General features: G+C 62.8%; 46 protein-coding genes and 1 pseudogene (1 of these 47 only partly in view). 23 read left to right on the plus strand and 24 right to left on the minus strand.

Annotation, left to right across the window (positions count from 1 at the left end; translation table 11 throughout):
- On the plus strand, nucleotides 1-541 hold the end of the coding sequence (locus tag QRN04_RS09950; protein WP_284975853.1) for a DUF445 domain-containing protein. The gene continues 815 nt to the left of window position 1, outside the view; 541 of the gene's 1,356 nt are visible here — the last part of the coding sequence; its start codon lies beyond the left edge, outside the window; its stop codon occupies nucleotides 539-541.
- 49 nt (nucleotides 542-590) lie between these two features.
- Here the strand turns inward: QRN04_RS09950 and QRN04_RS09955 are convergent, their stop codons facing one another.
- Both QRN04_RS09955 and QRN04_RS09960 read right to left on the minus strand, forming a co-directional pair.
- Nucleotides 591-1,340 carry a LamB/YcsF family protein gene (locus QRN04_RS09955; RefSeq protein WP_284975854.1) on the minus strand — a complete coding sequence of 250 codons (750 nt, stop codon included), beginning with the start codon at nucleotides 1,338-1,340 and terminating at the stop codon, nucleotides 591-593.
- On the minus strand, nucleotides 1,340-2,140 hold the full coding sequence (locus QRN04_RS09960; protein ID WP_284975855.1) for a hypothetical protein: 801 nt from the start codon (nucleotides 2,138-2,140) through the stop codon (nucleotides 1,340-1,342). Before QRN04_RS09960 ends, QRN04_RS09955 begins: the two co-directional genes overlap by 1 nt.
- 200 nt (nucleotides 2,141-2,340) lie before the next feature.
- Between QRN04_RS09960 and QRN04_RS09965 the strand changes: the two genes are divergently transcribed.
- Nucleotides 2,341-2,796: a DUF6855 family protein gene (locus QRN04_RS09965; protein WP_350224931.1), complete on the plus strand. Its 456-nt coding sequence runs from the start codon at nucleotides 2,341-2,343 to the stop codon at nucleotides 2,794-2,796.
- Nucleotides 2,797-3,153: 357 nt separating this feature from the next.
- Here the strand turns inward: QRN04_RS09965 and QRN04_RS09970 are convergent, their stop codons facing one another.
- Entirely contained in the window at nucleotides 3,154-3,375 is a 222-nt protein-coding gene (locus QRN04_RS09970; RefSeq protein WP_284975856.1) for a hypothetical protein, read from the minus strand.
- Between the two features lie 254 nt (nucleotides 3,376-3,629).
- Between QRN04_RS09970 and QRN04_RS09975 the strand changes: the two genes are divergently transcribed.
- The 7 genes from QRN04_RS09975 (at nucleotide 3,630) to QRN04_RS10005 (ending at nucleotide 13,502) form a co-directional block, all read left to right on the plus strand.
- Nucleotides 3,630-5,435, plus strand: a complete 1,806-nt coding sequence (locus QRN04_RS09975; protein ID WP_284975857.1) for a thiamine pyrophosphate-requiring protein — start codon at nucleotides 3,630-3,632, stop codon at nucleotides 5,433-5,435.
- Between the two features lie 231 nt (nucleotides 5,436-5,666).
- Entirely contained in the window at nucleotides 5,667-5,765 is a 99-nt protein-coding gene (locus QRN04_RS09980; RefSeq protein ID WP_284975858.1) for a potassium-transporting ATPase subunit F, read from the plus strand.
- 6 nt (nucleotides 5,766-5,771) lie between these two features.
- Complete coding sequence (kdpA, locus tag QRN04_RS09985; RefSeq protein ID WP_284975859.1) at nucleotides 5,772-7,439, plus strand: potassium-transporting ATPase subunit KdpA; 1,668 nt, start codon at nucleotides 5,772-5,774, stop codon at nucleotides 7,437-7,439.
- Complete coding sequence (gene kdpB / locus QRN04_RS09990; protein ID WP_284975860.1) at nucleotides 7,436-9,574, plus strand: potassium-transporting ATPase subunit KdpB; 2,139 nt, start codon at nucleotides 7,436-7,438, stop codon at nucleotides 9,572-9,574. The genes kdpA and kdpB overlap by 4 nt, the downstream gene beginning before the upstream one ends.
- A 9-nt stretch (nucleotides 9,575-9,583) precedes the next feature.
- A complete protein-coding gene (locus QRN04_RS09995; RefSeq protein WP_284975861.1) occupies nucleotides 9,584-10,195 on the plus strand; it encodes a potassium-transporting ATPase subunit C in 612 nt (203 codons plus the stop codon).
- A 29-nt stretch (nucleotides 10,196-10,224) separates the two neighbouring features.
- Nucleotides 10,225-12,828 carry a DUF4118 domain-containing protein gene (locus QRN04_RS10000; protein WP_284975862.1) on the plus strand — a complete coding sequence of 868 codons (2,604 nt, stop codon included), beginning with the start codon at nucleotides 10,225-10,227 and terminating at the stop codon, nucleotides 12,826-12,828.
- Nucleotides 12,825-13,502, plus strand: coding sequence for a response regulator (locus tag QRN04_RS10005; protein ID WP_284975863.1), 678 nt, complete (start codon nucleotides 12,825-12,827; stop codon nucleotides 13,500-13,502). The genes QRN04_RS10000 and QRN04_RS10005 overlap by 4 nt, the downstream gene beginning before the upstream one ends.
- Nucleotides 13,503-13,539: 37 nt before the next feature.
- Here the strand turns inward: QRN04_RS10005 and ilvD are convergent, their stop codons facing one another.
- Nucleotides 13,540-15,402 carry a dihydroxy-acid dehydratase gene (gene ilvD / locus QRN04_RS10010; protein WP_284975864.1) on the minus strand — a complete coding sequence of 621 codons (1,863 nt, stop codon included), beginning with the start codon at nucleotides 15,400-15,402 and terminating at the stop codon, nucleotides 13,540-13,542.
- Nucleotides 15,403-15,487: 85 nt separating this feature from the next.
- Here ilvD and QRN04_RS10015 point away from each other — a divergent pair, with 85 nt between their 5' ends.
- From QRN04_RS10015 to mptB, 3 genes are all read left to right on the plus strand, one after another.
- Nucleotides 15,488-16,360, plus strand: a complete 873-nt coding sequence (locus QRN04_RS10015) for a helix-turn-helix transcriptional regulator (protein ID WP_284975865.1) — start codon at nucleotides 15,488-15,490, stop codon at nucleotides 16,358-16,360.
- A 41-nt stretch (nucleotides 16,361-16,401) separates the two neighbouring features.
- The gene (locus QRN04_RS10020; RefSeq protein WP_284975866.1) at nucleotides 16,402-17,487 is read left to right on the plus strand and encodes a DUF8462 domain-containing protein; all 1,086 of its coding nucleotides are present in this window, start codon (nucleotides 16,402-16,404) and stop codon (nucleotides 17,485-17,487) included.
- Between the two features lie 242 nt (nucleotides 17,488-17,729).
- On the plus strand, nucleotides 17,730-19,343 hold the full coding sequence (mptB, locus tag QRN04_RS10025) for a polyprenol phosphomannose-dependent alpha 1,6 mannosyltransferase MptB (RefSeq protein ID WP_284975867.1): 1,614 nt from the start codon (nucleotides 17,730-17,732) through the stop codon (nucleotides 19,341-19,343).
- Here the strand turns inward: mptB and QRN04_RS10030 are convergent.
- The 4 genes from QRN04_RS10030 to QRN04_RS10045 form a co-directional block, all read right to left on the minus strand.
- Nucleotides 19,340-20,554 (minus strand): glycosyltransferase 87 family protein, encoded by a 1,215-nt coding sequence (locus QRN04_RS10030; protein WP_284975868.1) that lies wholly within the window; start codon nucleotides 20,552-20,554, stop codon nucleotides 19,340-19,342. The genes mptB and QRN04_RS10030 overlap by 4 nt on opposite strands.
- A 64-nt stretch (nucleotides 20,555-20,618) precedes the next feature.
- On the minus strand, nucleotides 20,619-21,923 hold the full coding sequence (locus tag QRN04_RS10035; RefSeq protein ID WP_284975869.1) for a glycosyltransferase family 87 protein: 1,305 nt from the start codon (nucleotides 21,921-21,923) through the stop codon (nucleotides 20,619-20,621).
- A gap of 145 nt (nucleotides 21,924-22,068) precedes the next feature.
- On the minus strand, nucleotides 22,069-23,076 hold the full coding sequence (locus tag QRN04_RS10040; RefSeq protein WP_284975870.1) for an EAL domain-containing protein: 1,008 nt from the start codon (nucleotides 23,074-23,076) through the stop codon (nucleotides 22,069-22,071).
- Between the two features lie 273 nt (nucleotides 23,077-23,349).
- Nucleotides 23,350-24,600 carry an Nramp family divalent metal transporter gene (locus QRN04_RS10045; RefSeq protein WP_284975871.1) on the minus strand — a complete coding sequence of 417 codons (1,251 nt, stop codon included), beginning with the start codon at nucleotides 24,598-24,600 and terminating at the stop codon, nucleotides 23,350-23,352.
- 426 nt (nucleotides 24,601-25,026) lie between these two features.
- Here QRN04_RS10045 and QRN04_RS10050 point away from each other — a divergent pair, with 426 nt between their 5' ends.
- Nucleotides 25,027-26,694, plus strand: coding sequence for a pectate lyase-like domain-containing protein (locus QRN04_RS10050; RefSeq protein WP_350224932.1), 1,668 nt, complete (start codon nucleotides 25,027-25,029; stop codon nucleotides 26,692-26,694).
- A 222-nt stretch (nucleotides 26,695-26,916) separates the two neighbouring features.
- Here QRN04_RS10050 and QRN04_RS10055 read toward each other — a convergent pair whose 3' ends face one another.
- Nucleotides 26,917-27,306, minus strand: coding sequence for a VOC family protein (locus tag QRN04_RS10055; RefSeq protein WP_284975873.1), 390 nt, complete (start codon nucleotides 27,304-27,306; stop codon nucleotides 26,917-26,919).
- Nucleotides 27,307-27,354: 48 nt separating this feature from the next.
- Complete coding sequence (locus QRN04_RS10060; RefSeq protein WP_284975874.1) at nucleotides 27,355-27,846, minus strand: MarR family winged helix-turn-helix transcriptional regulator; 492 nt, start codon at nucleotides 27,844-27,846, stop codon at nucleotides 27,355-27,357.
- Nucleotides 27,847-27,949: 103 nt separating this feature from the next.
- Between QRN04_RS10060 and idi the strand changes: the two genes are divergently transcribed.
- The 6 genes from idi to QRN04_RS10090 are packed head-to-tail and all read left to right on the plus strand — an operon-like array spanning nucleotide 27,950 to nucleotide 33,728.
- The gene (idi, locus tag QRN04_RS10065) at nucleotides 27,950-28,498 is read left to right on the plus strand and encodes an isopentenyl-diphosphate Delta-isomerase (protein ID WP_284975875.1); all 549 of its coding nucleotides are present in this window, start codon (nucleotides 27,950-27,952) and stop codon (nucleotides 28,496-28,498) included.
- A complete protein-coding gene (locus tag QRN04_RS10070) occupies nucleotides 28,495-29,595 on the plus strand; it encodes a polyprenyl synthetase family protein (RefSeq protein ID WP_284975876.1) in 1,101 nt (366 codons plus the stop codon). The genes idi and QRN04_RS10070 overlap by 4 nt, the downstream gene beginning before the upstream one ends.
- Complete coding sequence (locus QRN04_RS10075) at nucleotides 29,592-30,497, plus strand: phytoene/squalene synthase family protein (protein ID WP_284975877.1); 906 nt, start codon at nucleotides 29,592-29,594, stop codon at nucleotides 30,495-30,497. Before QRN04_RS10070 ends, QRN04_RS10075 begins: the two co-directional genes overlap by 4 nt.
- Entirely contained in the window at nucleotides 30,494-32,146 is a 1,653-nt protein-coding gene (gene crtI / locus QRN04_RS10080) for a phytoene desaturase family protein (protein ID WP_284975878.1), read from the plus strand. The genes QRN04_RS10075 and crtI overlap by 4 nt, the downstream gene beginning before the upstream one ends.
- Nucleotides 32,146-32,532 carry a lycopene cyclase domain-containing protein gene (locus QRN04_RS10085; RefSeq protein WP_284975879.1) on the plus strand — a complete coding sequence of 129 codons (387 nt, stop codon included), beginning with the start codon at nucleotides 32,146-32,148 and terminating at the stop codon, nucleotides 32,530-32,532. The genes crtI and QRN04_RS10085 overlap by 1 nt, the downstream gene beginning before the upstream one ends.
- On the plus strand, nucleotides 32,529-33,728 hold the full coding sequence (locus QRN04_RS10090) for a prenyltransferase (RefSeq protein WP_284975880.1): 1,200 nt from the start codon (nucleotides 32,529-32,531) through the stop codon (nucleotides 33,726-33,728). The genes QRN04_RS10085 and QRN04_RS10090 overlap by 4 nt, the downstream gene beginning before the upstream one ends.
- On the opposite strand, the gene QRN04_RS10095 is transcribed toward QRN04_RS10090, so the two are convergent.
- Entirely contained in the window at nucleotides 33,723-34,235 is a 513-nt protein-coding gene (locus QRN04_RS10095) for a MarR family winged helix-turn-helix transcriptional regulator (RefSeq protein ID WP_284975881.1), read from the minus strand. The genes QRN04_RS10090 and QRN04_RS10095 overlap by 6 nt on opposite strands.
- Nucleotides 34,236-34,375: 140 nt before the next feature.
- A complete protein-coding gene (locus QRN04_RS10100; protein ID WP_284975882.1) occupies nucleotides 34,376-34,843 on the minus strand; it encodes a DUF4383 domain-containing protein in 468 nt (155 codons plus the stop codon).
- A 217-nt stretch (nucleotides 34,844-35,060) separates the two neighbouring features.
- Here QRN04_RS10100 and QRN04_RS10105 point away from each other — a divergent pair, with 217 nt between their 5' ends.
- Complete coding sequence (locus QRN04_RS10105) at nucleotides 35,061-35,450, plus strand: hypothetical protein (RefSeq protein ID WP_284975883.1); 390 nt, start codon at nucleotides 35,061-35,063, stop codon at nucleotides 35,448-35,450.
- Nucleotides 35,451-35,529: 79 nt separating this feature from the next.
- On the opposite strand, the gene QRN04_RS10110 is transcribed toward QRN04_RS10105, so the two are convergent.
- The 5 genes from QRN04_RS10110 to QRN04_RS10130 form a co-directional block, all read right to left on the minus strand.
- Nucleotides 35,530-35,910: a RidA family protein gene (locus tag QRN04_RS10110; protein WP_284975884.1), complete on the minus strand. Its 381-nt coding sequence runs from the start codon at nucleotides 35,908-35,910 to the stop codon at nucleotides 35,530-35,532.
- A gap of 61 nt (nucleotides 35,911-35,971) precedes the next feature.
- Nucleotides 35,972-36,736 (minus strand): amino acid ABC transporter ATP-binding protein, encoded by a 765-nt coding sequence (locus QRN04_RS10115; RefSeq protein ID WP_284975885.1) that lies wholly within the window; start codon nucleotides 36,734-36,736, stop codon nucleotides 35,972-35,974.
- Nucleotides 36,736-37,689: an amino acid ABC transporter permease gene (locus QRN04_RS10120; RefSeq protein WP_284975886.1), complete on the minus strand. Its 954-nt coding sequence runs from the start codon at nucleotides 37,687-37,689 to the stop codon at nucleotides 36,736-36,738. The genes QRN04_RS10115 and QRN04_RS10120 overlap by 1 nt, the downstream gene beginning before the upstream one ends.
- Nucleotides 37,690-37,718: 29 nt before the next feature.
- A complete protein-coding gene (locus tag QRN04_RS10125; RefSeq protein ID WP_284975887.1) occupies nucleotides 37,719-38,657 on the minus strand; it encodes an ABC transporter substrate-binding protein in 939 nt (312 codons plus the stop codon).
- On the minus strand, nucleotides 38,657-39,955 hold the full coding sequence (locus QRN04_RS10130) for an alpha-hydroxy acid oxidase (RefSeq protein WP_284975888.1): 1,299 nt from the start codon (nucleotides 39,953-39,955) through the stop codon (nucleotides 38,657-38,659). Before QRN04_RS10130 ends, QRN04_RS10125 begins: the two co-directional genes overlap by 1 nt.
- Before the next feature lie 149 nt (nucleotides 39,956-40,104).
- On the opposite strand from QRN04_RS10130, the gene QRN04_RS10135 reads away from it, so the two are divergent.
- Entirely contained in the window at nucleotides 40,105-41,763 is a 1,659-nt protein-coding gene (locus tag QRN04_RS10135; RefSeq protein WP_284975889.1) for a PucR family transcriptional regulator, read from the plus strand.
- A gap of 70 nt (nucleotides 41,764-41,833) precedes the next feature.
- On the opposite strand, the gene QRN04_RS10140 is transcribed toward QRN04_RS10135, so the two are convergent.
- The 3 genes from QRN04_RS10140 to QRN04_RS10150 form a co-directional block, all read right to left on the minus strand.
- A complete protein-coding gene (locus tag QRN04_RS10140) occupies nucleotides 41,834-44,191 on the minus strand; it encodes a glycoside hydrolase family 65 protein (protein WP_284975890.1) in 2,358 nt (785 codons plus the stop codon).
- 30 nt (nucleotides 44,192-44,221) lie between these two features.
- On the minus strand, nucleotides 44,222-44,947 hold the full coding sequence (locus QRN04_RS10145; RefSeq protein ID WP_284975891.1) for an HAD family hydrolase: 726 nt from the start codon (nucleotides 44,945-44,947) through the stop codon (nucleotides 44,222-44,224).
- A gap of 126 nt (nucleotides 44,948-45,073) precedes the next feature.
- Nucleotides 45,074-45,700 (minus strand): alpha/beta hydrolase, encoded by a 627-nt coding sequence (locus tag QRN04_RS10150; protein ID WP_284975892.1) that lies wholly within the window; start codon nucleotides 45,698-45,700, stop codon nucleotides 45,074-45,076.
- A 25-nt stretch (nucleotides 45,701-45,725) separates the two neighbouring features.
- On the opposite strand from QRN04_RS10150, the gene QRN04_RS10155 reads away from it, so the two are divergent.
- Together QRN04_RS10155 and QRN04_RS10160 are read left to right on the plus strand one after the other, a co-directional pair.
- Nucleotides 45,726-46,199, plus strand: a complete 474-nt coding sequence (locus tag QRN04_RS10155; protein ID WP_284975893.1) for a helix-turn-helix transcriptional regulator — start codon at nucleotides 45,726-45,728, stop codon at nucleotides 46,197-46,199.
- Between the two features lie 10 nt (nucleotides 46,200-46,209).
- Nucleotides 46,210-46,611, plus strand: coding sequence for a VOC family protein (locus QRN04_RS10160; RefSeq protein WP_284975894.1), 402 nt, complete (start codon nucleotides 46,210-46,212; stop codon nucleotides 46,609-46,611).
- Between the two features lie 27 nt (nucleotides 46,612-46,638).
- Here the strand turns inward: QRN04_RS10160 and QRN04_RS10165 are convergent, their stop codons facing one another.
- The 4 genes and pseudogenes from QRN04_RS10165 to QRN04_RS10180 all read right to left on the minus strand — a co-directional run.
- Nucleotides 46,639-47,772, minus strand: a complete 1,134-nt coding sequence (locus tag QRN04_RS10165; RefSeq protein WP_284975895.1) for a glutamate--cysteine ligase 2 — start codon at nucleotides 47,770-47,772, stop codon at nucleotides 46,639-46,641.
- A 38-nt stretch (nucleotides 47,773-47,810) separates the two neighbouring features.
- The gene (locus QRN04_RS10170; protein ID WP_284975896.1) at nucleotides 47,811-48,287 is read right to left on the minus strand and encodes a hypothetical protein; all 477 of its coding nucleotides are present in this window, start codon (nucleotides 48,285-48,287) and stop codon (nucleotides 47,811-47,813) included.
- Nucleotides 48,288-48,491: 204 nt separating this feature from the next.
- A complete protein-coding gene (locus QRN04_RS10175) occupies nucleotides 48,492-49,265 on the minus strand; it encodes a GAF and ANTAR domain-containing protein (protein ID WP_284975897.1) in 774 nt (257 codons plus the stop codon).
- A gap of 75 nt (nucleotides 49,266-49,340) precedes the next feature.
- Nucleotides 49,341-49,562: pseudogene (locus QRN04_RS10180) on the minus strand (integrase); the annotation flags it as partial.

Here is a 49,562-nt window from a genome sequence, read left to right on the forward strand (position 1 = left end):
GCTGTCCAAGTTCGTCCGTGCAGTGCAGAACGACCCGAACCACCAAGTACGCCAATCGATCGACGCCTACCTCGCCGACCTGGCCCAAGACCTGCAGCATGATCCAGCGATGATCGAGCGCGCCGAGTCCATCAAGTCGCAGATCCTCGGTGATCCCGAAGTCCGCGAACTGGCGTCCCGCACGTGGGGCACGGTCAAGGCTGCCCTGCTCAGCGCCGTCGAGGACCCGGACAGCGAGCTGAGCCAGCGATTCAAGAGCGCCGTCCGGGATTTCGGGAGCCGATTGGTCAACGATGACGAGTTGGCCGGCAAGGTCAACGCATGGATAGGCGATGCTGCCGGCTATGTGGTCAGCAACTACCGCTCGGACATCGCCGGCGTCATCTCAGACACCGTTGCCCGGTGGGATGCGGATGAAACGTCGCAAAAGATCGAACTGCAGGTGGGCAAGGACCTCCAGTACATCCGGATCAACGGAACAGTTGTGGGCGCGTTGGCCGGGTTGGCGATCTTCACGCTGGCGAACCTGCTGTTTGGGTAGGTCCTGGGCCGGTAGGTCCCGGGCCAAATAAGTCCTGGGCGAATAGGTCCTAGGCGAACGCCTCGATCTGCACCCCGGCCTGCTGCAGGCCTTGCTGAACGGCGGCTGCCATGGACACCGCGCCGGGCGTATCCCCGTGGATGCACAAGGAGTCGGCCTGGACACGAACCACGGAACCGTCGACGGCGAGCACCTCACCGCGCGTCGCCAACCGTACTGCCTGCGCTACCACGGCGTCGGGGTCGTGCAGCACTGCCCCTTCGTGGGTCCGCGGGACAAGAGTGCCATCGGGTTGGTACGCCCTGTCCACGAACGCCTCACGGAACACCGGGTGCCCCGATTCCTCGGCCAACCGCAGCCAATCTGAACCCGGTAAACCAAGTACGGGAAGCCCCGGATCGTAGGCATGGATGGCCGCCACCACAGCTTCTGCCTGCTCGGCGTCGTGGACGATCCTGTTGTAGAGCGCGCCATGGGGTTTCACGTAGTCCACTGACGCGCCCACCGCGTGGGCCATTCCGTCCAAGGCGCCTAGCTGGTAGAGCACGTCCCCGAACAGCTCGTCGAACGTCATGTCGAGGGAGCGCCGGCCGAAGCCTGCCAGATCGCGATACCCCACATGCGCACCCACCCGGACGTCCAGCTCGAAGGCTGCCCGGCAGCTGTCCAGCATTGTCAGTGGATCACCAGCGTGGAAGCCGCAGGCAACGTTGGCGCTGCTGACAATGCGGAGCATCGAAGCGTCGTCGCCCATACTCCAAGAGCCGAACGACTCCCCCAAGTCAGCGTTGAGATCCACTATTTGTCGCCCTTCTTGTCTAAGTCCGTGAGCGCATCCATTGTGTCCGGCTGCAATTCACCAGGGATCGTATCGGGCAGCTGGCCAAACGCTTCCCTGGCAGTTGCCACCACAGCCCTGCCCATCATCATGTTTCCGGCGCCACCAACCACAGCCCCGACGCCGAAGGGCAGTGCCCGGCCGAGGAACGCTGAACCTTGCCGTTTCATGAAGCTCTTCAAGAACGCGCGCTGGATGGTATCGCGGACCACACCGAATCCGCTGCCGGGAATCTTCTTGGTCAGGGTCCTACCCCACGCGTTGGTCACTCCCTTGCTGTGGCCCAGCGACTGACCGCTGAGGGCACCGAGCATCGCGGTCCCTTCTTCTCCCAGCATGATGGCCATGACCATGGTCCGCGCCCGTTCGGGGTCGGTGAGGCGGATACCGTGGAGCTCCGCCAGAGACGAGGCATACAGCGCCGTGGTCTCCAGGAATCCGACCGTGGCCAGCGCAGAGAGTCCCAGCGAGGCCGCTGTTCCAATACCAGGCACGACGGCGGTGGCACCTACCGCAGCGCCCCCGCCTGAGACGGCGAGCAAGTAGTGGCGCTCGAGTTTGGCGGCAAGTTGCGCCGGTGAGTCTTTCGGGTAGCGGCGTTGGAGCCGCCGAAGGTTCGCGAGGACCATCGGGCGCTGGACGTCAACTGCCTTCAACAGCACGTTATGGACGCCGGGCTTGGCGTTGCCTTCAGCGTCAAACACTGCGTTGTGGGCTGTCTCCTGGGCGATCTTCACCGCCGGGTTGTGGCGCTTGGGCATGTTCACTTCTCCTTGGCAGTTGGGTCGTCAAAACGGGGAACTGCTTGGCTTCAGCCTATGCCACGCCCTCCGTTGCGGGGCCCGCTCTGCACGCTTAGAGCCCGTAATTCCGCGCAGAGCGGACCCCGCAACACGGCATCCGCGGCGTAGACTCGGACTTGTTCACCGAAGCAATCCCTCAAGGATAGGAAGTATCCTTAGTGAAGCCATCTGGAACGTCCGCAGAGGGGCCCGATACCGAGGGGCAGGCGGCCCCGGGCGCTGGAACCAAAGACGACCCTTGGCGACTCACGACGCCCCCGGGTACTTCGGACTACACCATGTACAAGGACGAGGCCTCCGATCCCCCTGCGATCATCTGCCAGGTGGGCTCCACAAAACTGACCTACCAACTGCGCGCCATCGAGGACCTGCACGCCTGGCTCGTGGAGCAGGGTGACTGGGTCCCCCTCGGCGCTGCCGACGAGGGCAAAGAGGCCGCCGAAGGGACCGTGGAGGCGTGGGGTCGCAGCGAGGGTAACCCCGTGGGTGGCTGGTACGGGCTCCGAAAGGGCTACCGTGGCCGCTTCGGGATGTACATGCCGCCTCTCTTGGAGGCGCTGGGCTTGGCTGAGCTCACGCACGAAAAGCGGAACAACGCTATGCAGGCTATCTAAAGTCACACACCGTCTTGAGGTTCCCGGAACCTAGGTTCGCGGTTCCCCAGGTTGACCGATCGTGCGGGTGAACCGATCGTGCGGTCGGTCGCGACTCAGACGACCGACCGCACTAGCCCGGTTTCACGCAGCGACGGCGCCCCGGGCGGGCCCCAGAACCCGCCACACCCATCGCTGCCAACTCAGTCGATGTACGGCGGCAGGGCCGAAAAGGGCAACGGCAAAAGCGCGGCACAAAGACGTGGGCACTGGTTATGTACGTTGACCTGCGGAAACGTGACGCCGTCAATGAAAAAAGTTTGGAATACCTGCTCGCGCCCTCAGTGAGGGCGGAGCAGGCCAACCCATCCGGTGGAGCTATCCTGCTTTCCCGGACACAGCGACGAGAACGCCTGCCGTGGCAAAGTACTTGTTGCTGCCCAGGTCCCTAATCGTCTTGATGCCGAGTTCTTTGAACAGCTCATCGTGTTTTTCCGTCAATCCGGCCAATGCAGAAGGCGGCGCATTGAGGACTTCCTCGAGGCTTGCGTTTTCGTAGGCCTTATCCAGCGCCTTACCCAATTCGATAGAAACAGCCACGGCATTTCCTTTCATCGACACGAGACGGCCGCGATGTGCAGCAGTCAAGGAGCGCTTCCAGTAGGCACACTGACGGTTGGGGGCCCTACCGGAATCCCCCAAGTCGGCTCCCTAGCGATCAAGGTATCGCCCTTGCTGCACGTTTGAATAGGCCCCTAACGCACTTGCCCGGCAGCCAAAAAGAGCGCCAGATCCATCAGCATGCTTACTATAGTTATCCGGCAGCAACCGTCATCTGACAACAGGAGCGCGTCATGTCCCAACGAACGGTCTCGGATCTCATGGCGGAGCGCCTCAAAGCATGGGGCGTGGAGAGGGTGTTCGGATACAGCGGGGACGGTATCAACGGTTTCATGGGTGCGCTCCGCCGCTCCGAAAATGACCTCGAATTTATTCAAGCCAGGCATGAAGAAGCCGCCGCATTCATGGCCGTAGGGCACGCAAAGTACACAGGCGGCGTGGGGGTCGTAACCTCCACGCAAGGACCCGGAGCAGTCCACCTGCTCAACGGCCTCTACGATGCCAAGCTGGACAGCGTCCCCGTGGTGGCCATTATCGGTCAGCAAAGCACCACGGTGCTGGGTTCGGCATACATGCAGGAGATAGAACTCCTAACCCTCTTCAAGGACGTCGCTGCGCAATTCGCCCAGCTGGCCAGCTCCCCAGAGCAGGTTCCCATGCTGATTGACCGTGCTTTCCGGACAGCACTGGAAACGAAGTCCCCCTGCGTGGTGATCGTCCCCCACGACATCCAGACGGCGGAAGCTCCGGAGCTGGAACAAGAGCACGGAATCGTGGTCACGGCTCCTGTGTGGCACCGGGCAAACATCATGCCCCGACAACAGGACCTGAACAGGGCGGCGGATGTCCTGTCCGCAGGCGAACGGATCGCCCTCTTCGTGGGACAAGGCGCCCGCAACGCGCAAGCGGAAGTCATCGCATTAGCGGAGAAACTCGACGCCGGAATCACCACGAGCCTGCTCGGCAAGCCTTACGTCGACGAGACTCTCCCGCTTGCCACCGGCACCATGGGACACCTGGGCACCACCGCCAGCGCCTACTTGCTGGAAAACTGCGACACGCTCCTGATCATCGGCTCCAACGACCCTTGGACTGAGTTCTACCCGAAGCCGGGGACTGCACGGGCAGTGCAGATCGACATCGACGGCAGGAAGATCGCCAACCGCTATCCCGTGGAAGTGGGCCTTGTAGGTGACGCGGCAGCCACCGTCCAGGAGCTGTCGGACCTTATCGACGCGCGGGACCAACCGTCCCGCGCCCAGTGGCGGGCCGACGTCGAACATCAGGTCAGCGCATGGCGGCGCCTCGCGGGGGAACGCGCCGCCATTCCCGCCAAACCCGTCAACCCCGAACTGGTGGCGCGCGAGCTCAGCGGCAGGCTCCCGGGCAACGCCCAAGTGAGCATCGACGTCGGAAGTTGCGTTTATTGGTACGCACGCCAGCTGACGCTTCCACCGGGAGTTCCTGCGCATCTCTCGGCCACCCTGGCAAGCATGGGCTGTGCCATCCCCTACGGACTGGCAGCCAAGCTCGCGCATCCGGACCGGCCGCTGGTGGCGTTGGCGGGCGATGGTGGCATGCAGATGCTGGGGGTGGCGGAGCTGATCACGGTGGCGCATCGCTGGCGTGAATGGGCCGACCCGAGGTTTGTGGTGTGCGTGTTCAACAACCGCGATTTGGCCGAGGTCTCATGGGAACAGCGTGAAACGGAGGCCGAGCCGCGGTTCAATGCCAGCCAAGAGATTCCTGACTTCCCCTATGCAGGTTACGCGGAGCTGCTGGGCCTCAAGGGCGTGCGCGTGGACGACCCGGCCATGCTGGGAGCCGCATGGGATGAGGTGTTGAACGCGGACCGTCCTGCGGTCCTGGAAGTGCTCACGGACCCGAACATCCCGTTGCTCCCGCCGTTCCCCGCTGGGGAACAGAAGCTCGAGGGCATGCGCTCCGCCCTTGCCCAAGAAGGCAACGACGGAGAGCACGCCCGCGAACTGCTGGACATGTACGCCCAAGGAGAGGCGCAATTGCGCAACCTACGTTAAGAGCGCATCAAGATTCCCTCCGCAGCCATTAAGGAACCGTTAGGAACGCCTTTTCGCCTGCTTCACAGGAGTTGACTGGCATCAACCCCCGTAAACGGGGCGTGGATGAAAGGACGTTCCAGTGGCCGACATGGCTGTTGTGGTGATTCTCGTGGTGACCATGGGAATCGTGATGTGGGTTGCCCACCTCTTGGGCAAAATGGTCGACGGCGATGGCCCGGTGAGTGGTCAATGAACGTGGACGCCATCATGTGGGTGTGCTTGTTCATTGCCGGATTGGCCATGGCCGTATACCTTCTGGCCGTGCTGCTTAACCCGGAAAAGTGGTGACAGCACGTGGCTTTTAGTATCGCGTCATTCATCACCCAGATCGGGGTCCTGTTGGTGGCCCTGATCCTCCTGCACAAACCGCTGGGCTTGTACTTGGACCGTGTTTTCTCCGGCAACAAGTCCCGGGGGCCTGAACGGTTGTTCTACCGCCTGGCCGGGGTGGACCCGGACACCGAACAAAGCTGGTCCGTGTATCTCCGGAGCATCCTGGTCTTCTCAGCCGTATCCATCCTGGTGGTCTTCGCCCTGCAACGTCTGCAAGGGGTGCTTCCCGGGAATAACGCGCTGCCGGGAGTTGATCCCTGGATCGCCATGAACACGGCGATCTCCTTTGTCAGCAATACCAACTGGCAAACGTATGCTCCTGAGGCGACGGTAGGCATTTTCGTCCAGATGTGCCTGCTCGCGGTGCAGAACTTCCTTTCCGCCGCCGTGGGAATCGTGGTGGTGGTGGCGCTGATCCGCGGTATTGTCCGTACCAAGACGGACCGGCTGGGCAATTTCTGGGTCGATCTTGCCCGCACATCCTTCAGGGTTCTGCTGCCAGTGGCGTTCGTGGCGGCAATCGCCTTGGTAATCGGCGGCGTCGTCCAGAATTTCTGGCCAACGGACGTGGCGAACCAGGCGAGCGGGGCCTCCCAAGTGATTCCGGGCGGCCCGGTTGCCTCCCAGGAGGCCATCAAGGTACTGGGTACCAACGGCGGTGGATACTTCAACGCCAACTCGGCCCATCCTTTGGAAAACCCCAACGTGTTCACCAGCCTGTTCCAGATCTTCCTGATCCTGCTCATCCCCTCGGCCCTTCCCTATACCTATGGGCGAATGGTCGGGGACCAGCGGCAGGGCTACACGATCGCCGCTGTCATGGGAACGCTCTGGTTGACGTCCACGGCATTGATGGGGTGGGCTGTAGCGTCAGCCCAAGGAACTGCGACGGCGGCCGCGGGCGGGTTGGGCGAGGGGTTCGAGCAACGCCTCGGTCCCGCCGCGAGCTCGATCTTCGCCGCCTCCACCACCCTCACCTCCACCGGCGCCGTCAACGTGGCACACGACTCCCTGCCACCGCTCGCCGGGGGCATTGGAATGCTGAACATGATGCTTGGCGAAGTAGCGCCCGGGGGCACGGGTTCAGGCTTGTACGGCATGCTGCTCTTGGCCATCATTGCCGTCTTCATCGCCGGATTGATGGTGGGGCGTACCCCGGAATTCCTGGGCAAGAAGATCGGCCCGCGCGAAATGAAGCTGGCGGCGCTCTACATCCTGGTGACACCCACGCTGGTGCTGACGCTTGCAGCGATCACGGCGTTGTTGCCGGAGGTGATGGTCAACGCACCGGCCTCCGGACCCCACCAATTCAGTGAACTGCTGTACGCGTTCACCTCGGGGGCGAATAACAACGGCTCGGCATTCGGCGGCATCACCAGCTCCGGACCATACCTGTCCACCATGCTGGGCATCGCCATGCTGCTGGGCCGGTTCCTGCCGATCGCCTTGGTACTTGCGTTGGCCGGTTCCCTGGCCAGGCAACGCAAGATTCCGGCGTCGTCGGGAACGGTACCCACCCACGGGTGGCTGTTCGGATCACTGCTCCTCAGTGTCACCGTGATCATGACGGCTCTGAGCTACTTCCCGGCCCTTGCTTTGGGCCCACTCGCAGAAGGACTTATCAAATGACCCGGTCCAGCACGGCATCCGCCGCGGACTCCCCCACCCTCACCTACGCCGACGGCAACCCACTGGGCACTCCGGGTGAACACAAGCACCACACCAAAACACCGGCGAAACTCAATGCCGCCACCGTCCGGGCGGCCCTCCCGGTAGCTTTCAAGAAGCTGGCTCCCCGGCAGATGGTCCATTCGCCTGTCATGTTCGTAGTGCTCGTCGGTGCAGCCATCTGCACGGTGATCTGCGTGCTCAAGCCCGACGTCTTCAGCATCGCTGTGACCGCCTGGCTGTGGCTGACCGTATTGTTCGGCACGCTGTCCGAGGCCATCGCGGAAGGGCGAGGCAAGGCGCAGGCGGACAGTCTCCGGGCCAGCCGCAAAGGTGTCACGGCCAGGCTTCGCCTGGACGACGGAACCACCAAGGAACTACCCGGCACCGAGTTGCGGCTCAATGACGTGGTGATCTGCGAGGCCGGTGACGTGATCCCTTCAGACGGCGAGATCGTCGAAGGCCTCGCGAGCGTGGACGAATCCACCATCACGGGTGAATCAGCCCCCGTGATCAGGGAGTCCGGTGGCGATCGGTCTTCCGTTACCGGTGGGACGAAAGTCCTGTCGGATCGCATCCTGGTCCGCATTACCGCCGAGCCCGGGGCAACTTTTATCGACAGGATGATCAAGTTGGTGGAAGGCGCCGTCCGGCAAAAGACTCGAAATGAGATCGCCCTGCACGTGCTCCTCGTCTCGCTGACCATCGTTTTCCTGGTGGTCACCATGGCCTTGGCTCCTTTCGCTTCGCTGGCGGGAGCAACGCCGTCGCCCATTGTGCTGGTAGCCCTTCTGGTCTGCCTGATCCCCACCACCATCGGTGCCTTGGTGCCTGCCATCGGCATCGCCGGCATGGACCGGTTGGTCCAGCACAACGTCCTGGCGACATCCGGCCGCGCAGTGGAAACAGCCGGAGATATCACCACATTGCTGCTGGATAAGACGGGCACCATTACCTACGGCAACCGCCGGGCCGTCAACTTCTTCCCAGCCAAGGACGTGGAGCCCGGCGAACTCATCATCGCTGCCCGGCTCTCCAGCCTGGCTGACGAAACGCCGGAGGGCCGGTCCATTGTGGACCTCGCCAACGACGCCGGCGTCAATGGCCCCGAGTTGGTCGATCTCCGGAACACTGCGGAGGAGATCACCATCGTGGAGTTCACCGCGAGCACACGGATGAGCGGCGTGGACCTGGATGGACGCCTGATCCGCAAGGGTGCGGCGTCCGCCGTCGAGGGTTTCGTCACCGAGGCAGGCGGACAGCTACCCGACGAAGTCCGGCGGAAGGTGCAGGAGATATCCGCGGATGGCGGCACGCCACTGCTCGTCGCGGAGAAGACGCCCGACGGCGGCGCCCAAGTCCTGGGAACCGTCCACCTGGCCGATGTGGTCAAGCCTGGCATGCACGCCCGGTTCGCGGAGCTACGGAAAATGGGTATCCGCACCGTGATGATCACTGGCGACAATCCTGTCACCGCCAAAGCGATCGCGGCCGAAGCCGGCGTTGATGATTTCGTGGCCGAAGCCACTCCCGAAGACAAACTGCAGGTTATTCGGCGCGAACAGGGCGAGGGCCGGCTGGTGGCGATGACCGGGGACGGCACAAACGACGCCCCTGCCTTGGCTGCTGCCGACGTTGGTGTGGCCATGAACTCCGGGACCCCCGCGGCCAAGGAAGCGGCTAACATGGTGGACCTTGACTCCGATCCCACCAAACTCATCAATGTTGTGGGGATCGGTAAGCAGCTGCTCATCACCCGCGGCGCACTTACCACATTCTCCGTGGCAAACGATGTTGCGAAGTACTTCGCAATCGTCCCGGCCCTCTTCACTGCAGCGTTTCCGGGCCTCGGTCTGTTGAACATCATGGGCCTGTCCAGTCCGTCGTCGGCCATTCTCGCGGCGGTGATCTTCAATGCGCTCATCATCATCGTGCTGGTGCCACTGGCGCTGCGTGGCGTGAAATACCGGGCAGTCAGCGCCAACCAAGCACTGGGCCGGAACCTGCTGGTCTACGGGCTTGGCGGTTTGGTGGCACCTTTCCTCGGCATCAAGCTCATTGACCTGATCATTTCCCTCATCCCCGGCATCGGCTAGGAGGCCATCATGAACTTGCTGCTCGGATATCTCCGCCAAGCCGGCACCGCTGTGCGATTCCTGCTGCTGGCAACAATCGTTTTAGGAGTGCTCTACCCGCTGGCGGTCTTTGCGGCCGGCCAGGGAATTGCGCCCTTCCAAGCGAACGGCTCCATCGTTAAGGATCCCACCGGCCGCCCCGCGGCATCCGCGCTCATCGTGCAGGCCGCGGGCGGCAAGGACGGCGTTCAGGATGCCCGGTGGTTCCACGCACGGCCGTCGGCTGTGGGGTGGGACCCGGCGTCGTCCTCCGCAAGCAATCTGGGACCCAACGATCCGAAGCTGCTCGACGCCGTCACCACCAGCCGCTCAACGGTCGCCCGCGCGGAGGGCGTCAGCGAGTCTGAGGTGCCCGCCGACGCGGTGACCGGCAGCGGGTCAGGACTGGATCCGGATATTTCGCTGGCTTACGCAAAGCTTCAGGTTACGCGGGTTGCCAGGGCTCAGGGGCTCAGCCCCGTGGCTGTCCAAGGCCTGGTGGAAAGGAACACCACCAGCGGACTGGAAGCATTCTGGGGCCAGCCTTCGGTCAACGTGACGTCGCTGAATCTGGATGTCGCTTCTGCAGCGAAGACCAAATAGGGGCCCACTCCCGGTGGAAGAATGAGGACATGGCACGCGCGGCACTGAGAATCTTCCTGGGGGCAGCTCCGGGAGTGGGCAAAACCTATGCCATGCTCGAAGAAGCCCACAGGCTGCTGGGCCGTGGCGAGGACGTGGTGGTGGCATTCGCCATGCATCACGGCAGGGTCGATACCCAATCGCTGCTCCAGGGGCTGGACATCATACCGCCGCGAGAGATCGAGTACCGGGGAAGCATCTTCGAGGAAATGGACGTGGACGCCGTGCTGGCACGGCGTCCCCACACCGTGATCGTGGACGAATACGCGCATACCAACATTCCTGGTAGTCGTCATGGAAAGCGCTGGCAAGACATTGAGGAACTGCTGGACGCTGGCATCAACGTCCTGTCCACCGTGAACGTGCAGCATCTTGCTTCCCTAGGGGACGTCGTCTCTGCCATCACGGACGTCAAGCAGGCAGAGACAGTTCCCGATGATGTGGTGAGACGAGCTGATCAAATCCATTTGGTGGACATCTCACCGGAGCTGCTGCGGCAAAGGCTTGGCGACGGCAAGATCTACGCAGCGGACAAGGTCGATGCGGCCCTATCCAACTATTTCCGCATGGGCAACCTGACGGCGTTGCGCGAACTGGCGTTGCTGTGGCTTGCTGACCGGGTTGACGAGGGCTTGGCGCGGTACCGGGCCGAGAACCAAATCGAGCAAAGTTGGCCGGCAAGGGAACGGATTGTCGTAGGGCTGACCGGTGGCCCGGAAGGCGAAGTGCTCATCCGGCGTGCCGCGAGGATCCTCAAACGGGTCAACGGCGGCGACCTGTTGGCCGTCCACGTTAGGGCGGCCGACGGCGTCTCCGCGGAATCACCGCAGGCACTGGAAGCGCAGAGGACGCTGGTTCGCGATCTCGGCGGCAGCTACCACACCGTTGCCGGCGAGGACCCGGCCAAGGCGCTGCTCGATTTTGCTCGGAGCGTCAACGCTACGCAGATCGTGGTGGGCGTCTCTCGGCGGAAACTCCCGGCAGGCCGTCTCACCGGAGGCGTCGGAAGCAAAGTGGTCCGGGATTCCGGAGACATCGACGTCCACATGGTCTCCCACCCCTTGGGGGGCCGCGGGGTTGAGCGTTCGCGCCAACGGGACCTCGGTCGCATCCGGGTGATGGTTGGCTTTGCGATGGCAGTGGTGGTGCCGGTGGTGCTGCAATTCCTGCTGGCCGTGAGCCCGTCGCACGATATTGCCACCGCAGTGCTGATCCAGCTCACCGGATCCGTTGCCGTGGCCTTGGTGGGCGGGCTATGGCCTGCACTGTTGGGTGCACTTTGGAGCAGCCTCTTGGTGAACTATTTCTCCGTCCCTCCTCTCGGGACACTCACCATCAGCGACCCCCAGAACCTGTTGGCGTTGCTGGTCTTCGTGGGCGTTTCCTCAGCCGTTGCCCTGGTAGTGGACCTTTCAGCCCGGCGATCCAAGGAGGCAGCCCGCGCGCGCGCCGAAGCGACGACCCTGGGCGACTTGACACGCGGCGCTTCCTCAGCTGAGGACCCCATCAAGGGACTGCTGGAACAGGCCCTGGACGTTTTCCAGGTACGACGCGCGGCCCTCTATGAATCAGCCTCCGGCGACGACGGTTGGCAGTTAGTGGCCGCGGCGGGCGAGGAAGCCCCTGACGAGAACGAAAACACCGAGCAGATCGACGCCAACACCCGCTTGGTTCTCTCTGGCCGGGTCCTTCCAGCCAGCGATCGCAGGCTCCTTGGGGCTTTCGGATCCCACCTGTCCGCCATGATGGAACGCAAGCAATTGGCAGCCAGCCGGCGCGAGGTGATGCGCCTGGCAGAAAGCAACACGATGCGCACGTCCATCCTGCGTGCAGTCTCCCACGATCTGCGCACACCGCTAGCGGGTATCAAGCTCGCCGTCGGCGGCCTCCGGCAACCGGGTGTCAAGTACACCGAAGAAGAAGAACAAGATCTTCTGGCCACTATCGATGAGTGTTCGGACCGTCTTGACGTACTGGTGGGCAACCTCTTGGACATGTCCCGCATCACCTCGGACTCCGTGAACGCCCTGATCAAGCCCACCCGCTGGTTCGAGGTAATTCCCCCGGCCCTGCACGGTATCGCGGCGGGGCGGGTCCGGGTGGACCTGCCGGCGAACATGCCAGAAGTGGACGCCGACGCCGGCATGCTGGAGCGGGTCATCGCCAACATCGTTGAAAATGCGGTGAAATACGCCCCGGATTCCGACATTGTCATTGTTGGCGCAGCCGGTGGACTCAGCATGACGCCGTTGGCCGGACGACCAGCGGGCGAATTGCGAATTATCGACCACGGCCAAGGCGTTCCTGCCGCCAGCGTGGTCCAAATGTTCCAACCGTTCCAGCGGCTCCACGATGTGCCCGCCGCAGCAGGTGTGGGTTTGGGGCTCGCGGTCGCGCAGGGCTTCACCGAAGCGATGGGTGGCACGTTGACAGCGGAAGAGACGCCCGGAGGCGGGTTGACAATGCTGATCAGGTTGCCCCTCTCTGCCGGTCCGGTGTTTGACCACCCTACCGGTGAGGCGCCCATGGAAGCGCAGTCCTTGCTGCTCCAACGCGATCACCATCCACTGCCCACACGAGGAGCCAACCCGTGAACAACGTCCTGGTTGTGGACGACGATCCCCATATTGTCCGGGCACTCGCCATCACCCTCCGCGGTCAGGGTTATACGGTGGTGACAGCTGCCGACGGCGAATCGGGGCTGCACGCTGCGGCGCAGCGACCGGTCGCCGTCGTGATTCTCGATCTGGGCTTGCCGGACATGGACGGAACTACCGTGATCACCAAGCTCCGGGAATGGAGTACCGTACCGATCTTGGTCCTTTCAGCGCGCCACGGTTCCAACGACAAAGTGCTGGCGCTTGATGCCGGGGCGGACGACTACATCACGAAACCGTTCGGGTTGGACGAGCTTCTGGCCCGGCTGCGCGCAATCCTCCGCCGCCGCACGGAGCCCGGCCCGGAGCTTGCAACGGTAGAGACGAGTTCCTTCACCGTGGACCTCGCCAAGAGACGGATCACCCGGGCCGGAAGTGATGTGCGGATGACTCCCACCGAATGGAACATCCTGGACATCATGGTGAGAAATCCTGACAAACTCATCACGCAGCACCAACTGCTCTCGGAGGTATGGGGACCTGCGTACGCCAAGGAAGCCAACTATTTGCGGGTCTACATGGCACAGCTCCGCCGCAAGCTGGAGGCCGAGCCCGGCAATCCGCAGCACTTCATCACCGAACCCGGCATGGGGTACAGGTTTGTGCCGTGAGATCGCCGAAGCCCGGCCCTCCGAGCAGACTTGGCCCCTAGAGGTTCTCCACCAATGAGACATCGCGGACGGCGCCCTTGTCTGCTGACAGTGCCATGGCCGCGTAGGCCCGCAACGCCGGGGAGACGTGGCGTTCGCGGTTCTTCGGCTTGTAGCCGCCATTGACTTCAAGCTTTTCGCGGCGTTCGGCGAGGATCTCGTCGGAAACCTGCAACTGGAGGGAGCGCTGACTGATGTCGATGCTGATGATGTCGCCGTTTTCAACCAAGGCGATGGCTCCGCCGGAGGCCGCTTCCGGGGAGATGTGCCCGATCGACAGGCCGGAGGTGCCGCCGGAGAAGCGGCCGTCCGTGATGAGGGCGCACTTCTTGCCCAGGCCGCGGCCCTTGAGGAACGACGTCGGGTAGAGCATTTCCTGCATGCCGGGGCCACCGCGGGGGCCTTCGTAGCGGATGACCACCACGTCGCCTTCCTTGATGGTCTTGTTCAGTATCATTTCCACGGCCTCGTCCTGTGACTCGCAGACAACTGCCGGACCTTCGAAGGTCCAGATGGACTCGTCCACCCCTGCGGTCTTCACCACGGCGCCGTCGACGGCGACATTGCCGCGCAGCACGGCCAGGCCGCCGTCCTTGGAATAGGCGTGCTCCACGGAACGGATGCAACCGCCCTCTGCGTCGGTATCCAGGGTGGTCCACTGGTTCGACTGCGAGAACGCGGTGGAGGAGCGTACGCCACCGGGAGCGGCGTGCCACAGCGCCTGTGCTTCCTCGTTGGCCTTGCCGCCGCGGATGTCCCAGTCGTCCAGCCAGCTGTCCAGGTCGTTGGAGTGAACGGAGTGGACGTTCTTGTGGAGGAGCCCGCCGCGGTTCAGCTCACCCAGCAGCGCGGGGATGCCGCCGGCGCGGTGCACATCCTCCATGTAGTAGGTCTTGTCCCCGGCGACGTTCGGGGCCACCTTGGCCAGGCACGGCACCTGACGGGACTTGGCGTCCATCTCGGCCAGACCGTACTCCACGCCCGCCTCCTGGGCCGCGGCCAGCAGATGCAGGATCGTGTTGGTGGAGCCGCCCATGGAAATGTCCAGTGCCATGGCGTTGTCGAAGGCCTCGGCCGTGGCGATGGAGCGCGGCAACACGGAGTCGTCGTCGCCGTCGTAATAGCGCTTGACGAGCTCGACGACGGTGCTGCCGGCCTTCTCGTACAGCGCCTTGCGGGCGGTGTGGGTCGCGAGCACGGAGCCATTGCCGGGCAGGGCCAGGCCGATGGCCTCGGCCAGGCAGTTCATGGAGTTGGCGGTGAACATGCCGGAGCAGGATCCGCACGTGGGGCAGGCGTTCTCTTCGATGAGGTTGATGTCGGCATCGGAGATGGATTCGTCCACTGCATCGGAAATCGCGTTCACCAGATCCAGTGAGCGCACGGAGCCGTCCGTCAGGGTGACGCGGCCGGCCTCCATGGGTCCGCCTGAGACGAATACCACCGGGATGTTCAGGCGCAATGCGGCCATCAGCATGCCCGGAGTGATCTTGTCGCAGTTGGAGATGCAGACCAGGGCGTCGGCGCAGTGTGCGTTCACCATGTACTCAACGGAGTCGGCGATCAGGTCGCGGGACGGCAGGGAGTACAGCATGCCGGAGTGGCCCATGGCGATGCCGTCGTCCACGGCGATGGTGTTGAATTCGCGCGGAACAGCACCGGCGGCGAGGATTGCGTCGGAGACGATCCGGCCTACCGGGGCCAGGTGCGTGTGGCCGGGGACGAACTCGGTGAAGGAGTTGGCGACGGCGATGATCGGCTTGCCGATGTCCGTATTGGCGACGCCGGAAGCGCGCAGCAGTGCGCGGGCGCCGGCCATGTTGCGGCCGTGGGTGACAGTTCTGGAGCGGAGTGCAGGCATGGATACCATCCTGCTGTTCTTCTACGACTGGCGGAAGACGGCGCTACTACTAGTAGTGAAAGTAACAGAGTAATAGTGTTGTTCCGTGAAAGACGAAAGACGCAAAGAACTCGGGCTGTACCTGAGGGCCCGCCGAAGCCAGGCACTCCGTTCCGATTACGGCCTGCCGCCAGTGGGCCGTTCCCGCGAGCGCGGCCTCCGCCGGGAAGAGGTGGCTTTCCTCTCCGGCGTGAGCGTCACTTGGTACACGTGGTTGGAGCAAGGCCGGGACATCAGCCCTTCGCGTCAAGTCCTCGAGTCCATAGCGCGTGCCCTGCACCTCTCGGAGACGGGGCTGAGCTACGTACTCTCCCTGGGCGGCTATTCGTCAGCGCGTCCCCAAGGTCCGGTTGCGGCCAACGTTCCGGCTCACGTCCAACGGTTGCTGGACGCCTTGGACCCCAATCCCTCCTATGCCCTTTCGCCGGACTGGGGTGTCGCTGGCTGGAACCGCGCCTATGAGGCGCTCTATCCGAATATAGGAACGTTCGACGCCGGTGACAGGAACCTTCTGTGGTTGGTCTTCACCGATCCCTATGTCCGTGATCTGCTGCCTGACTGGGATGTCACCAGCAAACGCTTCTTGGCGGAGTTTCGCGCCGAAACCGGCCAACGGCTGGGCGATCCGGATGTGGCGTACCAAGTGGAGCGGCTCAAGGAGGCAAGCCCTGAGTTCCAAGAAAGTTGGGATCGATACGACATCCTGGGCTTCGAGTCCCGCGAGCGACTTTTCCACCACCCGGCCGTTGGCGTATTGCAGCTCGAGCATCACCAGGTTTCGCCGTCGGACCGGCCGGATTTGCACATCGTTGTCTACACGCCTGCGCCGGGCAGCGACGCGGGCGAGCAGATGCAGCGGCTACTAAGCGGCAATCAGGGGCTAAAAATAGGGCAGGCTGATAGGCTGAAACGAGTTTAACCACTTTCACCAGTTTCACCTACTTTTACAAGTGAGGCGTCGTGCAGAATCCCTTCAAGCCCACCGCAGGTGCAACTCCGCCGGATCTGGTGGGGAGGGCAGGGCTCCTTGATGAATTCGAGTACGGCCTCCGGCAGGGATCAGGGGCGCCCGGGCTACTCACGATCATCACGGGTTCCAGGGGCATCGGCAAGACCGTGATGCTCAGCTCCGCGGAATCACTCGCTCGGGAACAGGGCTGGGCGGTGATCTCCCGGACGGCCGTCCCAGGGTTCCTGGCCAAGGTGGGCGAGGACATGCTGCAGATACTCCACGAACTCGGCGACGGCGGCCCGACGCGAAAAATCACGGCATTCTCTGCCGCCGGATTCGGCCTAACAACCCAGCTCCCACCGGAGCAGATTCCAGATTGGCGGCGCACCGGCGAGGAGTTGCTGCGCGTATTGGCAAGCAAAGGTACCGGCCTGGTCATCACCATTGATGAAATCCATGCAGTGGACCGAACCGAAATCTCGCAGCTCGCGGCAGATGTGCAGCACTTCATTCGCGATGGGTTGCCGATCGGCCTGGTGTTCGCAGGCCTACCATCAGCTGTTTCAGACCTACTCAACGAAGGTGTGGCAACGTTTCTTCGTCGTGCTGACAGGATCAACCTCCATGAGGCAGCGATCGGCGAGGTGACCACGTCATACCAAGAGCTCTTTCGGGAAGGCGGCGTTGACATCCCGGACGAGTTGACGGCTGAGGCAGCGGAAGCCACAGAGGGTTACCCGTTCCTCATCCAGCTGGTCGGATATTACCTCTGGATGGCGGCTGAGCGTGCCGGTTCCAAACTTGACCAAGCCGCCGTCGCCGAGGCCATTGCAGCCGCCCGCCGTCGTAACGCCTTGGTTGTCGTTGGATCCGCCCTCTCAGATCTCTCGGATAAAGACCGCGCTTTCCTCCGCGCCATGGCCGAACAAGAAGGCCCATCAACAGCCGCGCAGATCGGCAGCATTATCCATTCCAAACCCAGCCTTGTGTCAAAGTACCGCAACCGGCTGATAGCGGCCGGGCTGATCGAACCGGCCGGCTACGGCAAAGTCGATTTCGCCGTACCCGGGCTACGGGACCACTTACGGCAGTAGGGGCGGGCGCTTCAAGTCTGGCTCCGCCGTGTGCCGCGGCCTCCCCCGTTGCACCATGACGTTCCGTAAACTGGACTAGCGATCTTGGTTCAGTTCCCGGTAGCCAACCACCATTTTGCTGCCGGTGCTGCTCCCGGCCTGATCGGCGCTAAAATTTCACATGCCCAAAGCATATTTGTTTCGGCATCAGCTGCGTTCCGTTTTCCGGAGTGCCCAACCACGAGTGGGGGACCTAACTGGTCATGACGACAGGTAGCACCCCGAGCAAAGGCACAGGATCTTCGACGACGACGCCGGAGGCACTCCGCGACGCAGAACCGGGTTCCAGCGCGACAACAACCCGCTCCGAGGGTAAACCCGTGGTCTACCCCGCCATCCTGCAGGGCTTCCTCGGCTCGCTCATGATGTTCGCGGGTTCCATCGGGATCGGTTGGATTGCCAACGGTTCCCCGATGATCCGCCACCCAATCGTCATCGCCTTGCGTACCGAGGACTGGGGGGTGACGGTATCTGCGATCAGCTTGGCCGTCGGCGCCATGCTGCTGGTGCGCTCGTGGCTGAGACTGGGCCAGAGAATGGACACGTGGCAGGGCAATGCCCTGGGCCCCATCGTGACGGCAATCGGCGCGTGGTCCTTTCCGTTGCTCTTTGCCGTGCCCGTCTACTCGCGTGACGTCTACGCCTACATTGGCCAGGGCCGGCTGATGATGGAGGGCCAAAATCCTTACGAGGTAGGCATCTCCACACTGAGCAACTGGTTTTCCCTGGGCGCGGACCCGGCATGGGCCGAGGCCCGAACACCCTATGGCCCGTTTTTCCTTTGGATGGCCAACGGCGTAGTGGCCATAACGGGGGCTCAACCGGACGTCTCGGTGCTGCTGTTCCGGTTACTGGCCGCAGCCGGGGTCCTCCTGTGTGTCCTCTACGTTCCCAAGCTCGCCGAATTGCACGGCGTCAACGGAGCACGGGCCCTCTGGGTCACGGTAGCCAATCCGCTTTTCCTCATCAGCTTCATCGCCAGCGCTCACAACGATGCCCTGATGGTGGGCCTGGCCGTCGCCGGTACGTACTTCGCAGCCACTCGCCGCCCGATCATTGGAGTGCTGCTCGTTACGGCATCCATTGGCATCAAGCCAGCAACCGTGCTGTTGCTCCCCTTCATCGGGCTGATGTGGGCCGGGGCGGGCGCCTCGTGGCCGCGGAAGTTCGGCATGTGGGCTGCCACGGCCGCGCTGAGTTTCGGGGTGTTGGCCATCAGCGGGATCCCACACGGACTGGGCTTGGGCTGGGTATGGGCCATCATCGACCCAACTCCCGGTTTCACGGGTTACTCCCCCTCCGGGTTCCTCGGCCAGCAACTCGAGTTTTTTGCCAACGCGCTTGGACTTCCCGGGGGCACCATGGCGAGCTTCCTGAGGACCGCCATGAAGTGGGGGGCCATGGTGCTGGTGGTGGTACTGATGTTCCGCGGAGACCATTCCAGGGTGGTACGGCGCATGGCGCTTGCCTTTGCTGCCTTGGTGCTGCTCTCCCCCATCATTCAGCCGTGGTACATCCTCTGGTTTGTTCCGTTCCTGGCCGTCACGGGCATCAGGGACGACTGGCAGATCCGTTGCCTCTACGTTGGAGTGACGTTCTTCATCGTCTTCGGAGCGCAGGATCAATTGTCCGTTTGGTCGTTCGTGCCGGTCTCGGTGGACCTGCAGTCGTTGGCTTTCGCCGTCACTCTGCTGTTCTCTTTTTACTTGGTGTTCTTGGACATCCATACGCGACGGTTACTGGTCCAAGGAAAGTTGTCGGGCTGGGTCCGGCGCGGTGACCGCCGCCTTTTCCGACGGCCACCGGCCATCCGCTAGGAAACCAGGACCTTGCTGGGCTTGCGCCCCAGCTCCGCCGTCCGCTGCACGGACCACCACAGCAACACCACCAGCAACACGTTGCGGGCCGTGAGTACCGCAGCCATCACGGGGTGCGCGTGGATGAGGGGAGTGTAGAACAGCGGGTAGATCACAAACGTGGTGACGGCGATCGCCATCAGAAGCGTTGCGGGGACTTTCCACCGGTCGAAATTGTGCGTCAGTCCTGCAACGATCACCGGCGCGAGCCAAATGATGAACTGCGGCGACCCTACTTTGTTGAACACGATGAACGCCGTGACCATCAGCAATGCTCCCTCAAGGAACAGTTCTTCCCGCTCGGCCCCACGTTTAAGGGCACGCAGCAACAACACCGCCCCGGCCAAGGCAGCCACTATGAGCAAGGGCTGCATCAGGAACGCGGCGGCATCGGCGCCCGGGCCGTGGACCTCCGTGGAATTGATGGCGACGTTGTCGGCAATGGTAGAACCGCCGATGTGGAAGACGCTCAGCCACACCCATGGGGTGGAGAACGTTGCCTCGAGCTGCATGCCACGCTCACCCTGATTGATCAGGAAGTCCATGATGTGGCTAAAGCCGCCGCTGAGATAGGTTCCGACGGCGACGACGGCGGTGACCCCGGCTCCCGCTGCGATCATCGGGAGCCGACGGCGGCTGGCGATCACAACGGGCACGAGCACGGCCGCCGGCCACACCTTGATCCACGTTGCGACGCTCAGCAGGACTGACGCCACCACCGGCCGCTGCGCGGCACACAGGAGGGCAATCATCACAATCGGCGCGGTGATTCCCTCAACCCTCGCAAAGCTGAGGTATCCCATGAACACTGTGAAGAAGAGCCACCACCACGCCGGCGCGAGTCCGCTCCGGCGTCGAGGCCCGCGGGTGAGATACCAGAGGCCCACCGCATTGAGCGCGGTGATCAGGAGGGTCCATACCAACAGGTACAGCGCCGGACCTGCCACGCCGGCGAGGAAGATCGGTATCTGGGCCAGCACCGGATAAACCCAAGGGCTGATCTTGCCATCGAGGTTCGCCGGGTTGTACCCGCCGAAGGCCCACTGGCGGTACTGCTCGGTGTCGCTGAACGTGTCCCCGTGAAGGAAGAACGACGCCATCCAAGCGAGGAAATAAAGATGGACTACAGCGAAACCCCACCAGACGCTGCCGGGCCGGGCGAACCAGGCCACGACCCGCGGTGACAGGATACTGCTACGGATACGGACCAGTCGGTCAAAAAACGTGGACGAAATCTTAAAGCTCCTTGGCCGCTGGTTCGTTGGCGACGGATGGCTTCCTGCCCAACGCGTACAGGCGGTGCGCGGACCAGAAGAAAAGAACCACGAGCAGGACGTTGCGGATGCTCAGCACCAAGGCCATCCACGGGTTGTTGTGGCTCAGTGCGTCGTAGAACAACGGATAGATAAAGTACGTAGCGACGGCGATAGCGATGAGCATCGCGGCGGGGAGGCGCCACCGCTTCCAGTCATGGGCAAGCCCAACGGCCACGGCCGGGCCCAACCACACCATGAACTGAGGCGAGCCCACTTTGTTGAACACGATGAAAGCCGTTACCAACGTCAGGGCACCGGAGAGAAGGAGCTCCGTGCGGTCCACGCCGCCAGTGAGCTTTCCTTGGTGCAGCGCCCAGAACGTCAGGCCGGCTACTGCAGCCGCAGCGAGCAGCAGCAGGGGCTGCATCAGGACGGACATGACGGCAGTTCCGGGACCGTCAACCTGCATGGAGTTGATGTCCGTGTTCATGTACATGTGGGAATCGCCAATCCTCAGGACCGACAACCACAGCCAGGGCGTAGTAAACGTAGCTTCCAACTGCATGCCGCGGTCGCCCTGCTGGGTGAGGAAGTTGAGCAGCTTGGGGACGGACCCAATGGAGGCAACAAGCGCCACTACCACCGCCGTCGTCACAATTCCTGCTGCCACGACGCGAAGGCGGTCCTTGACGACGGCGAATAAGGCCAGCAGGACTGCGGCAGGCCAAACTTTAACCCACGTGGCGATGCTCAACACCACAGCGGCAAGAAAGGGCCTGGCAACTCCGAAGACCAGGGCCACAAGGACCACTGGCGCCGTGAGGCCGTCGACGCGCGCGAAACCCAGCCAGCCCATCAGGGTCAGGAACAGCAGCCACCACCATCCGGCGGGAACGGCTTGTTGCCTCCGGCCGCGATCGGTGAGGGCCAGCAGCGCCCAGCCGTTGAGCAGCGTGGTCAGCAGGACCCAAAGAAAGAAAAACGGGCCGGGTCCGGCGACGGCGGCCACTGCCATGGGGATGAGGGCCAGGATCGGGTAGACCCATGGACTTGGGCCGCCCGACAGGTTGGCCTCATTGAAACCGGCCATCGCCCAGTCCCGGTAGATAAACGTGTCACTGAAAGCGTCGCCCCGGAAAGAGAGCAGGGCAGCGAAGACCAAAAAGCCCACGTGGACCAGCACAAACCCCCATAACAGGCCCTTTGGCGTGTTCAGGTGTTCGCGCAGGCTCCTTGGGAACGTTGTGGTGCGAGGTTCCGCGGGAGTATTAGTTAACCGGTCCATCACGTAAGGCTTCCTTGCTAAGCGGGCCACTGCCAGTGCAGATCCCTGATCATGGAGCCGACGTACAGCACCGGTCCCGCCTGACACTCTAACGCGAGGCGCGCCGAATCATGGTGCCCAGGGTGGCTGGTTTCAGTGCCGTTACCTAGCTTGTGGGCAACGTCTCCGTCTGTGCACGGATGCTCCAGGCGGACCAGTCCAGGGGGTGAACCGACGGGCGTCCCAAAAGGTAGCCCTGCGCCGCGGTGACCTTGAGGGCCGTGACTTCCTCCAGTTCCTCCGCTGTTTCGATGCCCTCGGCGATGATGTCCGCGCCAGCCGCGCGGGCCTGCTCAACAATGGCCTTGGCACGGATCCTTTGACCTTCGCTACCTGCGATGCCTTCAATCAGATGACGATCCAGCTTGATGATGTCCGGGTGCAATTGGTCGATCAGGTCCGCGGGGGCGAAACCGGCGCCCGAGGCACTGATCGCGACACGAAGGCCGAGTTTACGCAGCGGCCGCAGGATCTCGTCAGCCGATGGGCTCTCCATGGACGCGAGGCTGCCGGTGAGCTCAATGATGATCCTGTCCGCGGCAAGGGTTGCCGCTGCCAAAAGGTCCCGAACGCGAGGATCCTGGGCGGTTGCCGGGGTGAGGTTCAAGGCAACGGACATATCTTCAGGCACATCGTGCGCGGCAGTCAGTGCGCAGTGCAGGGCTGCTATCTCCAACTCGGTTCCGAGGCCCGCGGCCGCGGCCTCACTGAACCAGACGTCTGCCCCGGCCCCGTCCTCGCCCACGAAGCGCGTCAGTGCCTCGACTCCTACAACTTCCCCACCGGGAAGGGCATGAACAGGCTGGAAGGCCGTCAGCAGCAGCTTGTCCGTGAGGACCGACTGGATGGATTCCCGCATTTCGTGGCTGATGGGTACGCTGACCGACCGCTTGGCATCGTGGGATTCAAGGTGCAGGCTTGCCGGCTCCACCTGGACCGGAACCTTTGCCGACGGCTCTTGGGAGGCCGACGGCGGGTTGCGGGTTGCCAGCAGGTGCTCCAGGAGCGCGCGCTCGGGATTGTCCGGGCGCGCTTCAACCAAGCGGCGCAGCCTGGCCCTGGCTCCTTCAGACTTAGGCTCGGTATCGTCGAGGATGGATTCGATAATGTCCATCACCTGTCCCCGGATTACGATCTCGTCCGACGAAGGTGTTTCCTCCGAAGACGGCGCGTCAGGGACGTGTTTGGGCGGGTGTTCCGGCCCCCCGGTCTGAGAGTGAGAGCCCGCTTCTTGAGCCATCGATAGTTTCCTTCTAAGTATCCCCAACTGGGGGTGCCAAGCAATAAGCGGCCCGCAAGCGTGGGCCCTGTCACAAATCCTACCGAGAAAGAGTCCCTTTGGTGTCCAAGGCGCCCACATACCGGGCGCCGAGGTGCAGCCGTAACCCTAGGCCAGCGCACCGAACGTCAGGGCAATAAGCACGATGTTGAGGCCCACGATCAGAACCGCGCTGGTCCACGCGGCGAATTTGACCGGCATCGAGTCGGCGTGGATTCCCATGACATTGCGGCTGCCCGTGAGCCGGATCAGCGGAATCAGGGCGAAGGGGATGCCGAAACTGAGCAGCACTTGGCTCAGTATCAGGGCCAGGGTCGGTTCTATCCCAGCGCCGAGGATGATCAGGGCTGGAAGCAACGTCACCGTCCGGCGCACCATGAGCGGGACGCGCACCCGCAGCAGTCCACCCATGATGGTTGAGCCCGCGTAGCAACCCACCGACGTCGAAGCCAGGCCTGATGCCAACAGGCCTATGGCAAAGATGACGCCGACGCCGGGTCCCAAGGCCGCGGTTACCGCGGCGTGGGCGCCGGCGATCGTGTCGGTTCCTTCGACGCCACGAAGGCTGGACGCCGCCAGCAGGAGCATCGAAATGTTGACGATCCCTGCCAGGAGCAAAGCGCTGACCACGTCCACCCGAGTGGTCCGAATCAACTGGGTCCTCACCATCGGGTCCTCGGAAAAGCCGTGGCGGTCCCGGACCAATGCCGAATGCAGGTAGATTGCGTGCGGCATGACAGTGGCGCCGAGCATGCTCGCGGCGATCAGGACAGTGTCCGCTCCCTCAAAACGGGGCAGCAGACCGCTGACGGCGCTGCCGGCGTCGGGCGGGTTAACGAACAACCCGGAGATGAATCCGACGGCGATGATGCCCAGGAGAACCAGGATGGCGTACTCAAAGGAACGCTGGCCCTGGCGGGACTGGAGGGCGAGCAACAGCATGGACGCCACACCGATGATCACGCCGCCCCCAAGGAGGGGAAGCCCGAACAGCAGGTTAAGTGCCACTGCGCCACCGATCACTTCCGCGACGTCGGTTGCGCCGGCGACGATCTCAGCCTGCGCCCAGTACAGTCGCCGCATCTTGGTGCCGAGCCGTTGACCGAGAATCTCCGGCAGGCTCATCCCGGTGGCCAGCCCCAGCTTTGCCGATTGGTACTGCACCAGGACGGCCATGGCGTTGGCAACAACCAGAACCCACATCAACAGGTAGCCATACTTGGCCCCTGCCGTCAGGTTCGCCGCCACATTGCCCGGATCCACGTAGGCGATCGCAGCCACGAAGGCCGGGCCAAGCATGAAGAGCTTGGACCAGGCTTTGCCGGGCTTGGTGCCGAGGCGGAGCGTTGGGGCAGCCATTCCTTGTCCTCATCGTCGGGGAATCCTGATTAAAGAGTAACGGGGAGTTAGGCATACCGAAAAGTCCATTGCAGGGATGCCGATACTAAAGCGTATGGAGAAACGCGTCTCCAGTTCCGGCCCGTTTCGTAACCGGACTGTTACGTTAATCACGTTCAACCCCAGAAGGTCAGAGGTGCTGTCCCGTGAGCCAAAATGGCTCCCCTGCACTCACACCCTGCCGGTCTCCACGGAAGCAGGTCAATGTTGTCCTTGTCATCATTAACACGGTCCGTTCCCACCCAGTTACGGCGGCGTCGTACATCATTAGCCGCCGCAGTCTTGGTGGCTGCACTCGGAGTCTTCGCTTCAGCACCTGGTGCTGTTGCCGGGCCGACGCCCCAGCCCCCAGAGCTCGGCCCAAACGTCATTATCTTCACGCCAGACATGCCCCAGGCCAAGATCCAGGCCAAGGTGGACGAGATCGCGAAGCAGCAGGTCGATAGCGAAATGGGCACAGGCCGCTATGCGCTGCTCTTCGCGCCGGGAACCTACGGATCGGTCGCCCACCCGCTCGTGTTCCAGGTGGGTTACTACACCGAGGTCGCGGGCCTCGGCGCATCCCCGGACGACGTCACCATCAATGGTCATGTCGACGTTTACAACAGGTGCACCAACGGTACGAGCAACTGCATCGCCCTGGACAACTTCTGGCGCTCAGTCTCGAACCTGCACATCAACGCCGTCGGAGGCAGCGGTTGCCACAGTTCGGCCGAGTTTTGGGCAGTATCCCAGGCTGCACCGATGCGCCGGGTGCACGTGACAGGCCAGCAGTTGTCCTTCATGGACTATTGCAGCGGCCCGTCGTACGCAAGCGGGGGATTCCTCGCAGATTCCAAGACGGACTCGGCGATTGTGAACGGCAGTCAGCAGCAGTTCTACACTCGCGACAGCAGCATCAAGAGTTGGTCGAACGGCGTGTGGAACCAGGTCTTCTCCGGAGTGCAGGGCGCCCCTGCCCAGTCCTTCCCGAAGCCTCCGTACACAACGCTCGCCGCAACTCCCGCCGCGCGCGAGAAGCCGTACCTGGTGCAGGGAGGCAACGGGCTCTCCGTCGTCGAACCTTCCGTCAAGACCGACTCTTCCGGTGCCGACTGGACGGCGGGCGGCTCCTCCGGCCGCACCATCGCCCTTTCGGACTTCTTCGTCGCCAAGCCCGGTGACTCCATCAGCCGGATCAACGCCGCTCTCGCCGGTGGCAAGAACCTGCTCCTGACGCCGGGCGTCTACTCCATCGACACGTCGATCCGCATCAAGCGGGCAGGCACGGTGGTCCTTGGCCTCGGCCTTGCCACCCTGACGGCGGAGAACGGTTCCACGCCGCTCGTCATCGACGACGTCCCCGGAGTGGATGTGGCCGGTGTCACGGTCGACGCCGGTCCGGTTAACTCGCCGGTACTGGTCCAGGTGGGTACCAAGCACCAGCGCGGTGCGGGCGGTTCGAGCGCCGAGGATCCCATCTCGCTGCAGGACGTGTTCCTCCGCGTCGGCGGTCCGCACGCCGGGAAGGCGACCGTAGGGGTGCAGGTTGACAGCGATCACGTGCTGCTGGATGACCTGTGGCTCTGGCGTGCCGACCACGGCGTCGGCGGTGTTGGTTGGACCGAAAACACCTCCGACACCGGCCTCGTTGTAAACGGTGACGATGTCACTGCCACCGGCCTCTTTGTGGAACACTTCCAAAAGGACAACGTGGTCTGGAACGGAGAGCGGGGCAAGACGGTTTTCTTCCAAAACGAGCTGCCGTATGACGCTCCCAACCAGGCCGCGTGGCAGCACGATGGCACGCTCGGATACGCCGCGTACAAGGTAGCCGACACCGTCACAACCCACGAACTGTGGGGCGGCGGCAGCTACATTTTCACGAACGTCGATCCGAGCCTGCATGCAAGCCACTCGTTCGAAGTGCCGCTGACCGCGGGCGTGAAACTGCACGATCTGAGCACAGTGTCCCTCAACGGCGCCGGCACGATCGATCACGTCGTCAACGACACCGGAGGCGCCGTAACGCCCACGCACCAGGGCCCGGAAACGGTCACGAACTACGGCGGCTGACCACCACCACAGAACGCGGTGCCCTCCTAGCCCTTCGGCAGGAGGGCCCGCGCGCTATCACCCGCGCGACGTCAATTCTGATCCGACATCGCTATCCATTGCTGTTGATGGTCGTCGGCCTTCCTGCGGAAGCCGCAACAGCACCCACCCCTGGGAATGAGCGCCCAGTACGTCTCAAGCGGCTTCGACTATGACTACTCCTGCATCTGAGGCGCTAGTGCCCTAGGCGGTACCTGCGTCCGGCTCCGCAGCCAGTTGGCTCACCAGGCCAACGGTGTTGCCCTCGCTATCCCGGATAAAGGCCATCCATTCATCAGTTCCGGCACGCCCCAGCACCCCGTCCACGTGGCTGAAGATCAAGCGCGGAGGGTCGACTACCTCCACTCCCCTGGACCTGAGCTGCTCCACCAGTTGCCTTACGTCCGGAACTTCGAGGTAGAGGAGTGACCGCGTTGCACCCCTCTCCAAGAGGAGCCGCACGCCCTCCAGGTCAAAAAACAGCAGGCCGGGCGGGTCGAAGACCGCCGCAGGCCGGACTCCCAGCAACTCCGAATAGAACGCTGCAGCTCGCCCGAGGTCCTCGGCGTGCTGGGATACCTGGATCAACCGCATGATGTTTTGCCTTTCCGGTCCCCTCCATCATGTGTACTCCCAAATCGCTCACGTTTCACCCCCACCCGGTTCTGATTCGCTGGCTTCAACCTCGCTCGCCATGTCGTCTAGGAAGCGCATCACCGCCTGCCTCTCGGCAGGAGTGAGCCGGGCTGCCACCCTGCACCGCCTGGCCTGTTGCGAACTGACTGACCGGAGCGCCGCTTGGTGGGTTTCAGGTGTGATGGCGATGGCCAGGGCCCGGCGGTCCGAGGGGTGGGCTTGCCGCGTGATGTGGCCAGCACGCTGGAGCCTGTCCAGCAGCTTGGTAGTTGACGCTGTGGAGATATGCAAGTGCGCTGCGATCGCCCCGGGAGTGGCCACGAGCCCCTGGTTGCCACATTCAATCAAGTAATTCAGGGCCCGCATGTCCGATTGGTTAAGCCTCATGTACCGCAGCAAAGCGGCCGCCAGCCGCTGTTCGGCCGCTTGGAGTCGACCGAGGGCGGAGATGAGGTCACCTGAGGAAACCGGCAGGGCGATCTCCTCAGGTGTAGGCATAAAAAGCATGTTACACCTAGCTGCATACATGGTAGTCTTTCTTCTAGCCTGTCTAGCTATATCCATGTGCGGGCACGTTCGGCAGAACCGAGGAAGGCTCAGAGTGAACGCGACAGAGATGGTTGTCCTCCTTGATGATCAAGGCGCGCCGATCGGAGAAAGCCCTAAAGCCTCAGTCCACACACGGCAAACCCCGCTTCACCTCGCCTTCTCCTGCTATTTGCTGAACGAGTCGGGGGAAATCCTGCTGACCCGCCGCTCTCCGGAGAAAAGGACATGGCCGGGCGTGTGGACCAACAGTTTCTGCGGCCACCCCGCACCCGGGGAGGAGTCGGAGGAAGCCCTACTGCGCCGGGCGCGGTTCGAACTCGGGGTGGACGCCACGAGGATCCGGCTCGTCCTGCCGCACTTCCGATACCGAGCGGTTGACCCCACAGGAATGGTCGAGAACGAAATCTGCCCCGTCTACGTGGCACGAGTGGCAGGAAGCATCGTCCCGAACCCCGCAGAGGTCGCCGACTGGGCGTGGGTGACCCCGGCCCTGCTCGAGGACGCTCTCGAGCACACCTCCCGCGCCTTCAGTCCATGGCTGAGCATGCAGTTCCCCCTGCTGTTCGAAGCCGGGGCCTTCCAACCCGGGCCCCCGGCATGACCATCACCTCCGGCGCGCTCCGCACCCGCACGGAGCTCTGCACCGCCGTCGAAAGTGAACTCAACACGCAGATCGACAGGAAAGCAGGCGCCGCCGCGGCCTATGGTCCGGACTTTGCCCGGCTGTGGACACTCGCCGGCAAGAACGTCCTTGGGGGTAAGTTCGTCCGGCCCCTGCTCTTGATGGAAACCTACGACGCACTCCAACAGGGAGCCTCGCAGCCCGGGTTGGTGGCCCGACGCGAAACCGCCATCACCATTGCGGGGGCGATCGAACTCCTCCACTATGCGTTCTTGCTGCATGATGACGTGATCGACGGCGATTTGGTCCGCCGCGGTCACCCGAACCTGATCGGTTCCCTCCTGGATGAAGCCGGTGAACTGCCACGTCCCGACGGCGCGCTGCATTGGGCTCAAACCGGCGGGATCCTGATGGGTGACCTGCTGCTCTCCGGAACTCACCAAACCTTCGCGCGGGCAGAACTCCCGCACGAGCTCCGGTTGAGGCTCCTTGACCTGTTGGAGCACACCATTGATGAGACGGTCGCCGGTGAGCAACTGGATGTGGGACTGGGCGATGGCATAGTGGCACCTGAGCTTGGGACCACCCTGATGATGTGCGGCTACAAAACAGCCACGTACACGTTCGAATTGCCGTTGCGTGCCGCAGCCGCCCTGGCAGGCGCCAGCGCCGCCGTCGAGAATTCGCTGGCACGTGCCGGCAGGCATTTGGGCCTCGCCTTCCAGCTCCAGGACGACCTTCTGTCGACTTTCGGGGACCCGGGGCAGCACGGGAAGGACCCTTTCTCGGACCTTCGGGAAGGTAAGGAGACGGCCATCATCGCCCACGCCCGGATGACCAATGCCTGGCAGGACATCGAACCCTTCTTTGGCCGCCCCGAGCTGCACGCCACGGAGGCGGAGCACGTACGGAGGAGGCTGGCGGATTGCGGAGCGCAACAGTTCGTCCAAGCGCTTATCGATGAGCAGATGATGGCCGTCACGCACCTGCTCACCAGCTTTGCCTCGCCCATCCCCCCTGCTGCGCGCAATGTCCTCGTGGAGCTCGCCGCACAGCTGGAAGGACGGCAGTCATGATCGTGGCCACCAACAGTTCCTTCACGCAGTTCACCCGCACCGCTGAACGCGCCGCGAACCAGGTGATCTCGGAGTATTCCACCTCGTTTGGTCTGGCCTGCAAGTTGCTGGGGCCACGGCACCGCCAGCACGTCCGCAACATCTACGCCTTGGTTCGGGTCGCGGATGAATTGGTGGACGGCGTCACCGCTGAAGCCGGCCTGGACTACCAAGAGCAATGCGACGCACTGGCCCATTTCATCGACGAGACCCACCGCGCCGTGAAGATCGGCTACAGCAGCGACCTCATCATCCACGCGTTCGCCCAGACTGCGCGCGCAGCCGGCATCGACGGGTCCCTCATCGACCCCTTCTTCGACTCCATGCGCATCGACCTAGGCGAGCGCGACCCCGTCCCGGCTACCTCCCTGCGTTTCGACGCCGATGCGCACCGCGGCTACGTGCACGGTTCCGCAGAGGTGGTCGGGTTGATGTGCCTCCGGGTCTTCATGCGGGGCCAGGACATCGACGAGGACGTGTCGGCAGCCCTGCAGCACGGTGCAAGCCAGCTGGGCGCCGCCTTCCAAAACATCAATTTCCTCCGCGATTTGGCGGACGACACCGCCCGGCTGGGACGGAGCTACCTTTGCACCGCGGACCACCTTGATGACAAGGACCGGATGGAGTGGGTGGGTACCATTCGTGCGCAACTCGCCGATGCCGCGGTCGTTATTCCGCTCCTGCCCCATGATGCCCGGGCCGCCGTTCGGAGCGCGCTTGCCCTGTTCTCGGCGCTGACGGACAGGATTGAGCAGACCAGCGTTGACGAACTGTACCGCTCGCGGGTCCGCGTACCGGATGCCGTCAAAGCAGGGCTCACCGCACGCGCAATTGCGTCGACGTGGATGGAGCTGCACCGATGACCCGGACCGTAGTGATCGGCGGTGGCATCGCTGGGCTTGCCACCGCCGCCCTCCTCGCCCACGAAGGACACGAGGTACAGCTCCTCGAGCAGCGCGATCACGTTGGTGGCCGTGCCGGCAGCTTGGAGCGGGACGGTTTTCGCTGGGACACCGGCCCGTCCTGGTACCTGATGCCTGGAGTGTTCGACCATTTTTTCGAACTCCTCGGCACCAGCACCGCTGAGCAGTTGGATCTGCGCACGCTCGATCCCGCGTATCGGGTCTTCAGCGAACCGCTCGACGCCGGCGCGGGGCCGGACCCGTTGACCGTCCCCTTGGGGAGCGCACAGGTTTTGGAGACGTTTGAAAGGGTTGAGCCTGGCAGTGCCAGGGTGCTCGCCCAGTATCTTGCGTCCGCGCGGCACACGACCGACATGGCTGAGCGCTTCTTCCTCTACAACCCCTTCACCAAGCTTCGGGAACTGCTGCATCCTGAGGTGGTACGCAACCTGCCCAAGCTCGCACACCTTCTCACCACACCCTTGGACAAATTTGTCGCGGAGCGTTTCAGGCATCCCGTCCTGCGGCAGGTCCTCGGGTACCCCGCGGTGTTCCTGGGCACCAGCCCCTCGGCCGCGCCCGCGATGTACCACCTGATGAGTGCGCTGGACTTGGATGATGGTGTCCAGTATCCAATGGGTGGATTCTGGGCGCTCGTGGGACGACTCGAGGCGCTGGCAGTAGAGGCGGGCGTCAGGATCCATACCGGCGCGGAAGCACTCAAGATCACCACCCGCGAGGCAACCAGGACCAAGAAGCTTGGCCGGCTTGATGGCCTGAAGCTACCGGCCGGCCTTCCTGCTAGGGACAGCCGGGAAGTTACCGGCGTGAATTGGCGGGACCACAACGGAGCCGAGCATTACAGCGTTGCCGACCTCGTGGTCTCCGGAGCGGACCTGCACCACACCGAGACCCAATTGCTGGGGGTGCAGGATCGGAGCTACAACAGTTCATGGTGGGAACGGCGCACCAGCGGCCCCGGAGCGGTCTTGGTCATGCTGGGCGTCAAGGGGAAGCTTCCTGAACTGCCGCATCACTCCTTGTTTTTCACCCGCGATTGGGAAGCCAACTTCGCCTCGATCTTCGGAGCGCACACCCGCATTCCCGATCCCGCGTCAATCTACGTCTGCAAACCGAGCGCGACGGACCCCGGAGTTGCCCCGGCAGGCCACGAGAACCTCTTCGTCCTGGTCCCCATACCAGCGGACCCCGCCCTCGGTGCCGGTGGTCCCGATGGAACGGGCGATGCATTGATAGAGCAGACCGCCGACGCCGCCATCGACCAGATTGCCGCTTGGGCCAACATCCCGGACCTCCACGAACGCATCGTAACCCGGCACACCGTAGGTCCCGCCGACTTCGCCCTGGACTTCAACTCCTGGCGCGGCGGCATGCTGGGCCCTGCCCATACGTTGCGGCAAAGCGCCATGTTCAGGGCGCAGAATGCCTCCAAGCGGGTCCGCGGACTTTACTACGCGGGCGCCACAACGGCGCCCGGCGTAGGCGTGCCCATGTGCCTGATCAGCGCGGAACTGGTCCTGAAGCGCATACGCGGGGATCACAGCCCCGGCCGTACCACTGCACGGCGCGTAGCTAGCAGGATCAGCTGATGGGATCCCTCTACCTGGTCTCTTTAATACTGGGCATCATGTGCATGCTGCTGCTGGATCACCGCTTCCGACTGTTTTTCTGGCACAGCGCGAAAGCAGCCGCGATGGTGACCGCCGTCGGGGTCCTGTTCCTGCTCGCTTGGGACGCTGCTGGAATCGGGCTGGGCATCTTCCTGCGTGGAGAAGGCACCGTGGCCACCGGCCTTCTGCTCGCACCGGAGCTGCCCATCGAAGAACCTGTGTTCCTGCTCTTCCTGGTGCTGTGCACCATGGTTATTTACACCGGCACCCGGAAACTGCTGGACCGGGCGCCCACCAGCAACGCTGACAGTTCCGGAGCCCGCTCACGGGTCAGGGACAATGCCGAAGCCAGGGAGAACGCGTGACGTACCTCTGGCTCGCACTGGCCTTCATCTCGGCAGCAGTTATTGCCGGTGTGATCTTTGCCCGCCTGGGCGGGGCCAAGGGCGAAGGGCGGCAGCACTGGCGAGCTGTTGGCCTCGCGTTCGCGGCCTTGGCGGTGCTGACGGCGGTGTTCGATTCGGCCATGATCGGGATGGGACTGTTCCACTACGACGCCTCGCACATTCTCGGCGCCAAAGTGGGCCTCGCGCCGATCGAGGACTTCTCGTACCCGTTGGCGGGCGTTGTGGCGCTCCCCGGGCTGTGGATGTGGCTGACGCGCAAACGGGAAGGGGGACACTGGCAAAGCCGCAAAGGCCTGCTCTCCCAAGCGCTGCTGGCGTCCCGGCCGGTCAGTTGGATCAACACCGCCTATCCCTTCGCCGCTGCGATGCTACTCACCACTCGCGAGGTCACCTGGGTGCTGGTCCTGGGCACTTTCTACTTCCTCATCCCGTACAACCTGGCGATGTACGGGATCAATGACGTCTTTGACTATGAATCGGACCTCAAGAATCCGCGCAAGGGCGGAATTGAAGGGGCCCTTCTGCAACCCCGGCTGCACCGGCCCATGCTCTGGCTCGCCGCCGCCACCAATGTTCCGTTCCTGATGGTGCTGGCGTTTGTGGGAGGTCCCGCAGCCTTGCTGAGCCTGGCCGTCAGTGCATTCGCCGTGGTGGCCTACTCCGTGGCCGGCCTCCGCTTCAAGGAACGCCCGGTCTTGGACTCGCTGACGTCCAGTACGCACTTTGTCAGTCCCGCCGTCGTCGGGTTGACGTTGGCCGGCGCAGTGGTCACTCCCGGACTCCTCGCCTTGCTGGTTGGGTTCTTCCTGTGGGGCATGGCTGCACACGCTTTCGGCGCGGTTCAAGACATCGAACCCGACCGGCAGGCCGGGATAGGTTCCATCGCAACCGTGATCGGCGCCCGCCGGACGGTGAGGCTCGCCGTCGTGCTCTGGCTTATCGCCGGACTGGCCATGCTGGCAACGCCGTGGCCTGGGCCTCTCGGGGCGATCATCGCCGTGCCCTACATCGTCAATTGCGCGCCTTGGTGGAACGTCACGGATACGACGGCGGGAGGCACCAATGCGGCGTGGCGCCGGTTCATCTGGCTCAACTACGGTTCAGGATTCCTGGTGACGCTGATTTTCATCCTGCAGTGGAGCCAGGCCTCATGACGGGGTAGGTTCCTCATCGATGGTGTCCAATGCCTCGCGCATGTGCTGCAGGAAATCCACCACCACCCGGGACTCATCAGGGCTCAACGCACAGGCGGCGTCCAACATGCGCCGGTGCATCCCCCCGAGGGTGTGCCGCACTTCCTGGTCCGAGTCCGGCGTGGCCCGCAGGATCAGTGCGCGGCGGTCAGTCGGGTGGGGTTCGCGCCGAACATGGCCGGACTCCACCAAACGGTCTATCAAAGTGGTCATGGAGGCGGACGTTATGCCAAGCCGGTCGCCCAGATCCTTCGGCTTCATGACTTTGCCGGCGGCTTCGGCTTCGAAGAGGTACCGCAGGGCCAAGAGGTCCTTCTCGCCCATTCCCATGGACGATCGGGTCCTTCGGCGCATTGCTTGCTCGGAGACACGGTAATCCCTGAGGGCATTGAGGACGTCAACGGCAATGGCTCTTTGCCCTGGATCCTTACCGTACCAATAGCCCTTAGCGTGACCGTCCGAGTCCATCCATGGTTCCTTCGATAAGCGTAAAGCTTGTTTCACTAGCAAAACGATACTAAGTCACGCCGCTGCGAATGCAGAGCTCGAACGCGTGTAAAAGAAAAGTGAATGCACGCGCCCGGGGTTACCGGGCGCGTGCCTGCGGATCAACGCGCGGTAGTGGTCCCCGTCCGGTCAGCCGTGGTGCGGCGGCTAAGGATGAGCCCGAGAGCCAGCATTCCCACACCCAGCAGGAAATGCAACCAATTGTCCGCAGAGTTCACGGGAACAAAGTTGGCAGCCGAATCATGGTTGATCAACAAGCCGTAGATCCACAAAACCAAGTAGATGACCCCGCCTCCCACAAGGAAGTTCCGGGATTGTCCGGGTGTACCTGCCATCATCAGTCCGGCAATGCCGAAGAGGAGGTGCACGATGTTGTGCAGGATGGAAACTTGGAAGATTCCCAGAAGCAGCGCCCCCGAATCATGTCCGGCAAAGGACATGGATCCGAAATCGGCGGTGATGCCGGGAATGAAGCCCAAGACACCGACGAGCAGGAATACGGCACCCACGATTTGGGCTGCACGTTGGATGGTGGTGCGGTTTCGAACGGGGCTATTAGTGGATGTCATGGTTCTCCTCAGTGGGCAACGGCTCGAAATCCTGAAAGGCCGGGACCGGAATAATAGGTCTCGACTCCTCGGAAAATATCATAAGGATACTTACGATTGGAAGGCCTGATTCCGACTTGTAACCCGGGCGACATCATTGACATGACGTAAGTCACATTATGTATGCTGGTTTCAAGTCACGCAGTCGGCTTCCTTCGCACTATTTCGGGAGGTCCAGATGACCCCCAGCATCCCTAAAGCGGAAAACCTCCTGGCCCACGGAGTCACGCCGTCCGCAGCCACCGTTGCTCGACGCAGAGCAGCAGGACACCACAAAGCGGCCCACAAACCGGATGCTTTACTGGGCGCCATCGCCGTTCGAGAGCTATTTCATCGCTGGCCCCTGGTTCCGTCGCGCGAACTTGAACGCATACGCCACGTCCTGATTCATTGCGACCAGCTGGGCTCGCCGGACACCCATCACTTGTCCGAGCCGGCCCAAGCGCTCCTGCAACTTATCAACGACGAACTGGACCGCCGTCGTCAGCCGGACGAAAGCTGCCCAACTGACCAAGCGGAGCCTGTTGATTCAGCGCAGCCGGCCGATTCGGCGCAGCCGGCAGCCTGAACGCGGTAGGCAGCGCATGAAAAAGCCCCGCCCAATGCGCAGTACGCATCAGGCGGGGCCGGGACTTTCCCGCGCGGGCCTAAGGAATGGCCGCCACGACGTCGATCTCCACCAGGAAGTCGCCAAGGAAAGAACCAACGGTGGTGCGCGCCGGGTAGGGGGCAACGACGTACTTTTCATAGATGGTGTTGAAGCCGTCGAAGTCTCGCCCCGGATGGTGCAAATGCACTGTCGCTTTCACTACGTGGGAAAAGTCGAGACCATGAGCCCGAAGGACCTCCCCCAAGTTCTTCATGGCCTGGATGGTTTGCTCTTCGATGGTGATGCCTACGCGCTCGTCCGTGATGGGATCGTGCGGCGTCTGCCCGGCGGTGTAAAGGAAACCATTGGCCACAATGGCTTGTGAGTAGGGGCCTGCGGGGCCGGGCGCGAGGTCGGTGATGACTTGCTGACGGGACATTGGCTGCCTTTCGGGTTTTCGTACGGAGTTTTAGTTGTTCTAGTAGTTCTGTGCGTAGTTTTCAGAGGACTTTGGAAAGGAAGGCCTTGGTGCGTTCCTGCTGCGGGTTGTCCAGGACTTCCTCCGGCGGACCGCTTTCCACCACCACTCCGCCATCCATGAAAATCACCTGATCAGCCACTTGCCGGGCGAATCCAAGTTCGTGCGTGACCACCACCATGGTCATTCCGGCCTCGGCCAGCGCCTTCATGACGTCCAGCACTTCGCCCACCAATTCCGGGTCCAAGGCAGAAGTGGGCTCATCAAAGAGCATCAGCTGGGGCTTCATGGCCAGTGCCCGGGCAATCGCGATGCGCTGCTGCTGCCCGCCGGAGAGCTCCTGCGGGTAGGAGCTCCCACGGTCGCCCAGCCCAACACGGTCCAGTAAGGCCTGCGCCTCCACTACCACCTCTTTGCGCGGGCGGCCCAGCACATGGACCGGAGCCTCGATGATGTTCTCCAGTACCGTCATATGCGGGAAGAGGTTGAAGCGTTGGAACACCATGCCGGCGTTCAGCCGCGAGCGCGCCGTCTGGCGTTCCTTCATCTCGTACAGCTTGCCGTTGCGTTCGGCGTAGCCAACCAGGTGTTCATTGACGTACAGGCGTCCGGCGTCGACTTTCTCAAGGTGGTTAATACAGCGGAGGAAGGTGGTCTTGCCTGATCCGGAAGGTCCGATCAGGCACGTCACCGAACCCTTTTCCACCCTCAGGTCGATGCCTTTCAGGATTTCGATAACACCGAAGTTCTTCCGGACTCCCCGGGCTTCCACCATGGCGGTAGTCATTATGCTGTCCTTGTCTTAGGCTTGCGGCTGCGTCGCGGCGCGGAGTCGAAGCCACGGCCGTACCGGCGTTCAAGTTTGTTTTGGAAGAAGCTCAGGACGGTGGTCATGAGCAGGTACCAGAGGCTGGCAACGATGAGCAGCGGAATGGTCTGGTAGTTGTTTGCGTAGATGATCTGCGCCGAGTACAGCAAGTCCGAGATCGCCAGGACACTCACCAATGAGGTTCCCTTCAGCATCGAAATGACCTGGTTCCCGGTGGGCGGCAAGACAACCCGCATGGCTTGGGGCAGGATCACCCTGTTCATGAGCTTGCCGCCGCTCATTCCGAGGGCTCGGGCGGCGTCGTACTGCCCCTTGTCCACGGAACCGATGCCACCACGGATGATTTCAGCCATGTACGCAGCTTCGTTCAGGCTCAGGCCCAAGAGGGCGGCCCCCAAGGGAGTGATCAAGACGTTCGCGGATCCCAGGATCATGGACGGGCCGCCGAAGGGGAGGCCGAAGGCGATCACCGGGTAAAGCGCGGCGATGTTGTACCAAAAAATCAGCTGGACCAGCAACGGTGTGCCGCGGAAGAACCAGATGTAGCCGCGGCTGATGGTGCTCAGGATCGGGTTGGCTGAGAGCCTCATGATGGCCAGCACCGTACCGAGGGCAATGCCTACGCTCATGGACACCACCGTCAGCACGATTGTCAGTCCCGCTCCGGCAAGGATCTGTGGCGCGAACAGATAGGACAGGACAACGTCCCAGTGATAGCGCTGGTTGACGGCTACATCCCAGGCCGCGCTGAGAGCCACCACAATGAGCACCACCGCAAGGACCAGGCGGACCGGGTGCCTCAGGGGCACCACGGGGATGGAATCCTCGGCGACCGCGTCGGCCGAGGCGCGGCTGGTAAGAGTCTGGGTCTCAAATGCCTTGGCATCAGGGACAGGAGGTTGGTTTTGCATGGTCGTCACCCTTTTAGTGGTCGCGTGCATTACTGGGCGAAGTTAACGCGGGCATCGGTGATGGCGCTCTTCTCAAGGCCGTATTTCGTAAGAACCTTGGTGTACGCGTCACTCTTGATCACCGCGGACAATGCAGCGGAGACGGATTTCAGCAAGCCGGACTCCTTGGGCACACCCACACTTACAGGTGCGAACTCGTACGTTGCGGCCACCTCGATCTGCTGGTTCTGGGTGGCCGCGAAGTTGAGGATGGGCGAATCGGCCAGCACGGTGTCCAGCCGGCCACTGGTCAGGGCGGAGATGGCTTGGCGGGTGTCCTGGAATTCGTTGCGCTGGATGGTTTCCTTGCCGGCCGCGGTGCATTCCTTGTCGTAGTCGGGCACGTTCACGGTCAGCTGGTAGGAGCCGGTCAGGAGACCAACTTTCTTGCCGCACAGCGCGTGCTCGTCCTTGATACCGGCCGGGTTGCCCTTGGGAACGGCAATCGCATTGCCGATCTGCATGTAATCAACAAAGTCCAGGACCTCCATGCGCTTGGTGGTGGGGGTCATCGAGGACACGGTCATGTCATAACGGTTTGCTGCCAGGCCGGGAATGATGGAGTCGAAGTTGGTCACCTGGATGTCCACTTTGACACCCAAGGCCTCACCGATGAGGCGCGCCACGTCCGGGTTGGTTCCTGTCATTTCCTGCGTGCCTTCGCGGTAGAACTGCGTGGGCGGCTCATTGGTGGGGATCGCTACCCGCAGCACCTTGGAAGACTTGATCGACGCCGGAAGAAGATCGGCGGCGGCCTGGTTCACGGCCAACGTTGGCACGCTGGTGTCCGAGGCGGAGCCTGTGGAGGGGTTCGACGCCGATGCGCTGCCGGCCGGGCTGCACGCCGTCGCGGACAAAAGCAGGGCCGCGGAGGCAACGACTGCCGGCAACGCGAACCGAGCCCGCCGGGCTAATGGGGGAATGTTCATCAGGGGGTCCTCATTTCTGCAAGGCCCAAGTGGGCCTCGGGGATTACGTGGGTTTCAGTGCTTTTGAAGGCGTCATTGCGGTGCCGGATCAAATCCCGGCCTTCAGAGCGAAGTTCCTCGATGGTGGTCACTCCGAGGAGCATCATGGTGCGCGTGATTTCGGCATGGAACATTTTCAGGACGTGCGCAACACCGGCCTGCCCGGCAGCGGCAAGGCCATAGAGATATGGCCGGCCAATGGAGCACGCATCCGCGCCCAAAGCCAGCGCCTTCACGACGTCGGAGCCCCGGCGGATGCCGCCGTCGACAATGATCTCCAGCTGCCCCGCGGTCCGATGGGCAATGTCTTGGAGGACATCCAGCGGTGCGGCCATATGGTCAAGCTGCCGTCCGCCATGGTTGCTGACCTGGAGGGCATCGATCCCCAAGGAGGCAGCCAACGCGGCGTCGTTCGGGTTCACCACGCCCTTGAGGACGATCGGACCGTTCCAGCGCTCACGCAGGTCCCGGATGTCATCCCAGTCGGTGGGTTCATATGAGCCCGCAAGCAGCGTCCGCCACATATCCGGCGAGCTGGCGAGCGGACCTACCGGCACCTCTGCGTCCAGGTTTGGAAAGGCGATTGCGTCGTTTGCGATGAACCCGAGGGCCCAAGAGGGGTGCAGGATTCCTTCAACAACCGTCTTGGGCTTGATGGACGGCGGCGCGGTGAATCCATTGCGGTAATCGCGCTCCCGGTGCCCGATGGCCCGGCAATCCACGTTCACCATCAGTGCCTCGTACCCGGCTTTGGACACCCGGTCCAGTACGGCCTGCAGCAGCCCCTTGTCCGAGGTGGGTTCCAGGTTGAACCACCTGCGAAGCCCCGGCGCCGCTGCGCTGACGTCCTCCATGGTGGTGGTGCTCAGGTGGGCCAGGCCATACGGAACCCCCGCGGCGAGCGCAGCACGGGCGACGGCGGACTCACCATCGGGGTGGAACAGCCGTGTGCCGCCTGTGGGCGAGAGAGTCACCGGCATGGCCGAGGGGCCGCCGAGGATGGTGGTGCTGAGGTCGAGGTTGTCCACGGAGCCCCACTTGGGCAGGAAGGACCAGTCGTTGTAGGAGGAGCGGTTGCGGCGGAGGGAAACCTCGTCCTCGCCGCCGCCTTCGATGTATTCGAAGATGCTCTTAGGCAGGCGCTTGACGGCAAGCTTTCGCACGTCTTCCACGCTGTAGCAGCTCCTGGACAAGCGCTCCTCGACCGAGCGGGCCGGGCCCTGCACCGAGGCAAGCGCCTTGATGTCTTTGAGTTTCATAGTGAGTCCTTTGGGTTCCGGTGTGTTCCGGTTTGTTCCGGCTGGAGGTACGTCGTCCAGCGCCTTTCCCAATGGTGACCCAAATCTCCCCGACTCTATATGTGAATACCTCTACAACATCCGCCTGTGGCTTGTGATAACTTCCATAGATGGAGCCAGAATCACCGTCAGAGATCATGCCGCGGCCCGCCGAACCGGGGATGCAGCAATCCGTGGTGAGGCTCTCCGATTGCATCCAACTCATGCAGGCAGACCTCGTGCACGCCAACCCGACGCCGGAGAACCTCGGACACCCGGTTTCCGATGTCCTGATGTACGACCCCCTGGACAACTGGTCCAGTGTGGATGACCGGATCATCCTCGCCGTCGGATGCAGTTACGGATCCCCGGATTTCGATCAACTCCTCCACAGGGCCGCAAACAGCAACGCCGCTGCCGTGGTGGTCAAAGCCCACGGCGCATTGATGGAGCAACTGCGCGCGGCCGCCGTCCGTCACAGCCTGGCGGTCCTGGTGGCACCCGACGCGGCCGACTGGACGCGATTGGTGGCCCTCGCGCGGGCCTCCGTGATGGGTGCTGCAGCTGATTCCGTCTCTGGAGTCCGGCTTGGGGACCTGTACGCCTTCGCCAACGCCGCCGCCTCCATCACCAACGGCGCAGCGAGCATCGTGGACCCGGTCGGCCGCATTCTTGGCTACTCAACGTTGCCCGGGCAGCCGATTGACGAACTCCGCAGAATCACCACCCTCACGTTGCAGGAAACCACCCAGCCGGCCTTCGACAACGACTTCAAGGCCGTTTATGCCGCCCCTGGGGCGGTAATGGTGCCGGCGCTCGACGACGGAATGGCGCGGCTCGCGCTGGCTGTCCGGGCCGGCGGTGAGTTGTTGGGCTCGATTTGGATCATCGACCCGGGAGAAGAGCGGCGAGAAGCTTCACTGGTAGCGCTGGACAGGATGGCACCGTTGGCCGGGCTGCACATGCTCCACGCCCGCTCTGCGTCCGACTTCGGGGAAAGGCGCAACGCCGACCTCATCCGAACGCTCATGGATGATGCACCCCACGCTTCCTTTGCAGCGGCGCAGCTGGGTTTGGATGCGGCCAATGGGCTGGCGGTTGCTGCCTTCTCCATCGCCCGCCCGGAAACCGGGAGCCTGGAGTCCGTGCGGGACCTGCACCGCCTGCTGCACCTGGTCACCACGGTATGTAACGTGCAATTCAGCACCAGCCACAGTGCGCTCCTTGGCTCGGTGGTTTACGCGCTCTTGCCAAGCCAGGGCAGCTCCCCGCGGGCTGTCCACGCCCGGATCATCCAGGAAATCGAAGCGTATTCGCACACCATCAGCTCATTTCCACTGATCGCATCCGTAGGCGGGATCGCCGCGAGGGTAGAGGACCTCCCCCGCTCCAGGTCAGAGGCGGTGCACACCATGAACCACCTGCTCAGCCAGCGGGCCCGGGGCATTGCCGGCCCAAGGGTTGCCTTGTTCGAGGACTTCCAAATTCCCTTGAACCTCCTGAAAATAGGGAAGTTCATCGAAGACAACGGGCTTGCCGGCGCGGACGAAATCGCACGGATCCAAGCCCGGGACGCAGAGCAGCAGACAGACTACCTGGACACCTTAAGGGCGTATCTGGCCACTAACGGCAACATCTCCGCCATGGCCGCGCAACTCCATGTCCACAACAACACGGTCCGCTACCGCGTTGGTCGCTTGGCTGAGGACTTCACCATTGACCTCAATGATCCCCAAAAACGGCTGTGGCTATGGTTGCGCCTCACCACCACGGACCTCGCTGCGCAATGAGACTGCTCTACCCCGGCGCACCGCTACCGCGGGCGACTACCGCACGCTGCCGACTAACGCATGCTGCCGACTAACGCACTATGGGCAGTCCCGCCGTCGGGAAAACGCTGGGAAAGATCGACGGCGGTGGAACCGGTACGTCGTCCACGGGCACGGTGACGGCGTCCACGCCAACAGTGATGTGCTGGTCGCGCACATTCACGGGGAGTGGTTCGGCGCTGTAGTCCGGGTCGGAAAATAGCTTGAGCACCATGGAACCCGGGACCAACTCTACGGTCAGCAGGCGGCCCTGGACTTTGAGGCTGAAGGACAACCCCTCCCATTCTGCGGGCAGGCGGGGGTCGAAACGCAGGACGTCGCCCTGGTCTCGCATGCCTGCGAATCCGCAGACCAAGGAGCTCCAGATACCACCTGTGGAGGCGATGTGGACGCCGTCGATGGTGTTGCCGTGGGAGTTGTCGAGGTCGATGAAGAGCGCGTCTGTGAAGTGCTGCAACGCCACATCGTTGTAGCCCACTTCCGCCGCCATGATGCCCTGCACGCATGCGGACAACGTGGAGTCGCCGGTGGTGATGGGATCGTAGAAGTCGAAGGCGCGCTGCTTTTCCTCCGCGGTGAAGTCCTGCCATTGAAGGAACATGGCGAGCACCGTGTCGGCCTGCTTGAGGACTTGGTGCCGGTAAATCACCAGCGGGTGGAAGTTCAGCAGCAACGGGTACTTGGACTTCGGGGTGTTCCAGTCCCACGGTTCCAAGGTCATGAAATCGTTGTCCTGGCTGAAGACCTCAACATGGGGATCGTAGGGCAAGGTCATCCGCTCAGCGGCCTGCCGCCACACCATCCGCTCTGTCTCGGCGATGCCCTCGTTCTCCAGGGCCGCAGCGGTCCGCAAATTAAAGCGCGCCATGACGTTGGTGTAGAGGTTGTCGTTGACAACAGCGGTGTATTCATCGGGGCCCGTGACACCGTGGATGTGGAACATCCCGTCCTTGCCGAAGAAGCCCAGCGAAGCCCACATCCGGGCCGTTTCAATCAACAACTCGGCGCCCAAGTCAGGGCCGAACGTGTCATCGCCGCTGGCCCATTGGTACCTGTTGGCCGCGAAGGCAATAGCAGCGGCAATGTGGAACTGGGCGGTTCCTGCAGCGTAATAGGCGCTGGCCTCAAGCCCGTTGATGGTCCGCCACGGGAAAAGCGCCCCGTCCACACTGAGTTCCTTGGCGCGAATCCTGGCATCGGGCAGCATCGCGTGCCGTGATTCGAGGACCTTCCGTGCACCCAAGGGGTTGGTATAGGTCAGGTAGGGCAGGAGGTAGACCTCTTGGTCCCAGAAATAATGACCCTCGTACCCCGATCCGCTCACTCCCTTGGCCGGAATGCCAGCTACGCCGGCACGCGCCGTGGCTTGGGCGAGCTGGAATAATGCCCAGCGGACAGCCTGCTGAAGCTCCGGCTGACCCCCGATGGAAACGTCCGCCGTGGTCCAGTATTCGTCGTAGTGCGCCGTGCTCTGGGCGAGGATCTCAGACAACGGTACGAGGTTGGCTTCCGCCTCCGCGGCAAGTGCCTCGCCAACATCCTCCGCGTCGCTCGATGATCCCGCCACTACATAGCTGACAGTCTTTTCCATACGGAACTGTTCGCCGCCATGGATAGCCAGAACGTAACGGACGGATGAGTCGTCCTCCCCTACCGCCGTCTCAAACGGTTGCACTTCTGCCGAGATCCAGTGATCCACGGCTATGGCCACTCGTTGGCGTGACTCCGCCGTTTCCCACGCCAGACGCAGGGAACCATCGACGCCGTTCAGGTACAAGGGAAGCAACACGCGGCCCGCGTGCCGGCCGGAGCGGCGGGGATCGTGGACCGAGTGGTCCTCCACGGGCTGGTCCTGCCGGTTCACGACGCCGGAGGTGATGTCCGCGGACACGTCCCGGTCAGCGCTGATGGACAGTTCCAGGCCGAGGCACCCGCGGGAATCGAACCCTACCGCGCGGCGCTCCGCCGTGGTGACGGTAGCGCCCGAGCGGCACGCCCACGTGGTGCTTACCTCGTACACGCCTGTGGAAAAGTCCACGCTCCGGCGGTAGTCCACCACTGTGGATTCCGCCAGGCTGAGAACCTCGCCGTCGATCGAAACCGTGAAGTTGTTCGCGTCCGGCACATACACGATCCGCTGTCCGGTACGGGCGAACCCATAGGCGTTCTCGGCGTGCTTGATATCCCAAATCTCATGGAATCCGTTGATGAAGGTACCCGGGAGCTCCCCGTCGCCTGCCGCGGCATGGGCGCCGCGAATGCCAAGGTGGCCATTGCCAAGGGCGAACAGGGTCTCAAGCGTTCCTTCGTCACCGGGGACGTGGACGCTCTCAACGAGCTTCCAGGGCTCGCACGGAAAACGCATGCGATCAGAGGTAATGAGTGCCATGGGCGGGTGGATCCTTCGAAAAAAGTAGGTTTAGAGAAGATCGCTGAGGTCCTCGACCACCAAAGTGGCACCAGCCTCAAGCAGTGTCTGGCGGCCCGCCCCCCGGTCGACGCCGATCACTGCGAAAAAGTCAGCCGCCGCACCGGCCTGAACGCCGGACACCGCGTCTTCGACCACTACGCATTCCTCCACCGGAACGCCCAACAGACCCGCGCCGTAAACATACGTGGCCGGGTCCGGCTTGCCGGGAAGCCCGACGGCGGCAGCCACCTGTCCGTCCACCACCACCTCGAAGTGGTGGTCCAGTCCTGCGGCCCTCAGGACCGCTGGCGCGTTCCGGGATGAGGAGACAACAGCCACTTTCAACCCCAGTTCGACGGCGGCGTTGATGAACTTGACGGATCCGGGGTACGGTTCCACGCCTCGGGAGTCCACAATCCCGCTGAAAATGGCATTCTTTCGATTGCCCAAACCCTGCACGGTCTCATGGTCCGGATGGTCGTTGACCGGACCTTCGGGCAAGGTGATTGCCCGGGATGCGAGGAAGTCCCGGACGCCGTCGAAACGCGGCTTGCCATCGATGTGATCGAAGTAGTCACTTTCGCGGTATCCCTGCGGATGTCCTGCATCAGCCAAATACCCGTCGAACAGCTCTTTCCATGCCTGCTCATGAACAACCGCGGTGGGTGTGAGCACGCCGTCGAGGTCGAACAACAACGCCTTGGCGCCCGTCCAGGCGTTACGGTGATCGGTCATGTGTGGTTCCGTTCCGCGCCTAAGGCGCGTGTGATGGTTTCAGGCAACAGCCCAAAGTGTAAGCGCTTACAATTTCGTTCCACAAGGGCGCTGAAGAATGCGCTGGTGAGACGGCTCTTCGCGGGTTCAGATTCGCTGGTTGAGGGCGTAATACTTCAAGAACGCGCTGACATCCACCAACTCGGCTTGCTCAATGCGATGTCCCATTCCGGGATACGTGCGGGCTGTGAGCGCCGTGTTCGCGTTCAGCCACTCCTTGGTGTGGGCAATGGCGTCTTGGTTAATCACTGGATCGGCCTTATCCCTCCCCCAGAAAAACGGAGGCGGCGTATCGAAGGATTCACTGAGGCCCAAGAGATCATTGTCCATGACGAACCCTGACAATCCTACCGTGGCCGCGAACTCCTTGGGTCGCAGTCGCAGCAGTGTGCTGGCCATGGCCATTCCTTGGGAGTAGCCCAACAGGCACACGCTGCTGTGGTCCCCTTTGGCGGAGTTGATCCAGTCGAAAACCCTGTTGGTGGACGTGATGACGTCCGCGAAATCGTTGGTCAGGAAGTAATCCAGCAGGAACCAACCGTGGCCGTCCCCGATAATTTTCGGGCCCCGTAACGCCGCGCAGGTGAACTCACCCGGCAGGTGCGGGAAAAGGTTCGCCATCCGCTGCTCACTGGTGCCGTAACCGTGCAACATCACCAGCAACGGCGTGCCGGGACGCTCGCTTTCGGGCTTCGACCACACCACTGAATCCATGGAAAGAGACTAGTAGACTGACGCCATGACACCGCAGGAACTGGCCAATCTGGCCCATCTGCGTCGCGCACGCGATTTCATTGATCGCGAATACGCCCGGCCGCTGGACGTGCCCACCATGGCCGCCGGCGCGCTGATGTCCCCCGCGCATTTCTCGCGCCAGTTCAAGGCAGCCTACGGGGAATCTCCCTACAACTACCTGATGACGCGTCGGATCGAGCGGGCCATGGCGCTCCTGCGCGCAGGGATTAGCGTCACCGACGCATGCATGGAGGTCGGCTGTACTTCCCTTGGCTCATTCAGCACCCGCTTCACGGAAATCGTAGGCATCACCCCCAGCGACTACCGGGGTCGCGAGCACCATGCGGCCAAGGCCATGCCCAGTTGCATCGCGAAGCAGCACACCAGGCCGGACAGGCACGGCCGTCGTCGAGCAGCAGCGCAAGAGCCGGAAAACCTGAGCAGGATTGAAGAAGCGCCCACGTCAAAGCTGCAATAGCGTGTGAAACATGAACATTTCATTGAAGTACACACACGTAACAGTCAACGACGTCGACCAGGCACTCCCCTTCTATCGGGACGCCCTAGGCCTTGAGGTCCGTAACGACGTCGGCTCTGACGGGCAGCGTTGGGTCACGCTGGGCAGTTCCGCCCAACCCGAACTGGAAATTGTCCTTTCCCCGCCGCACGCCGGCCGCTCGCAGGCCGACGGCGACGCCATCCAGGAATTGGTGACCAAGGGCGTCATGCCCATGCTTGTCTTCAACTCCGATGACCTGGACGCCACGTTCGAGTCTTTGCGCGCCTCCGGCGCCGAGGTCCTCCAGGAACCGATCGACCAGCCGTGGGGTCCTCGTGACTGTGCTTTCCGCGACCCCTCCGGCAACATGATCCGTATCAACCAAGGCTAGTTGCCGCCGTCGTACGGTGCCGTTGGCTTAGCGGCTCAGCAAGCCGGCGTCAGTCCGATCGCCGTAATGGTGGGTGGACGCAATGGCAGCGGAGACGACGTCCGGCAGCCGCAGGCGCCGCCTGTATGCCTGCCGCTGGAGCCTCTCCCCTGTACCGCGGCGGAGGATGCTGGCAACGCCGCGGCGCGCCAGCGCCAGGTCGCCGGCCTCCACCAGGGCATGGCGGATGTGCCGGAGTAACGCTCCGGCCACATCCGCTGCCGGGAACGGTTTCTCCTCCGCGGGGTGCCATAGTTGCTCGTTGATGCCGAAGCGGCTGGATTTCCAGTTGGCCATGCGAAGCACCGCCGTCTTAGTGCTCGACGGCGGCTCCCCCCGACGCCATGCGGCCGCCGATGTTTCCACCAAGGCGCGTGCCATGACCGCCAAGGTCAGGGCATCCTCGGGAACCAGGCAGACGTCGGTGATCCGCAGCTCAACAGTGGGCTGGCCCCTGGAGAGGCGGGCATCGAAATAGATCATTCCCTCGTCCATGGGGACGCCCGTGCCCAGAAGTTCGGTCAGCACGGCCCGGTATGCCTCGGCTGATCCGAACACATCCATGGGTCCAGCAGTGGGCCACCGGTTCCAGATCTGGGTTCGGTAGCTGTCGAAGCCGGTGTCAACGCCCATCCAAAAGGGGGAATTGGCACTTAACGCCAGGAGTACCGGGAGCCAGTGGCGCATGCGATCCAGCACCCCCACGGCTTCCTCGGATGACTCCACGGACACGTGAATGTGGAAACCGCACGTCAACTGCTCCCGGGCGATCAGACCGAAGGCGGTACCCATGGTGGCATACCGTTCGTTCCCCGCCGTGGGCGTCGCGTGGAAAACAGGGGGAGTGGCCAGCGCAGCTACCCGGGCACCCAGCTCGCTTGCGGCCTCATCGGCCAAGGCACGGCCGGCGCAGATTTCCGTCCACAACTGCGCCGCCGTGCTGCACGGGCGGGAGTTGACCTCGATTTGTTCCTGCTTGAACTCTGACTTCAGCGAAGGTCCGGCGTCCGGATCCGCCTCAGCCAGGGCCGCGATGTCCAGCATGCTGCCGGCCAAGGCCAGCGGCGTACCCGCGAGGGGATCTGCGATCAGCAGTTCCTCTTCCACCCCGAACGTCCGCATAGCCGCCCCTCCCGACGATGATCAAATTGAGACGGTGGTCAACCGACGGGACGGGGAACCTCCATCTGGAATCCGCAACGGCAGTGGAGCACCTGGGTCTGCAGATACACCTCCAGAAGGCTCGGATTGTCCGGATCATCAGTGTTGCGGGGCGCCGCGATGATCTGTTCCGCCGGGCGCCCCAAAGTCATGGGCTCGCCGCAATGAGTGCAGCTGAACCACAGTCCGGCGGCGGAGGTGGAGAGGAAATCCCGCTGAATCTCAGGGACTAGCTGCTCCAAACGGACTGCGTGGGCATAAAACGTGTCACATTCGCTGCAGGTGTAACTCACTTCAACCACATGGGACCGGTTCGGTTCGGCTTCGACCACCGTTTCCACAAATATGTATGAGTCAGTGTCGCAGACCGTGCACCATGGCGGCGCAGCAGTCTCAGCCGTTGCGGAGGCCGTGCGGCGTGCGGTTTTCAAGCGGCTCTCAGGCTTTGGGGCGGGAAGTGCGGATCCAAGCGTCATTGCCATTCTCCTTTGCTCCTGCTGGAGTCCTACAAGGATGCACGCTGGGGGCCGGCCGATAGTGACCACGGCGCTTAGGTGCAGTTCTTGGACCATCTGAGGATGGCACCACGTCATGAGGCTCCAAGGGCTATCTGCTTAACCCACCTAAAATGTAGTGCAAAAGTGGCGGCCGTCACAAGTGAGAGGCCGTGCATGGCTCCGTTACGGCTCAAAGTGCGCCACTGGAGCGCGGTTGGAAACGGACTTGATCAAAGACTCAGCGACATCCCGGAGCTTCAGGTTGCGGGTGCTCGATGCTTTCTTGAGGATCTGGAACGCCTCCTCCTGGGTACACCGATTCTGGCCCATGATGATGCCGCTCGCGAGGTCGATGGCAGTCCGGGACTGCATGGCCTCTTTGAGGTCTTCCGCGTGCTGCTGCTTCACGCCGATCCGGACGGCCAACCTCAGGGAACGCTCCGCCTGGGAGGCATAAGCTTCGCAGTTTCGGATGGTTTGCTCGTCGTACACATTGGCTTGCGGCGCAAAGAAGTTCAGCGCCGCTGTGGCACCTTCATCAAGTTCCAACGGAACACAGAGGGCAGCCATGTGGCCCCGCTCTGCGATGACACCACAGTACTCCGGCCACCTCTCCTCCTTGGACGTATCCGGAACGTGGACGGTGGCATGGTGGCGCATCGCTTCCAGGCACGGACCATCGCCGTACTCTTGCTGAACTTGGTCAATCAGCCGCGCCTCATGGGTACTGCCGGCCACCGTTGCGGTGCGCCGACGGCGACTCAACGTGATGCCACAAAGAACATCCATGCCCACGGCCTCGGACACTGCCGCCGCTGAGAATGCAGCAAGCTCATGGAGGAAGCCACCCACGTCATCGCTGTCAATGACCAGGTCCTGCAGCTGTTCAGGGACCGAAATGTCATCGGACGCGGAAACATCTTCAGGCACCGCAAAATCAACGCTCATCTCGTCCATGCCTTAGTCTACTTTTTGCCGGGACCTAAGTGTCGAGTCTTTTTCGGCCGATAGCAAATCCCCTGTTGCCTCACGTCAATAGGTCCGGGAAGCGTGGTTCGTTGCCTCATGTGAAAAGGCCCGTTTCGGGGCCTTGTTGAACCAGGCGTTGGTTTTGTAGTCCCTTGCTGGTGCTTTGGCTTTGGCCTGGGCTTCCAGTTCACCGGTCAGGGCGAGGATTTGCCGGGACAGGGCTGCGGGTCTGAGCCGTTTAAGTTGGGCGTTCATGCCGATGACTGCCCGTTTTCGGACCTCGGG

This window comes from Arthrobacter sp. efr-133-TYG-104 (genome assembly GCF_030208915.1).
In the GTDB taxonomy this organism is placed as follows: Bacteria; Actinomycetota; Actinomycetes; order Actinomycetales; family Micrococcaceae; genus Arthrobacter.

What these genes read in the sequence shown, in the direction of transcription:
- QRN04_RS10115 (WP_284975885.1), bottom strand. Translation starts at nt 36,736, where the DNA reads ATGACTACCGCCATGGTGGAAGCCCGGGGAGTCCGGAAGAACTTCGGT.
- QRN04_RS10135 (WP_284975889.1), top strand. Translation starts at nt 40,105, where the DNA reads ATGGAGCCAGAATCACCGTCAGAGATCATGCCGCGGCCCGCCGAACCG.
- QRN04_RS10075 (WP_284975877.1), top strand. Translation starts at nt 29,592, where the DNA reads ATGATCGTGGCCACCAACAGTTCCTTCACGCAGTTCACCCGCACCGCT.
- QRN04_RS10105 (WP_284975883.1), top strand. Translation starts at nt 35,061, where the DNA reads ATGACCCCCAGCATCCCTAAAGCGGAAAACCTCCTGGCCCACGGAGTC.
- QRN04_RS09995 (WP_284975861.1), top strand. Translation starts at nt 9,584, where the DNA reads ATGAACTTGCTGCTCGGATATCTCCGCCAAGCCGGCACCGCTGTGCGA.
- QRN04_RS10120 (WP_284975886.1), bottom strand. Translation starts at nt 37,689, where the DNA reads ATGCAAAACCAACCTCCTGTCCCTGATGCCAAGGCATTTGAGACCCAG.
- QRN04_RS10060 (WP_284975874.1), bottom strand. Translation starts at nt 27,846, where the DNA reads ATGCCTACACCTGAGGAGATCGCCCTGCCGGTTTCCTCAGGTGACCTC.
- QRN04_RS10070 (WP_284975876.1), top strand. Translation starts at nt 28,495, where the DNA reads ATGACCATCACCTCCGGCGCGCTCCGCACCCGCACGGAGCTCTGCACC.
- QRN04_RS10155 (WP_284975893.1), top strand. Translation starts at nt 45,726, where the DNA reads ATGACACCGCAGGAACTGGCCAATCTGGCCCATCTGCGTCGCGCACGC.
- QRN04_RS10160 (WP_284975894.1), top strand. Translation starts at nt 46,210, where the DNA reads ATGAACATTTCATTGAAGTACACACACGTAACAGTCAACGACGTCGAC.
- QRN04_RS09960 (WP_284975855.1), bottom strand. Translation starts at nt 2,140, where the DNA reads ATGCCCAAGCGCCACAACCCGGCGGTGAAGATCGCCCAGGAGACAGCC.
- QRN04_RS10170 (WP_284975896.1), bottom strand. Translation starts at nt 48,287, where the DNA reads ATGACGCTTGGATCCGCACTTCCCGCCCCAAAGCCTGAGAGCCGCTTG.
- QRN04_RS09980 (WP_284975858.1), top strand. Translation starts at nt 5,667, where the DNA reads ATGAACGTGGACGCCATCATGTGGGTGTGCTTGTTCATTGCCGGATTG.
- QRN04_RS10050 (WP_350224932.1), top strand. Translation starts at nt 25,027, where the DNA reads ATGCCCCAGGCCAAGATCCAGGCCAAGGTGGACGAGATCGCGAAGCAG.
- mptB (WP_284975867.1), top strand. Translation starts at nt 17,730, where the DNA reads ATGACGACAGGTAGCACCCCGAGCAAAGGCACAGGATCTTCGACGACG.
- QRN04_RS10000 (WP_284975862.1), top strand. Translation starts at nt 10,225, where the DNA reads ATGGCACGCGCGGCACTGAGAATCTTCCTGGGGGCAGCTCCGGGAGTG.
- QRN04_RS10085 (WP_284975879.1), top strand. Translation starts at nt 32,146, where the DNA reads ATGGGATCCCTCTACCTGGTCTCTTTAATACTGGGCATCATGTGCATG.
- QRN04_RS10130 (WP_284975888.1), bottom strand. Translation starts at nt 39,955, where the DNA reads ATGAAACTCAAAGACATCAAGGCGCTTGCCTCGGTGCAGGGCCCGGCC.
- ilvD (WP_284975864.1), bottom strand. Translation starts at nt 15,402, where the DNA reads ATGCCTGCACTCCGCTCCAGAACTGTCACCCACGGCCGCAACATGGCC.
- QRN04_RS10100 (WP_284975882.1), bottom strand. Translation starts at nt 34,843, where the DNA reads ATGACATCCACTAATAGCCCCGTTCGAAACCGCACCACCATCCAACGT.
- QRN04_RS10140 (WP_284975890.1), bottom strand. Translation starts at nt 44,191, where the DNA reads ATGGCACTCATTACCTCTGATCGCATGCGTTTTCCGTGCGAGCCCTGG.
- QRN04_RS10040 (WP_284975870.1), bottom strand. Translation starts at nt 23,076, where the DNA reads ATGGACATTATCGAATCCATCCTCGACGATACCGAGCCTAAGTCTGAA.
- QRN04_RS10145 (WP_284975891.1), bottom strand. Translation starts at nt 44,947, where the DNA reads ATGACCGATCACCGTAACGCCTGGACGGGCGCCAAGGCGTTGTTGTTC.
- QRN04_RS10150 (WP_284975892.1), bottom strand. Translation starts at nt 45,700, where the DNA reads ATGGATTCAGTGGTGTGGTCGAAGCCCGAAAGCGAGCGTCCCGGCACG.
- QRN04_RS10175 (WP_284975897.1), bottom strand. Translation starts at nt 49,265, where the DNA reads ATGGACGAGATGAGCGTTGATTTTGCGGTGCCTGAAGATGTTTCCGCG.
- QRN04_RS09975 (WP_284975857.1), top strand. Translation starts at nt 3,630, where the DNA reads ATGTCCCAACGAACGGTCTCGGATCTCATGGCGGAGCGCCTCAAAGCA.
- QRN04_RS10045 (WP_284975871.1), bottom strand. Translation starts at nt 24,600, where the DNA reads ATGGCTGCCCCAACGCTCCGCCTCGGCACCAAGCCCGGCAAAGCCTGG.
- QRN04_RS10165 (WP_284975895.1), bottom strand. Translation starts at nt 47,772, where the DNA reads ATGCGGACGTTCGGGGTGGAAGAGGAACTGCTGATCGCAGATCCCCTC.
- QRN04_RS10110 (WP_284975884.1), bottom strand. Translation starts at nt 35,910, where the DNA reads ATGTCCCGTCAGCAAGTCATCACCGACCTCGCGCCCGGCCCCGCAGGC.
- kdpB (WP_284975860.1), top strand. Translation starts at nt 7,436, where the DNA reads ATGACCCGGTCCAGCACGGCATCCGCCGCGGACTCCCCCACCCTCACC.
- QRN04_RS10055 (WP_284975873.1), bottom strand. Translation starts at nt 27,306, where the DNA reads ATGCGGTTGATCCAGGTATCCCAGCACGCCGAGGACCTCGGGCGAGCT.
- QRN04_RS10125 (WP_284975887.1), bottom strand. Translation starts at nt 38,657, where the DNA reads ATGAACATTCCCCCATTAGCCCGGCGGGCTCGGTTCGCGTTGCCGGCA.
- crtI (WP_284975878.1), top strand. Translation starts at nt 30,494, where the DNA reads ATGACCCGGACCGTAGTGATCGGCGGTGGCATCGCTGGGCTTGCCACC.
- QRN04_RS10035 (WP_284975869.1), bottom strand. Translation starts at nt 21,923, where the DNA reads ATGGACCGGTTAACTAATACTCCCGCGGAACCTCGCACCACAACGTTC.
- QRN04_RS10095 (WP_284975881.1), bottom strand. Translation starts at nt 34,235, where the DNA reads ATGGACTCGGACGGTCACGCTAAGGGCTATTGGTACGGTAAGGATCCA.